Origin of the sequence: Chitinophaga skermanii (assembly GCF_003259335.1) — a bacterium.
GTDB lineage: Bacteria > Bacteroidota > Bacteroidia > Chitinophagales > Chitinophagaceae > Chitinophaga > Chitinophaga skermanii.
This window is the reverse complement of the sequence record NZ_QLLL01000016.1, coordinates 1-56,836: the sequence shown is the minus strand read 5'-3', so window position 1 is coordinate 56,836 and position 56,836 is coordinate 1. Positions and strand designations below refer to the sequence as shown.

At 40.8% G+C, this 56,836-nt stretch carries 47 protein-coding genes; 22 read left to right on the top strand and 25 right to left on the bottom strand.

Annotated features, from left to right (window positions below; genetic code table 11):
• The first annotated feature begins 1,723 nt into the window (after nt 1–1,723).
• Complete coding sequence (locus LX64_RS25465; RefSeq protein ID WP_148707474.1) at nt 1,724–2,080, top strand: hypothetical protein; 357 nt, start codon at nt 1,724–1,726, stop codon at nt 2,078–2,080.
• A 76-nt stretch (nt 2,081–2,156) separates the two neighbouring features.
• On the opposite strand, the gene LX64_RS25460 is transcribed toward LX64_RS25465, so the two are convergent.
• Complete coding sequence (locus LX64_RS25460) at nt 2,157–3,038, bottom strand: SMP-30/gluconolactonase/LRE family protein (RefSeq protein WP_111600524.1); 882 nt, start codon at nt 3,036–3,038, stop codon at nt 2,157–2,159.
• Nucleotides 3,039–3,142: 104 nt separating this feature from the next.
• Between LX64_RS25460 and LX64_RS25455 the strand changes: the two genes are divergently transcribed.
• Entirely contained in the window at nt 3,143–4,195 is a 1,053-nt protein-coding gene (locus tag LX64_RS25455; RefSeq protein WP_111600523.1) for a nucleoid-associated protein, read from the top strand.
• Here LX64_RS25455 and LX64_RS25450 read toward each other — a convergent pair.
• From LX64_RS25450 to LX64_RS25415, 8 genes are all read right to left on the bottom strand, one after another.
• Nucleotides 4,192–5,664 carry a rhomboid family intramembrane serine protease gene (locus LX64_RS25450; protein ID WP_111600522.1) on the bottom strand — a complete coding sequence of 491 codons (1,473 nt, stop codon included), beginning with the start codon at nt 5,662–5,664 and terminating at the stop codon, nt 4,192–4,194. The two genes, LX64_RS25455 and LX64_RS25450, sit on opposite strands and share 4 nt — an antisense overlap.
• A gap of 73 nt (nt 5,665–5,737) precedes the next feature.
• Entirely contained in the window at nt 5,738–7,219 is a 1,482-nt protein-coding gene (locus tag LX64_RS25445) for a PSP1 domain-containing protein (RefSeq protein ID WP_111600521.1), read from the bottom strand.
• A gap of 217 nt (nt 7,220–7,436) precedes the next feature.
• On the bottom strand, nt 7,437–8,579 hold the full coding sequence (locus LX64_RS25440; protein ID WP_111600520.1) for a DNA polymerase III subunit: 1,143 nt from the start codon (nt 8,577–8,579) through the stop codon (nt 7,437–7,439).
• Nucleotides 8,580–8,613: 34 nt separating this feature from the next.
• Nucleotides 8,614–9,141: a hypothetical protein gene (locus LX64_RS25435; protein WP_148707473.1), complete on the bottom strand. Its 528-nt coding sequence runs from the start codon at nt 9,139–9,141 to the stop codon at nt 8,614–8,616.
• A 130-nt stretch (nt 9,142–9,271) separates the two neighbouring features.
• Nucleotides 9,272–9,796 carry a glutathione peroxidase gene (locus LX64_RS25430; RefSeq protein ID WP_111600518.1) on the bottom strand — a complete coding sequence of 175 codons (525 nt, stop codon included), beginning with the start codon at nt 9,794–9,796 and terminating at the stop codon, nt 9,272–9,274.
• A gap of 63 nt (nt 9,797–9,859) precedes the next feature.
• Entirely contained in the window at nt 9,860–10,483 is a 624-nt protein-coding gene (gene recR / locus LX64_RS25425; RefSeq protein ID WP_111600517.1) for a recombination mediator RecR, read from the bottom strand.
• Between the two features lie 792 nt (nt 10,484–11,275).
• Nucleotides 11,276–12,736, bottom strand: a complete 1,461-nt coding sequence (locus LX64_RS25420) for an Ig-like domain-containing protein (RefSeq protein WP_158538741.1) — start codon at nt 12,734–12,736, stop codon at nt 11,276–11,278.
• Nucleotides 12,737–12,827: 91 nt separating this feature from the next.
• Nucleotides 12,828–15,986, bottom strand: a complete 3,159-nt coding sequence (locus tag LX64_RS25415; RefSeq protein WP_111600515.1) for an ATP-dependent DNA helicase — start codon at nt 15,984–15,986, stop codon at nt 12,828–12,830.
• A 177-nt stretch (nt 15,987–16,163) separates the two neighbouring features.
• Between LX64_RS25415 and LX64_RS25410 the strand changes: the two genes are divergently transcribed.
• The gene (locus tag LX64_RS25410; protein WP_245952831.1) at nt 16,164–16,637 is read left to right on the top strand and encodes an SRPBCC family protein; all 474 of its coding nucleotides are present in this window, start codon (nt 16,164–16,166) and stop codon (nt 16,635–16,637) included.
• A gap of 222 nt (nt 16,638–16,859) precedes the next feature.
• On the opposite strand, the gene LX64_RS25405 is transcribed toward LX64_RS25410, so the two are convergent.
• The 3 genes from LX64_RS25405 to LX64_RS25390 form a co-directional block, all read right to left on the bottom strand.
• Nucleotides 16,860–17,384 (bottom strand): hypothetical protein, encoded by a 525-nt coding sequence (locus LX64_RS25405; RefSeq protein ID WP_111600513.1) that lies wholly within the window; start codon nt 17,382–17,384, stop codon nt 16,860–16,862.
• Complete coding sequence (locus LX64_RS25400; RefSeq protein WP_158538740.1) at nt 17,381–17,788, bottom strand: CPBP family intramembrane glutamic endopeptidase; 408 nt, start codon at nt 17,786–17,788, stop codon at nt 17,381–17,383. The genes LX64_RS25405 and LX64_RS25400 overlap by 4 nt, the downstream gene beginning before the upstream one ends.
• Nucleotides 17,789–19,321: 1,533 nt before the next feature.
• Nucleotides 19,322–21,193, bottom strand: a complete 1,872-nt coding sequence (locus LX64_RS25390) for an ATP-binding protein (RefSeq protein WP_111600510.1) — start codon at nt 21,191–21,193, stop codon at nt 19,322–19,324.
• A gap of 401 nt (nt 21,194–21,594) precedes the next feature.
• Here LX64_RS25390 and LX64_RS25385 point away from each other — a divergent pair, with 401 nt between their 5' ends.
• From LX64_RS25385 to LX64_RS25365, 5 genes are all read left to right on the top strand, one after another.
• Nucleotides 21,595–21,900, top strand: a complete 306-nt coding sequence (locus LX64_RS25385) for a hypothetical protein (protein WP_111600509.1) — start codon at nt 21,595–21,597, stop codon at nt 21,898–21,900.
• A 275-nt stretch (nt 21,901–22,175) separates the two neighbouring features.
• Nucleotides 22,176–22,940 (top strand): exodeoxyribonuclease III, encoded by a 765-nt coding sequence (locus LX64_RS25380; RefSeq protein WP_111600508.1) that lies wholly within the window; start codon nt 22,176–22,178, stop codon nt 22,938–22,940.
• A 75-nt stretch (nt 22,941–23,015) separates the two neighbouring features.
• The gene (locus tag LX64_RS25375) at nt 23,016–23,318 is read left to right on the top strand and encodes a DUF4286 family protein (protein WP_111600529.1); all 303 of its coding nucleotides are present in this window, start codon (nt 23,016–23,018) and stop codon (nt 23,316–23,318) included.
• Nucleotides 23,319–23,634: 316 nt separating this feature from the next.
• Nucleotides 23,635–23,904 (top strand): HU family DNA-binding protein, encoded by a 270-nt coding sequence (locus LX64_RS25370; protein WP_111600507.1) that lies wholly within the window; start codon nt 23,635–23,637, stop codon nt 23,902–23,904.
• A 131-nt stretch (nt 23,905–24,035) separates the two neighbouring features.
• Nucleotides 24,036–24,155, top strand: coding sequence for a 30S ribosomal protein THX (locus LX64_RS25365; protein ID WP_111600506.1), 120 nt, complete (start codon nt 24,036–24,038; stop codon nt 24,153–24,155).
• 73 nt (nt 24,156–24,228) lie between these two features.
• Here the strand turns inward: LX64_RS25365 and pdxH are convergent, their stop codons facing one another.
• Complete coding sequence (gene pdxH / locus LX64_RS25360; RefSeq protein ID WP_111600505.1) at nt 24,229–24,876, bottom strand: pyridoxamine 5'-phosphate oxidase; 648 nt, start codon at nt 24,874–24,876, stop codon at nt 24,229–24,231.
• 105 nt (nt 24,877–24,981) lie between these two features.
• On the opposite strand from pdxH, the gene LX64_RS25355 reads away from it, so the two are divergent.
• Nucleotides 24,982–26,133, top strand: a complete 1,152-nt coding sequence (locus tag LX64_RS25355) for a DUF3298 and DUF4163 domain-containing protein (protein ID WP_111600504.1) — start codon at nt 24,982–24,984, stop codon at nt 26,131–26,133.
• Between the two features lie 78 nt (nt 26,134–26,211).
• Here LX64_RS25355 and pyrH read toward each other — a convergent pair whose 3' ends face one another.
• From pyrH to LX64_RS25325, 6 genes are all read right to left on the bottom strand, one after another.
• Entirely contained in the window at nt 26,212–26,925 is a 714-nt protein-coding gene (gene pyrH, locus LX64_RS25350; RefSeq protein WP_111600503.1) for a UMP kinase, read from the bottom strand.
• A gap of 166 nt (nt 26,926–27,091) precedes the next feature.
• The gene (gene tsf, locus LX64_RS25345) at nt 27,092–27,919 is read right to left on the bottom strand and encodes a translation elongation factor Ts (RefSeq protein WP_111600502.1); all 828 of its coding nucleotides are present in this window, start codon (nt 27,917–27,919) and stop codon (nt 27,092–27,094) included.
• Between the two features lie 129 nt (nt 27,920–28,048).
• Nucleotides 28,049–29,041 carry a 30S ribosomal protein S2 gene (gene rpsB / locus LX64_RS25340; RefSeq protein ID WP_111600501.1) on the bottom strand — a complete coding sequence of 331 codons (993 nt, stop codon included), beginning with the start codon at nt 29,039–29,041 and terminating at the stop codon, nt 28,049–28,051.
• An 83-nt stretch (nt 29,042–29,124) separates the two neighbouring features.
• On the bottom strand, nt 29,125–29,514 hold the full coding sequence (gene rpsI / locus LX64_RS25335; protein ID WP_111600500.1) for a 30S ribosomal protein S9: 390 nt from the start codon (nt 29,512–29,514) through the stop codon (nt 29,125–29,127).
• Nucleotides 29,515–29,527: 13 nt separating this feature from the next.
• Nucleotides 29,528–29,971, bottom strand: coding sequence for a 50S ribosomal protein L13 (rplM, locus tag LX64_RS25330; RefSeq protein WP_111600499.1), 444 nt, complete (start codon nt 29,969–29,971; stop codon nt 29,528–29,530).
• 376 nt (nt 29,972–30,347) lie between these two features.
• Nucleotides 30,348–31,037 (bottom strand): zinc metallopeptidase, encoded by a 690-nt coding sequence (locus tag LX64_RS25325; RefSeq protein WP_111600498.1) that lies wholly within the window; start codon nt 31,035–31,037, stop codon nt 30,348–30,350.
• Between the two features lie 806 nt (nt 31,038–31,843).
• On the opposite strand from LX64_RS25325, the gene radA reads away from it, so the two are divergent.
• Nucleotides 31,844–33,220: a DNA repair protein RadA gene (gene radA, locus LX64_RS25320; RefSeq protein WP_111600497.1), complete on the top strand. Its 1,377-nt coding sequence runs from the start codon at nt 31,844–31,846 to the stop codon at nt 33,218–33,220.
• A 205-nt stretch (nt 33,221–33,425) separates the two neighbouring features.
• On the top strand, nt 33,426–33,965 hold the full coding sequence (locus LX64_RS25315; protein ID WP_158538739.1) for a ComF family protein: 540 nt from the start codon (nt 33,426–33,428) through the stop codon (nt 33,963–33,965).
• A 75-nt stretch (nt 33,966–34,040) separates the two neighbouring features.
• Here the strand turns inward: LX64_RS25315 and LX64_RS25310 are convergent, their stop codons facing one another.
• Entirely contained in the window at nt 34,041–34,241 is a 201-nt protein-coding gene (locus tag LX64_RS25310; RefSeq protein WP_111600495.1) for a hypothetical protein, read from the bottom strand.
• Between the two features lie 578 nt (nt 34,242–34,819).
• Here LX64_RS25310 and LX64_RS25305 point away from each other — a divergent pair.
• Together LX64_RS25305 and metH are read left to right on the top strand one after the other, a co-directional pair.
• The gene (locus tag LX64_RS25305; RefSeq protein WP_111600528.1) at nt 34,820–35,839 is read left to right on the top strand and encodes a homocysteine S-methyltransferase family protein; all 1,020 of its coding nucleotides are present in this window, start codon (nt 34,820–34,822) and stop codon (nt 35,837–35,839) included.
• 73 nt (nt 35,840–35,912) lie between these two features.
• Nucleotides 35,913–38,621, top strand: a complete 2,709-nt coding sequence (gene metH, locus LX64_RS25300; RefSeq protein WP_111600494.1) for a methionine synthase — start codon at nt 35,913–35,915, stop codon at nt 38,619–38,621.
• Between the two features lie 65 nt (nt 38,622–38,686).
• Here the strand turns inward: metH and LX64_RS25295 are convergent, their stop codons facing one another.
• The 4 genes from LX64_RS25295 to ispG form a co-directional block, all read right to left on the bottom strand.
• Nucleotides 38,687–39,226 (bottom strand): hypothetical protein, encoded by a 540-nt coding sequence (locus LX64_RS25295; protein ID WP_148707472.1) that lies wholly within the window; start codon nt 39,224–39,226, stop codon nt 38,687–38,689.
• A gap of 15 nt (nt 39,227–39,241) precedes the next feature.
• Nucleotides 39,242–40,507, bottom strand: coding sequence for an acetyl-CoA hydrolase/transferase family protein (locus tag LX64_RS25290; protein WP_211324899.1), 1,266 nt, complete (start codon nt 40,505–40,507; stop codon nt 39,242–39,244).
• 82 nt (nt 40,508–40,589) lie between these two features.
• Nucleotides 40,590–41,492 (bottom strand): LysR substrate-binding domain-containing protein, encoded by a 903-nt coding sequence (locus tag LX64_RS25285; protein WP_111600527.1) that lies wholly within the window; start codon nt 41,490–41,492, stop codon nt 40,590–40,592.
• A 357-nt stretch (nt 41,493–41,849) separates the two neighbouring features.
• Complete coding sequence (ispG, locus tag LX64_RS25280) at nt 41,850–43,790, bottom strand: (E)-4-hydroxy-3-methylbut-2-enyl-diphosphate synthase (protein ID WP_111600491.1); 1,941 nt, start codon at nt 43,788–43,790, stop codon at nt 41,850–41,852.
• Between the two features lie 229 nt (nt 43,791–44,019).
• On the opposite strand from ispG, the gene LX64_RS25275 reads away from it, so the two are divergent.
• The 6 genes from LX64_RS25275 (at nt 44,020) to LX64_RS25250 (ending at nt 52,792) form a co-directional block, all read left to right on the top strand.
• Nucleotides 44,020–44,868, top strand: coding sequence for a helix-turn-helix domain-containing protein (locus LX64_RS25275; protein WP_148707471.1), 849 nt, complete (start codon nt 44,020–44,022; stop codon nt 44,866–44,868).
• A gap of 109 nt (nt 44,869–44,977) precedes the next feature.
• Nucleotides 44,978–46,381 (top strand): TolC family protein, encoded by a 1,404-nt coding sequence (locus LX64_RS25270; protein WP_111600489.1) that lies wholly within the window; start codon nt 44,978–44,980, stop codon nt 46,379–46,381.
• Between the two features lie 17 nt (nt 46,382–46,398).
• On the top strand, nt 46,399–49,674 hold the full coding sequence (locus LX64_RS25265) for an efflux RND transporter permease subunit (protein ID WP_111600488.1): 3,276 nt from the start codon (nt 46,399–46,401) through the stop codon (nt 49,672–49,674).
• Between the two features lie 12 nt (nt 49,675–49,686).
• Complete coding sequence (locus tag LX64_RS25260) at nt 49,687–50,826, top strand: efflux RND transporter periplasmic adaptor subunit (protein ID WP_211324898.1); 1,140 nt, start codon at nt 49,687–49,689, stop codon at nt 50,824–50,826.
• Between the two features lie 124 nt (nt 50,827–50,950).
• Complete coding sequence (locus LX64_RS25255; protein WP_111600486.1) at nt 50,951–52,117, top strand: AAA family ATPase; 1,167 nt, start codon at nt 50,951–50,953, stop codon at nt 52,115–52,117.
• The gene (locus LX64_RS25250; protein WP_111600485.1) at nt 52,118–52,792 is read left to right on the top strand and encodes a phage tail protein; all 675 of its coding nucleotides are present in this window, start codon (nt 52,118–52,120) and stop codon (nt 52,790–52,792) included.
• Nucleotides 52,793–52,837: 45 nt separating this feature from the next.
• Here the strand turns inward: LX64_RS25250 and LX64_RS25245 are convergent, their stop codons facing one another.
• On the bottom strand, nt 52,838–53,674 hold the full coding sequence (locus tag LX64_RS25245) for a YitT family protein (RefSeq protein ID WP_111600484.1): 837 nt from the start codon (nt 53,672–53,674) through the stop codon (nt 52,838–52,840).
• Nucleotides 53,675–53,833: 159 nt separating this feature from the next.
• On the opposite strand from LX64_RS25245, the gene LX64_RS25240 reads away from it, so the two are divergent.
• The 3 genes from LX64_RS25240 (at nt 53,834) to LX64_RS25230 (ending at nt 56,771) form a co-directional block, all read left to right on the top strand.
• A complete protein-coding gene (locus LX64_RS25240) occupies nt 53,834–55,354 on the top strand; it encodes a SulP family inorganic anion transporter (RefSeq protein WP_111600483.1) in 1,521 nt (506 codons plus the stop codon).
• 203 nt (nt 55,355–55,557) lie between these two features.
• A complete protein-coding gene (locus tag LX64_RS25235; protein ID WP_111598167.1) occupies nt 55,558–55,899 on the top strand; it encodes a transposase in 342 nt (113 codons plus the stop codon).
• Nucleotides 55,896–56,771 (top strand): IS3 family transposase, encoded by an 876-nt coding sequence (locus LX64_RS25230; protein WP_111598168.1) that lies wholly within the window; start codon nt 55,896–55,898, stop codon nt 56,769–56,771. Before LX64_RS25235 ends, LX64_RS25230 begins: the two co-directional genes overlap by 4 nt.
• The last annotated feature ends 65 nt before the right edge of the window (nt 56,772–56,836 follow it).

The window sequence follows — 56,836 nt, the reverse complement described above, 5'->3', positions numbered from 1 at the left end:
CCCTTATGGCCGATGGTACTGCACCACAATGCGGGAGAGTAGGTAGCTGCCGTAATTTATTTAAAAAGGTCCTAGGCATTGGCTAGGACCTTTTTTGTTCGAGGTAGATGACAAGCATCGAATTTCAGGAATCCATAACGCCAGCATCCCAATTAAAAGCAATTATCCCATCAAGCTAAAATACCTACTTCTTATCGTTTGCCCACCCCTCCTATTAAAAACACTACCTTGCATCATCCGTGGAATAAAGTATTCTCCTAAATGATGCCTATACAATTTGTAGGAAATCTTACAGAGATAATATTGCAACAACCTAAAGAGATGCAGAAGATGATGGTGATAGGTTATAGGAAGGGACAACCCAAATATTCAATACAACAGAGGTAAGGACAGTAGTCGATATTACTTTGTATACTGGTAATGATAAATTCAGTTACAACAACATGGAAACCTATGCAGATACAATGGAATGCTAATTTCAATTACAACCAATCTTAAATTACCTCTCCTAGTAAGCACACTTCATGTAAATAAACCTTTTATAAACGGGAAATCTTTGCTTAACTAACAACATTGTATAACGGAGAAAGCGAAAATGAAAAAGCTATTCTTTATCGTGTGGAACGTATGGAAACCCACCAAGCCAGCATCCCAATAAAAAAATTATCATCCTATGAAGCTATTACTCCTATTCTTTTCACTCCTTGCCGCCTGTAATACATCGCCTCGCACATTCTCCAAGATGAAATATCACAATTTGTTTGGGATGCAAATCGCAGAGCGAGTTGATACTTGTAGGTGGAAGAACGTTTGCTGTAATAACACAGCAAATATTAGAATGCCTATCGAATACATTGGATCACGGAGAGACTTTATCCTAATAAACAAACGCTACGTGCAGCATATCTCAAGGACTCACTATGAAAGTGATGGACGGATAAATGATAGGAGTTTAGAAATAAAGGTTGATACTATTTGTAATACTTCTATTGATTGGGTATATGTGAATAAGATGACTGAAGTGGTGGATGCTGTAGAAGCCTGTGCAGCCAATTTTGTGTATATATAAAATACAGGAAAATTTCCTATTCATATGGGTATTGGTAATTCATTGTTCTATGCGTACTTAGTGTATAAGAATGAGAACGGAACATGGCAAAAAGTACATAATAGCGTGCGAGATGCTGGGCTTTGAGCAACAGGAGCTGTATATCAAAGGTTATTACCTCGGCATATTATGATTGCCAAACTCCCGCAATGCCAATCGCTTAAAGGGAAAGCTCTACAACTTGTTATGCAAGATGATTCTCTTGTTGTTCGATCTAATGTTTTCCATTATTAACATTCTATGGCTGAATCTATACCGTTGACCCTACCTAAACCTTTACCCATATTGTGTTTGGTATAGTTATGTCCGCTTTTGAGATTTCTTGTCCGGTATCGAAAAATGAGGTTTTACAATTACCAATTAGCCCGAGTACGATGTAGAAGACTTTTATTGATTTATGAATAGGCTTTATGGATAGATTGTATTATAAGTTGTTTATAAAGAATGTGTTATGGTAAATGTAGTTACTCGTCCACTTTGTACAAAAGCGAACACTTTTAAGGTTTCTATTTGCCTTTCATCCGCTAATAAATAGTCGTTTTGACCTGTTTGGTACCGTTCATACCTTTGATTTATCAAACAAACAAAAACGAAAACACAATAAAACGCATTTATATGAAAACTTTAACTATCCTCATCGCTTTAGTAACATTATCTGTTAATGTATTTGCTAACAACACAAGTGTAAATGAATCCGTAAAAAAGGCTGTAAAGAAAGTGATGCATCATATCGACGAGCAAGGTAACGAAGTTGCTACTAGCCGTTATATTTCTGATGCTGATCTGCCTTTAAACGTGATCAAAAAATTGATGAAGAAATGCCCTAACGAAAACATCGTTTCAGTGCGCGAATTCAATGCTGCTGGTGAGAAAACGTATATCGTTACCCTTGAAACGGCTACGCAATACCAAGTGGTGAAAATTAGCACACTCGATTTCGAAACATTGGAATCTTTCAACAAAGCCAACTAATCAGCATATATTCATTTTGATAAAAAAAGCCTTTCTCATCTAGAAAGGCTTTTTTGCTTGGTATAATATGTATGATTTATTTACCCGGAATTTCTACTTGGAAAGTTTCGATACATTTACGATCCTGTAAGGTTACAAAAACTGTTTTCTTATCTTTCCCACCGAAAATCAAGTTGCTACAATGCTTACCGGTTAAAGGAATTTCGCGGATTTGCTTTCCTCCTGGCGACATTACCACAATGGTGCCTTTGCCCCAGCGTGCGATGTATAAGTTACCGGCTTTATCCACTTTCATACCATCAAAACCATAATCATCGAAGGTGGCGAATAACGTTTTATTGCTAATATTTCCTTTACTATCTACATCATACTTCCAGATTTTACGTTGGATACCTTCGTTGACATACAGGATTTTTTCATCAGGACTGAGTGTAATGCCATTTGTAGTACCCATATTTTCTTCAAGTAAAACAGTTTTCCCTCCTGGATCTACACGCCATAATTTCCCTGTTTGATCTTTCCAATTAGGGTCACTAGCGAAGATTTGATCTTTCTTGTTGATGCAAATATCATTGGGTTGGTTGAAACGATCGTCGTGCGCGTATACACTCACTTCTTTCGTTTTCATGTTTACTTGCAGGACGTTGTGGTTCTTAAAGTCGGCCAACAACATGGTGCCTTTACTATTGAACTGGATGGCATTGGCGATGCTGCCATTTGGTAATTCAACAAATATTTCGCCTTCACCAGTTACGGGATTTATTTTTCCAATGGTGCCATCTTGCTGGTAGTTCACCACGTAGAAGTTTCCCTTTTTATCGAAATTAGGTCCTTCGATATTCACAGAGAACATTTTCTCTTTTGTGAGGTCTTTTGCTTTATATAAATCGGTTTGCGCCATGGCTGCAGAAGATAGGAGCATGGCCGCTGTTGCTAAGAAAAGTGTGGAATTTTTCATAATGAAATAAATATAGAACCTTAGAATGAAGATTTTTAATAAAAAATGATAAACGCCCAGTTCGCTATTTTTCCGTTATTTCGCCAAGCAATTTATTTAGCCTTATGATTCATGTTGCAGATTTTACAGACCTCAGTCAACTCACCATCCACAAAGTAGGCAACCTCGGTCACGACGAGCCTTTGATCCTTTCTCAATCGCCTTTACAATTGTCGGATGAAACGATTGGGAACTTGTTGTTGAACTATTTTATACAGCCATTCGTGAAGAATGCTGAATATTTTAGATTCATGCATGATGCGGATATCCAATTGAACGAAGTTTACAAGTACTGCAGCTTGATTTTCGAAGACAGCACCGTTTTCCACGATCAAAGCATTAACATTGCGAAGCATTTATACAAACATTCTACTCACCCCAAAATCAAAGGCGGCGAATTGTACATCGTACATTTCTCGAAGGTGCAAGTAGATGGAGAAGAAGTAGAAGCAATCGGTATATTCAAATCCGAAACCCGCGATACTTACTTGAAAGTATTCCTTCAACAAGATAATTACGAAGTCAACTACGAAGATGGTATTAATATCAATAAGCTGGATAAAGGCTGCTTGGTGTTTAACATTGAAAGTGAAGAAGGGTATAAAGTGAGTATTGTAGATAGTATCAGCAAACAAAATGAGGCCGTATACTGGAAAGACGCGTTCTTACAGGTACAACGCCGTGAAGATAATTACCACCAAACAGAAACAGCCGTTACGCTGTGTAAAGAATTCATTTCCACCCATCTCCCAGGACAATACGAAATGAACCGGGCCGACCAGATCGATTTATTGAATAAATCGGCTGCCTATTTCAAGCAAAATGAACAGTTCGATATGAACAGCTACGCCGAGGAAGTACTCGGGAACGTAGACGCTATTGAATCTTTCAAGGATTACCGTGAACAGTTTCAACGCGATTACCGCTTAGATATTCCCGACGAGTTCGAAATTTCGGCACCGGCGGTGAAGAAGAACCAGCGGGATTTCAAAAGTGTATTGAAACTGGATAAAAACTTCCTCGTGTATATCCATGGCGACCGTGATCGTATTGAGCGTGGCTACGACGACCTGGCGAATATGCAGTATTATAAATTGTATTTCGAATCGGAGAGTTAGTAGTTCGCCTTCAACGCTAAATCGTCGGCATCGGCACGGGCATCCAAAATAGCTTGGTTGTACTTCTGTGTGCTTTCATCAATTCGCTTGTATTGAAATACGAAGATCCTTCGTTGAATCTCGTTGTATTGAATCAACACTTGGTTGTGGCGTTGCGACTTCTTTGATAAATGCATATGGGTAGCTTCATCAAGCAAGCGCAAGTTCTCGTCCCAATAATAGATCCCGTTATCTTTGATTTGCCTGAGTTGTTGCTCGCGGGTAAAGGTGGTAGGCATGCTGTAAATACCGAAAGCCATTTGGCGGTTATGGTCAATAGTGTCTAAAATCTCTTGGTAACGGAAGATATCGCGGCTCATATTTTGGTAAGTAATAATGCCCGCTATAGCGCCCACTACCAGTGTACCGTAAAAAGTAACCATTTTTCCTTGCAGCCACTTCGGGCGTTTTAGGCTAGGGTAGTAGCACCAACCGAGTACATAGCCCGTAAGAATGCCCCCAATATGCGAAGCATTGTCGGTACTAGAGTTTTTCCTAAAGCCTATCAATAGTTGCAAGGCGATTAATATCCCGATCGAGATAAACAACGATTTCCGCTCTTGCTTTTCCAGGATGGGCTGGCTAATAATGGCTATAATTACACCATATAAGCCTAAAATAGCCCCTGAAGAACCGGCCGACACTACATAGTCATTCCACCATAAACTGGCCAAGCTCGCCCCCAATCCCGATAATAAGTAAGCCAATAAAAATCGTCGGCTACCTAGCATCGACTCGAGGTACAGGCCTGCGATTACTAAAAAGTACATATTGAAGAACAAATGCAGCGCATCAAAATGTACAAATAAGCACGAGAACAAGCGCCAAGGCTGCCCAGCGAGCGTATCGAGTTTGTAATTGGCGTAGGGGGTAATGTCGAATGGAAGAATATCGGAGCCGTTATAAATAGACAGGGCCGTCAGAAGCACAAAAATGAAAACATTCAAAGAAACGAGCACCGGGGTAATGAAATAGCCTTTTACAGGTACAAATACCTTGGTGAATCCTTTAATAATGCGTCTTTTGTGCGTGAGGTGGTAGGCCCCTTCGTGTTCGAAGTTGAGGTCGGCGAATTGTTGTTGATATTGTTGAAAATGCTGTTCTGTTGCCACTTCGCTGGTACTGGTAGCAATAGAATCAATTGTTTCTGTTAGGAGATGGAGGTTGCTTTTATTCTTCCCAAAATCGATGATTTGTGCACCGGTGCTTTCGCTGGTTATTTCGAGCATGCCCGGGGTAATGTGGATGGTGATTTGCTCGTTCCAAGAGCGCCAGCTAAAATTGGTGAAAGCAATGATGTATTCGGTAGTAGCGAAACTGATGTGCCAGTCCAAACTTTCCAATGCCATGCAGGCGTACGTATAATAAGCTTGTACGGAGGTGCCTTGTAAGGAGAATGAAGTATGATGTTTGGGAGGAAATCCGATCATGCTGTAATAAATTCGAGTGGGTCGTCAAAATATAAGAAAAACGGGTGCCATTTTGTTGACACCCGTATGCTAATTATTTATTATTACCCTGCGGCGGACGAGGCGGCTTGGGTTTTGGTTTGGGTTGTTGCTGAGGAGTATTTGGTTTCTCCTTTTGCTGGTTTTGTTGCGGCGGGCGATTCGCTTGAGGAGGGTTGTTATTACCCGGACCTTTAGGTTCATGGCGCTGCTGCGACTGTTTTTGATGATGTTGTTTTTGTTGTGGTGCTTGTTGCGGCTGCTTAGGTTTTTGTTGACCCTGACCTTGGCTACCACCTTGTTGCGGTTGTTTCGCTTGTTGTGGTTGTTTTTGTTGGTTACCACCTTGTTTCGGTTGGTTGCCTTGGTTTTGAGGAGCAGCTTGCTTTGGTTTTTCTTTCTCTTTTTCCTTCTCTTTGCCTTTTTGCTTGCGCTTTTGAGACGTTTTTTCGAGGGAACGAAGGGAAATTTGACCTACCACATCTACGAAACCGAGATCAATTTCTTTAGGTTTCGTGGCTACTAATTCTACAGCTTTCAGTTCTTCAGGTTTGTTACCTTGTTTATTGAGGTGCCTGATTTCCTTTACGCGGGTAATAGTAAGCGGGTATAATTTGTTACTGTTGTCGAAAGAATACCACATTAAGTTTTTGAAGATATCGCGTTTTTGAAGTGACGCGGTACCGGCGGCTGTTTCTAGCGTATCGGCATCTTCTGGGAAATCTTTCAAGGCATCCAAATAAGTATCTAATTCATAGTTGAGGCAGCATTTTAAGCGACCGCATTGACCAGATAGCTTTGCTTGGTTGATGGATAAGTTTTGGTAGCGAGCTGCTGTGGTGTTTACTGATTTGAAATCAGATAACCATGTACTACAGCAAAGTTCTCTACCGCAACTGCCGATGCCACCTACTTTACCTGCCTCTTGGCGGGCACCGATTTGGCGCATTTCAACCTTTACTTTGAATTCGGATGCATATATTTTGATGAGTTCGCGGAAATCGACGCGATCGTCGGCCGTATAAAAGAATGTTGCTTTTCGGCCATCGGCTTGAATTTCTACTTCTGTGAGTTTCATTTCAAGACCAAGATTTCTTGCAATAGCGCGCGCTTTAATGAGGGCTTCTTTTTCGCGGGCTTTGTTTTCCGACATGCGGTTCATGTCGTCGGTAGACGCTCGGCGGAGTAACTTCTTTACTTCCGGGGTATCTTCTACCCGGCGTTTTTTCATCTGTAATTTAACCAATTCACCGGTGAGGTTGACCATCCCAACATCGAAACCACTCACACCTTCAACAGCGACCATTTCTCCTTTTTCGAAGAATTGCTTGGTGGCATTACGGAAAAAATCTTTTCTACTACCGTTATTAAAACTTACTTCTATGATATCAAATGGTGCTAAACTATCGCCCAGTGGAATATTTGCCAGCCAATCAAATACGTTCAGACGGTTACAACCGCCTGTATCGCATCCTCCATTGCTCTTACATCCATTTGGCTTCCCACTCGCACCTGTACCACATCCGGCACAAGCCATATATTAATTGATTTAAAAAATGAGTAAATAATGTGTAACCCGGTCATTTCCAGAATCTCGCACAATCACACCTTACAACACGGGTGAAACTAAGATACAGAATAATTTTTAACAATTGGACCTAGGGGTAATAACAAGCAAAGGTAATGCAAAAAACGGCAGTACGGGCGTTTTCGCGGATTTGGAGGTATATTATAAAATCGTCATAGGTAAATTGCTAATAATTTACCGGGACGGGTTTACGCTTAAAAATATATTGAAGACGAATCGATAGTGCATGGAAGAGAATTTTGCCGTTGGCATTCCGTTCGATGTGATAGCAAGCATCATTTAACGCATCGATAATAAGGCCCGTTTGTTCCAAATCGGCCAATTTCCGCAACTTTTCGGCAAAATCGACCTCCTCAGGAGCAAAAGCGAGGTGTTCGGCAGGCATATATTGTAAACGGAGGGCGTGTTCAAGCATGTTAATGAAGTAGCGGAGGAATTGTTTTTGGTTCTCGCGGCCCATTTTGGCGCTGGCCATGGCTTCGATCCATTCTTGCAAAGCCACGCGGTTCTGCAAGAAGATACAGTTTAGCCATGCCCGAAGCATTTCATGGTAATCATTATCAGTATGTTGCAACAACTGCATTGCTTCGCGGTAATTACCCGATGCAATGGTGGCAATTTGCCTTGCACGTTGTTCCTCAGTTTTATTTCTTTCTATAAGGGCAGTACGTAGCTCTTGGGTAGTAAGTGGGTTGATTTTGATAAGCTGGGTACGTGATAAGATGGTAGCAAGAATCTGCTCTTGGTTTTCGGCTACCAATACAAAAATTGTATTAGCCGGCGGTTCTTCTATCAATTTCAATAAGCGGTTCCCTTCATTCCCCAAGTACTCCGGCATCCACATTAAAAGAATCTTGTACTCGCTTTCGAAACTCTTCAAATTCAACTTGCGAATAATATCTAAGCATTCGTTGGCCGTAATATTCCCTTGTTTATTTTCCGCGCCAATAAATTGTAACCAATCGTATGCATTCCCGTAAGGTTGCTGCACAACGAATTCGCGCCATTCGGCTATGTAATCGGTGCTTAATGGTTTATCGCCCGGTTTGCGGGGAATAACGGGATAGGAAAAGTGAATATCGGGGTGAATAAACTGGTTCGCCTTCACGCAAGCAGCACATTTTCCGCAAGCATCTGTTTCCTGCTTATTTTCACAAACAAGGTACTGTGTAAAAGCCAATGCAAGGGGTAGGCCTCCCGCACCTTCCGGTGCAAGGAAGATCATAGCATGACTCATGCGGTTATGTGTAACCGCGTGAACGAGTTGTTGTTTAGTAGCAGCTTGACCGATGATTTCTGAAAATAACATTACCTGGTATCCTTTTTCCAGGCGTGAAAATAAGTTATTTGAAGGAGAGGAAGCAGACTTTCGTGAAAGTGCCTGCCAGGGCGTAAGTAGGATTTCGAGTAGCCAAGTAAAAATTGCCGCTGATGGTTTTCCTGGCCGTGTCTAATTGCGTAATTGCTAACATGGCGGTGTCGACCCGCTTAAATACATAGCGGTCGTTTTCTTTCAATGCTAAGAAAATAAAGTTAGGGGCGATATTGACAGTCGATCGAAATTCTACCTGCATACCATTCATATGAAAGTTATCGCCATACAAATTGGTGTTATCATAAACATACTCTTTAATTGCCACGATTACTTTAACGGAATCGTTTACAGCTTCGAGGTGAAGTAGTTTGAAGCGACCGGTAATATCAGTGGCCCGGGTGATGGCATTGTAAGAAATGGGTAAATGAAAAGTGGTGCCGTCGGCAGGTTTGATTTTTATGAAGGGGTTGCCGCAATTCACTTCTTCTGGCAACAATTTGCCACAAGCAGTGCATAGTATAGAAAGCATGGCTATGCCCTGTAGTAGGTGTTTCATTGGGGGATGGTTTTGGGGGTTGTAGGGGAAAGGTAGTGGAAATAGCGACACCTGTTTGTGAATCACCCGTTAACGCATAAAAAAAGCCGCCTCAAGCGAGACGGCCTTTGTATAATCAAAGTTTTAAACCTTACTTTTTCTCAATTGCTGCGATAACTTCTGGAGAATTTACAGATGTTTTTGGTTTGAAAACGGCTACGAGGTTGCCTTTTTCATCGATCAAATACTTCTGGAAGTTCCAGGTAACTTCTTCTGGTGTAAAGTGTTTTTCCTTGGCTTGCGCAGTTAACCATTGGTATAATGGGTGCATATCGTTGCCTTTAACAGAAACTTTAGCGGCCATTGGGAAAGTTACGGCGTATTCTTTTGTGCAGAAAGCTTTGATTTCTGCGTTACTACCTGGCTCTTGAGAACCGAAGTTATTCGCAGGGAAACCAATAATCACGAGGTTTTTCTCGTACTTCTTGTACAAAGCTTCTAACTCTGCGTATTGTGGCGTATTGCCGCACATAGAAGCCGTATTAACGACTAAAATTTTCTTGCCTTTATACTTCGCTAAATCAATGGTGCTACCATCAATAGACTCTACTTTGAAATCGTAAAAGCCGGCGGCTGTAGAGAAGAACATGAGTACTGACATTAATATTTTTAACATGCTGGGTATTTTTTACTGGTAATGAAATATCGGGTCAATAAAGTTACGGCATAGTACGATTGTTTATTTACCTTGTTGCAAATAATTTTCAAGCGGTAAACGATTGGTCAAAGAACGCGCTAAAGTCATTTCATCGGCATATTCTAATTCTCCACCGAAGGCAATTCCTCTTGCGATAGTCGTTATTTTAACAGGCGTTTCTTTTAATTTCTTCGACAAGTAATATATGGTGGTATCACCTTCAATAGTAGGGCTTAAAGCCATGATGACTTCCGTGATTTGTTGTGCTTTCACTCTTTCTACCAAGCTATGGATATTTAATTGATCGGGGCCGACACCATCGATAGGAGAAATAATACCTCCCAATACATGGTATACCCCGTGGAACTGCTGGGTGTTTTCGATGGCCATTACGTCGCGGATGCTTTCTACTACGCACACCACGCCATTATTGCGAGAGGCAGCGTTACAAATAGTGCATACTTCATCATCGCTTACGTTATGACAATGTTTACAAAATTTGATTTGTCTACGCATGCGGGTCATGGCATCTCCGAAAATTTCCACTTGCGCGGGTTCTTGTTTCAATAAATGTAACACCAATCGTAAGGCCGTTTTTTTACCGATACCGGGCAATTTTGCAAATTCGTTGACTGCATTTTCAATTAATGCGGAAGAGAATACCATAGCTACAAAGTTAATGATTTGCCGGCGGCTTGTACAATTTCGAGTGCCAGGAAAGTGTAGGGTTATAGGGAATTAAATGATGTAAATGAAAGTTGCTCTTTGCTTAAAGTTCTAGCTATACAAAATGCGATATTTTGATTGGCTATACTGCGAAATCTGGGTCCAAAATCGCTGGGGGCATTGGAAATGAATAACTAATGTTTGGTGGTTTTGGGAATATGAAGCTAACTAATTGATATACAATAGTGGAAATAGGCCGGGGATAGGCAAAAGATAGGCTCGAGATAGGCTTTAGATAGGGTAAGGATAGGGTAGGGATAGGCTTTTACTAGGGAGAAGATAGGATGGAGATAGGGTAATACTGAACAATCTACAGAGAAACTACAGAGAAACTACAGAGAAACTACAGAGAAGTTACAGAGAAACTACTGAGAAGCGATAACGATGAATTTACAATAAGTTCATTGAAAACTAGCGATAAATGTATCGCAACACGCCTGTGGATGGAAGGATGCTTGATGAGTGCTAAAACCGATAAGTAGATTCCGGTCTGTCTATTCTAAGTAAGCCATTAACCGAATATTTGATGCTGAAAATGTAAGATGTGAAAAATGCTAAATGGCTTAATAATCAAGTAAATAGGATAGGAAAACTAAGAGGTAACGTAATGTAAAAATACATTGTATCCCTGCTGTTGAAATGTTAGGAAGTATATTTGTTGTTGCTTGGCGCTAAATAAAAAAGCCTTCACTTATAGGCGAAGGCTTTTTCAATATATTGATCATTAAATATTTAAAACTCTAGGGTTTCCGGCATTAACCAGTTGGCTTTCATGTTGACAGTTTTAGGGAAAGCGATCACCCGTTCAGGCTGTCGTTTCGGTTCTATGAAGTAACTACCGGTATCCCAAATGCCGTTATGGTTTTCATCAATCAAAATCCGGATTTCGTATTCTCCCGGGATAATGAGGGATTGTTTCCATGTGCCGTTGGTAACGTCGCCAGCGTATTTTACGACCTTGTTATTAACGAGTTGCATAATTAAGCGCAAGCTTGTATCGGCTGCTAGCATTTTTTGGGTTTCCTCAGACTTCTTCAAAGTACCAATGAACTCCGAGTAGTCTGCTTTTTCTTTGGCACTAAAGCTAACGGTATCGGTTTTGGTAATATTACCCAACGTATCGGTAGCAAATCCAGCCGGCAGTATTAAACGGTAAGGCTTCCCTTCTTTCCAATTGTAAATAATAGACATTTTTGTATTCAGTGAGTCCATTACATAATTGAAGTTAACAGGTGTAAACAACGTGTCTTCCTGTAATTTGATGCGTGAGCTATCAATGGTAGATATCGTACGAATAGGTACGTTGAAAGTAATACGTAAGCTATCGTTTAAATCTTGTTGGTTATTATTTAGCTGCGGAGCTGCTACTAGCTTAATCTTTTTCCGTTTTTCCCTTTCTTTTTTCTCGGTTTCTTCATCTGGTTCCTCTGGAATAGGCACGAAAGGTTTTGTTGTATCCAAGGCTTTGAACATCAATAAATTAATGTTCTCAACATTGGCGTCTTGGAGTGTGATAGGCAAATCACGGTAAGCGATCAATTCGGCAGGGTTCGTGTATTGTAAATCTTTGTCTTCCTCTTTTAAGGCAAAGATTTTATACCTACCCGGCGCTAAATTCTTGAAGTGAAAACTACCATCTCGCTTCGTTTTAGCGAAGTATTGTGGTTTTTCTTTTGCTACCACGGAATCGGCCATACTTGTATATAACATCACGGCAACGTTACTATCCACGGTACCTGTTTCTGCCATGGTAAGTTTACCGTGAATCTGTAAAGAATCTAGGTAGTCGCCCGTTGAAAACACGTATTGGAAATCTTGGACCGGGTTGCGTTCATTTACATCCTTTACAGCATCGTCGAAGTTAAAGGTGTAAGTGGTATTGGGCTTCAAGGTATCCTTGATTTGAACAGTTACCGTCCGCAATTTTGCCGTAATGGTGGGTGTTCTTTGTAAAGTAGGGGAAACGATCAATTTCTCGATTACGTTATCCAGCTCTACATACTCATTGAATACGAAGGTGATTTTCCGGCTTTTGAAGTTCAGGGTAGAATCTTCCGGATTTACATACACTAAGCGCGGGGGAATAGTGTCTTTCGCTCCACCAGCAGGGGGAACGATATTAGCGCAGTTTGTGAATGTAATGGCGGTAAAAAGCAGCACTGCTACAGCTAAAAACCCGTATAATCGATTCATTGTACCCATCCTATTTATAAAAATATTTGCAAACTTAGAATATTCCTAGCATAAGCAGGAGCAACTTGGTCATGTAATGTTCTGTTAATTTTTATTCATAGCCAGTTTCCATGGCCTCATGGAGCTTTACGTGTAAACGGTTGTCTTTCACAAAATTACACCAACGACAATCTTCTTTTCCACAACCTACATAAAATTCACGTCGCTGAATTTTCTGCCAGGTATCCATTATTTGCTGCGTAACAGTCGTAATATCAGCCGGTTCGATAATAACTTTTTCTTTATGATATTCCTTTTGTTTATTCGGTTCTATAAAATCAAATTCTGTACTGATGACTTGCCAGTTTTTAATCTTGTAATTGTCTAACAAGATTTTATAGAAGACAGCTTGCCGCCAATAATCGCCTCCATGGGGGTTGCTTTCATTGGGACGTTCACACTTTTTATATTTCTTAATGGCATTTTCGTAGTCGCCTGTTTTATAATCTACCACGTTCACAAATCTGCCTTCAAACTCTAATTTATCAATCTTTCCCTTGAGCGGCACACCGTTTACTACCACATTACGCACATTTCGCTCCACGCTTACAACAGTGTTCCAGCTATGGACGTATTTATCATAATAGTTGGCTAGAATGTCTTGACCATATTCCATTCTTCTATCAAGACTGGATTGTGTGAATGATTCCCGGTTTCGAAGCATACTGTATTTGAAATCGCGAATAAATTCTTCTTTGGAAGGGAAAATATTCTTCCCGCTTTCTTGCATTTTGGAGAAAAGTTTCTCTATAGCATAGTGTATAGCCGATCCAAATTCGGTATTCTCCGATTTCCCGGACGGAACGCGTATGAGGTTCTGGTAATAGAATTCTAAAGGGCAACGCAAGTAATTATTTAGCGCCGTAACATTCATGACGAAGTTTTGTAATAAAGCGTCAACGAATAACTGGTCTACTTTCTCAATCTCCGGCAATAATTCCTTGTTGAATTGCATGATTTGGAAATCAAATACCTGTTCTACTGGTAATTCTATTTTTTGCTGTGGCAACTTAAATTGATCCGTGATCTCCGCAATAAACATGCTAGGTTCTAAAGGTTTTCCATTTGACCTAGCTACGGGGTAAGAAATGTATAGATATTTTTCGGCCCGGGTAATGGCTACGTAGAATAACCGGCGAAGTTCATCTTCGTCGTTAAAAGTAGACGAAGTGCCGAAAACATTTTTGGGAAGTGTAAATCCCTTATGGCGTTTTTGTGTTTTCTCCCACAAGTGATTATTCGTACCTACGAGGTATACGTATTCGAATTCTAATCCTTTGGCTCCATGAGCTGTTAAAAGGTGCACGCCTTTATCGTTGCTGAGTTCCTGCGGCATAGTAAGTTGAATACCATTATCGATCATTAGGTCGATGGTTTCCATAAGCGTGGTGATCGTCATATTGGGATGGCGATGTGTTTCCTCCTTGATAAAATCGAAGAGGGTTTGCACGATTCTTACCAGGTATATTTTACGGGGAGATTTCATCACGTACGCTAAAATGCCACCATCATTTACTATTTCACTGAAGAGTTGTTGCAAGGTGATATTATGGGCATCTCCAATCCATTGTTCTATAAGCTTGCCAAGGGCTAGCATTTCGCTAGGTGGTGATAAAGAAAAAAGGGTGAGGTTTTTGGTATGAATCCACTCTTGTAAATATTTGCGGATAGCGCTTTTTTCCTTGTAACCTTTTTCGGCTACTTCGATACTAACGCGGGCTGTTTCGATGGGAGGGATATTGTAAAAATCATAATGCATGATTTCAAACAATAAGCCTTCACCGCTATAGGGGGTATCCAGTTCGGCCGCCACGTAGCGTAATATTTGCAATATTTTCCGGGCGAACGGCACGTCAAATAAGTTAATGTTCCGTTTCACATAATAGGGCACTTTTAACTGGTGGAAGTATTGTGCTAACTCGCTTCCGTATTTATTTTCCCTATAGATAACAGCGATATTCCCGGGAGGCACGCCTTGTTTAACCAGGTCGCGGATTTCCATGGTTATGCCAATCATTTCCTCTGCTTGGGTATTGTATTGGCGAATGTTTGGCGGAATATTCAGCAACTTCAACTTTTCATTGCTGGCCTGTACATCCTTGCTTAAGCCCGGGAGCCGGTTTACTAACCTGGATGGGCCATTATGCTTGATGACAGCTGTTGATACGTCGATTATATTCTTAACGGAGCGATAATTCTCTGTTAGTACGATAGTGCGCAAGGTGGTTGAAAACGAGTTAGCGAAATTGGCCATGTTTTCAATATTCGCGCCTTGGAAACGGTAGATGGATTGATCATCATCGCCTACCACGAAGATATTTGGATTGTCGACGTTACTGGCTAGTAGTTCGATCAATTTGTTTTGTGTACCGCTTGTATCTTGAAATTCGTCGACTAAGATATACTGAAACCGTTCTTGGTATTCGGCTAATAGGTTTGTGTTTGTTTCCCATGCATGGATGACCCAGTTGATCATATCATCAAAATCGTAGCGATGTTTTTTCGCCATCATTTGTTGATATTCTTCGAACAGTTCAACAGCGGCGGCAGTACGTTCCATTTTCTCCAATTCCTCTTCGATCTTAGCTTTTATTGGATCACCTTTTACATTGTTTTTACTATTGTTTTTATAGTAGAAGCCTTCGGTGGAAGGAAGATCATTTACCCATGACTCGATTCGTTCTTTTAAGAAATGGGGAGTCCACCCTTCACGTTTCATCGTTGAAAAGAGTGAAGCGAGGTTCTGGATATCGAAGTATACGTCACCTCTATACCTTTTCAGCGGGTTGTTCTTAGGTAGTTGATCGATGAGTTCTTTGAAGAGTTGGATTTTCTCGAGGTCTGAGATGAGGTCGAGTGTATTCTTTTCGAATACATGTAGGTTATCTTGGATGACTTCGTTACAAAAGGAGTGGAAGGTGTGAATATTTACTTTATAGGCACCTGGACCAATAAAATCCAGTAAGCGTTCGCGCATAGCCACAGTGCCAGCATCGGTATAGGTTAAGCACAAAATATTTTGGGGTAAGAAATCGCTTTCATATAGAATTTTACCGATTCTACATGCCAAGATTTGTGTTTTGCCCGTTCCGGGGCCTGCAATTACCATCACGGGGCCTTCAGTATGGTTAACGGCTTCCTGTTGATGGGCATTGAGCCCTTTGTATACATCTTCGAAACGTTGATAATGTTGTGGTGCTCGTACAGGCATGCTATCACTGCTTATTGTAAAGTAAAATCACCGGCTCCTAGAAGCCCTGAACGAAGGATTGAAAGACGTACTTGAAGTACATGTATTCAAAAATAGGCTAGCTATGGTTAATAGCAAAATTGAAAGTATTTTTACGATGGGTAACCATTGCCCACCAGCCTAAAACCCTTTTGTAGCATGATGTCGAAAATGTATTCCTTGCAAAAAGTACAAGTTTTGCCGGTAGATATGAAAACCGCTTGGAATTTCTTCTCTAGCCCGGGCAACCTGCAAACTATTACACCGGCGTATATGCGGTTTAAGATTATATCTGAGCAACATGCTTGTGGCATTTATGCGGGGCAGTTGATAAGCTATATTGTGCGCCCTGTATTGGGTATTCCGTTGCGTTGGGTAACGATAATTACCCAAGTGAAGGAGCACGAATATTTTATCGACGAGCAGCAATATGGTCCATATGCCTTTTGGCACCACGAGCATCGTTTCCGCGAGGTAGAAGGGGGCATAGAAATGACGGATATAGTGCATTACAGGATGAAATTGGGTGTCTTGGGAAGATTTGCCAATAGTTTGTTTGTGGGGAACCAATTGAAAGATCTCTTTAGCTACCGAGAGAAGAAAATCCGCGAGATTTTCAATAAAACGAAATAATAGCGGCGGGTATAAGACTATACCCGCGTTGTTTTGTAGAAATCTTACTCCTACATTCCAATTGAACGGCAAAACAATATTGTGGATACAACATATTGTGTAAAGCTGCTTGATGATGACTGAAATCACTACGGAATGGTTGTCCAAACCAAGTGGCCGCACCAATTGATGAGGAAAAGATTGCATCGTGCTATGAGGTTTTTTATTCAAAGGATATTAGGGCTATAACCCTAAATGGTCAAAGTGCGTATGGAAATCAGTTACAAAAGCATTTGTATGTTTTTCATTCTCGTAAAACTGTGCTGAAGAAAACTCGTATTCTTGAATTTTATTAGCCAACGATAAGGTAATGGGAAGAAAGTGCATCATCCAGATTTTTGTACGTAGTGCTGGTACTGATAGGATGGGCGACTTTTGAATGGGTACTTCCCAGAATTGGAATTTACGTGGGTTGCCTTTCACGGCATATTTTTGTAAAATGCCGGGGGCCACTGCTTGTAAGTGACTTTTCAGTTTTTTCGATATTAATTTTTCTAACAGCATCGTGTAATCTCTTTTAGAGTTGGTTTTTGATTGCCATACCAAGTGAATAGCAGAAGGAAGAATAACATACCCGTATAGCCATACAAATTCTTTACGAGCAAATTGCGCTATACACTTGTGAATAATAGCCTTATAAATATTATGGTGTAAGAGTGCTTTGTGTCGCCTGCAATGGATGATAATGTGCGCTGCAATGGGTTTCATGCGAGTAGTTTTGAATCGATGCAATGCATAGCGAACACCGCTAGGTTAACAGATAAATGCAATCCCACTGTGCATAAAAACTTCTTCAAAGGCGAATTCGGCAAATAGTAGCAATACCCCAACAAAATGCCGGCTACCAGTGGATAGAAAAATTGATTCGTACTGCCTATATGTGCTGCTGCAAATACCGAAGCCGATATCCCAATAGGTACAATAGCCCACTTAAACTTCGATATAAAATAATCAAGCAATACATATTGAAAAACGACTGTTTCCAATACAGGAGCAATGCAAACAGTTACAATAAAAACCTCAACGAGATCTACTTGTTGGGATGTTGACGGGTGCATATACAGCATACTGGTAACAAACAGCAACATCGCCAGGCAAAACAAAATACTCACGCGCCTTATATTATTGGCACGAATGAAAAAACAATGGATCTTCAATAATATTCGATACATAAAGGTGGATATAACTACCACCCAATGAAGGGTGGTAGCGAGTTATACATGGGTTGGTATGTTAACGATTATTTATAAATCGATGCATTGGGCAAACCTTCTTTTTGATTCACAAGAATGAATAGCCGAAAGTTTTTTGCCAAGCAACACGACAAATAAAATACTTCGTTCTCGTTGGCCTTATCAACTGTTAGGCCCACACCTCCTTTGATTTGCTGCAACTCTTGAGGAGTTAACAGTACACAATTGTATAGTGTGCACATTGGGAAAATGTATTAATGGATGAAAGTATGATTAGCAAACAGTCTTCAATAGACTATCGGAAATACAGGTTTATTTATTGAAAGTTTTTTACGCTTTTAATCCATAAGAAACCGTCATTCCCTCCAGTAAAAAATAGCACTCAACCTCCTTTGAGTGGCTCATTCCTTGTATTGAGTATGTTTACTTACATGTAAGTGTGCATGAATGCTTACCATTAGATTTGATTTTAAATTGCACAGCATAAATCTGGATTTATTGGGGTTAACAAACTTATCATTTCGAATGTAAGGCTACTGGTACTTATTTTTCTTATCATATCAAGCTTCGCAAATGCTTTATATAATTGTTCCTGCATACAATTAAGCAATAACAAAGGGGCATGAAAATGATATAGATAATTAGCCCTATTTAGCATGTTTACAAGTGTTGATAAACCAATGCCTTACAGTGCACAGTAAGGCACGGTGTGGCGGTAATTTGCATTCTTTTACAACAATGGGGGTGATCTAGTTTGCATATGATTCAATTATGGTGATTAACAAATTTTACAATAAGAGGAAGTGAATAGATATAAACTTCCGATACTGGCATCATTGATATGGTCGGCTTGAATGCTCTCCAATTTTTCTAACCCTTTAACAAGCATGCATAAATATTGATGCTTGGTTCTCAATTGCTCTTATACCCAAATTCGAAACTATCTTGTAACAGATAGCTTCGTCGATACTACTATTTGATATATCAAATAATAGCGTGTATAGAAATTCCTGTTCTTTAAAGCTGGTACTTTTAGAAGAATAGAAAATGATAAAAGACGATTGTAATACTGTGTAAAATGTAAGCTGGAAGACACTTTTCGACATGAATGTGCCATCATGTACACTTAGTACAAAGCATTAATTGGAAATAATTTGGTGAGGGTATTTTTCCGCGGTTAACAAAACTTCTGATCGTGGAAAAAAATTGCTCGGGGTAACATTCTCTTCTTGAAAGTAAAACTAAAAACAAAAATTGAAAAAAAACAAATTGTTGTGCGAAATTTTTTATGTCGCTTTTATTTATGAATTGAATTATCGCTGTAATGCTTATTGATAAAGAGTTTTGCAGGATTGTAAAAAGAGGAATTTTTTTTATTTTTTTAAAAACGGGTATTTGTGATGATGCTTAATTAATGTAACAAGGCTACATACACCTACGAGTTATGAAGGGTTATTCTACAGGCAACTCATATGAAAACGTAGTTGTTTCATGATCATGAGCAGCGTGGATTTCACCATTCATCATCTCAATAAAATCCTTACAAATAATCAGCGCAACCCCCGCTCCTTTATTATACCTGTTTGTATTTTGGTGACCTGGTTGAATCTCGAAAATGTGTTCCAGTTGATCGGCTTTAATAGGGGTACCTAAGTTTTTGATAGAAACAATAATCCTATTATGCTTTCTCACCGATTGAATAGTAATAGGTTCATTCCGAGATGAGAATTTAATGGCATTATGTATTAAGTTACGATTTACAAATTGTACCATTTCCCGGTCGGCCATTAGCGATAAACTTGGATCCGTTTCGTACACAATGTTTAACTGTTTTGTATTGATGTCTAAACGGAACGATTCTACGGCTTCTTCCAATAAAGTTTGTACCAACAAGTTTTGTGGATGATAAACAAAGCCTGGTAATTGTGATTTAATCCAACGGAGCGTATTCTCGAATAAATCAAGCGTATTCTGCGAAGTAGCGGAAATTGTTTCTAACATCATCGACATGGAATCTTGATCAAAGGGCTGGTCTTTATTCACTGCTGCCAATTGGATGATATTGGCTAAAGGTGCTCTAAAATCGTGGGCAATAATGGATAATAGTTTGTTTTTAAAGGCAGCATCGGCTTGTAATTGCTTGTTTTTATCCAATATTTCAACGTTTTTATCGCGTAATCGGAATGCGTATTGTTTAGCCTTCCGGTAAGAGCGGTAGAAGATGTAGGCTATAATGATGATTGAAATAAAGAGAATGCCTAGTATGGTAACGATCAGTCGGCGATTAGAAGTACTGAGGGATTGGTTACGTACCGTTGTTTCAACCAATAAGTGATCTATGTAGTGCTCGTCGCTCGCGTGTTTGCTAAGTTTTTGGGAGTCGTTCAATTGCATCATTTCCCGGGCATATTTGAGTGCTTCGGGAATATTGCCTTGCCGGTCGTAGTAATTAAACAGGGTATCAACGGCATCCACCATCAGTTCGCGGTAGCCGGCTTTCATACCAAGGTCGTAGGCCTTTTTAAAGAATTGGATCGCTTGTGGATCATTCATGTCGAGGCGGTTGCTATATAAGCTGGTATATGCTTGGATAGCGATATATTCTTGTTGATTTTGAATAGCTGTATTGGCAACAACTTGAAGGAGGTCGCAAGCGGCTTGTTTTTTACCATTGACGAAAAGTTCGCCTGCTTGTAGTAAATGGACGTATGATTTGATACGTGTGTCGTGGTATTTTTCACCTATTTGCGCAGCACGTTGAATGGCCCAATTGGCAGAATCTTGCATGTGGGGGTTGGCCTTCCAAATGCTATAATAGTTGGCGAGCACGTAGGCAAATACAGAGTCTTTTTCAAGGTGTAATCCATCTTGAAAGGCTTGTGCTAAATATGTTTGTGCCTCGGCTTGTTTACCTTCATAGAAAAGATAGGAGGTGCCAATATCGGAATGCGTTAAGCAGGTTAGTTCGGTATCGTTAATACGCTCGAATACCCGTAATGCTTGTGCATAAAAATGGGAGGCTGCAATCCAGTTATTTTTTAAGGTATAATACACGCCAATATTATGGAGCGCCATACCTTCCCCTCGCTCGTAACCATTGCGTACGGCAATAGCTTGTGCTTCTTTACTGTAAAGAAAAGAAGTGTCGAGTTGGTGCATATAATAATGAGCGGCCAAAGCATTGAGCTGATCCACCTTTGCGATACTATCTGGATTTACACGGACGTAGGGTTCCTGTGTAGTAATACGCTGTTCTTGCGACAGTGTTGGAAGTGTAGACAAAAGGCAACTAGCTAGTAGAATAATGACGCTTATAAACTTCATTGCTGATTCATATGATAAACGAACACAATTTGTTGCTTGATAGGGTAGGAATCAGTATCCTAGGGCTCCTTACAGTAACAAATTTAGCATGGTTTGCACAAAATGGACAAAAGCGAGAACAATTTTCGGCAAGTACGAGATGAAAAGCAAAAAATTGGTAAACCTGGTGTATATTACATAATCAAATCGTATATAATTACTTACTACTGATAAAGCTAAGACTTTTACCTGGTTTTTCGGTAGCTCTCCATTTTCTTAACGTCATTTTCATATCGTATTCAATGCTTGTACTTACCGCCAAATAGTGCGTGGTAAAGCGTTTTATACAAATAATTCGTTGAAAATGATGCCTTCCTTGGCAGTTTTCATGTGACGTGTTTTAACCAAAACTCCAAATAAACATGGAAAACTTTGAACTGCAGCAATTGGGTTGCGAAGAATTAAACGCAACATCCGCACAAGATGTAAACGGTGGTAATATCATCGGCTTGGGTGTCACCAATAATAATGGTGTACTGGAAATTACCTTAAAATTGGATTTAAGCAGCTTGGGATCAACTTTAGGCGGTGTTACCGGCGGTGGTGGTACTACTGGCGGCGGTGGTATTTTAGGTGGTGTTGGCACCGGCGTACCAGGTGTAAACAACCTATTAGGTACTGTAACTGGTTTGTTAAACAACTTACTAGGTGGCTTAGTTAAACTCTAAAGCACTGTGCAGCACGTGTAAAAGCGTGCTGCTTCTATGTTTACACGCTTTTCTAATAAGTGTCTTAGGGATAACTTTTTCTATTGAAGAATTGTAGTAGCAACGATATTTAGGCACCTATTTATACAAGGAGCCGAATTATAGGCGTTATCCTTATTTGAACTACCCTATATACTTGACGTTTGCCTATCTGTTTTCTCACCCGGTTCCTGCTTTTTTTGAGCCTTAAAAGTTTCCTGTAAAGCAAATCCTTATTTTTGTTTGAAATACAGGCTATGAGAATAATTACCTATAATGTGAATGGCTTGAGATCGGCGATGAATAAAGGTTTTGTAGATTGGTTGAAAACAGATCCCGCCGATATTATTTGCTTGCAAGAAGTAAAAGCTCACCGCGAAAACGTCGACTTTAAACAGTTTGAAGAACTTGGCTATGAAGACTACTGGTATCCTGCTCAAAAGAAGGGGTATAGTGGCGTGGCGGTACTCACGAAGATAAAACCTACGTTTGTACAATATGGCAATGGATACATGCAAAGTGATGCAGAGGGCCGTGTTATTCGTTTAGATTTTGGTGACGTAACCTTGATCAATGCCTATTTCCCTTCGGGTACCACCGGGGAAGAACGCCAAACTTACAAATATCAATGGTTAGATGAGTTCTTCGGCTACTTGAATGAGTTGAAGAAAACACGTCCGAAACTTGTTGTGGTAGGGGATTATAACATTGCTCATAACCCTATTGATATTCATAACCCGGTTGCAAATAAAGATTCTTCGGGATTCTTACCTGAAGAGCGTGCATGGATGGATAAGTTACTAGGTGATGGATTTGTGGATACACTCAGAGTATTCAAGCCTGAACCGCATCAATATAGCTGGTGGAGCTACCGTGCAAATGCCAGGGCTAATAACAAGGGTTGGCGTATCGATTACATCAACGTAACAGAGCCTCTGCGCGCTAACTTGAAGGATGCTTACATATTACCGGATGTTAAACATTCTGATCATTGTCCTGTTTATCTTGCAATGAGCGTTTAAACATCAATTTTATATAAGCCTGGAATGTTGTATGCGCAACGTTTTGGGCTTATTTTATACAATATTCAAATCAGTATGATCATTTACAACGTCACCATTAAAGTTTCTCCTGCCATTCACAATGCTTGGTTTGTTTGGATGAAAGAAGAGCATATTCCTGAAATACTTGCTACTGGCTTGTTTCATGACTATAGGATGTGTCGATTATTAGAGCAGGATGATAGTGATGGTCCTACTTATACTGTTCAATATTCGACAGATACCCAGGAAAACTATCAAACGTACTTACAGGAACATGCGCCGGTATTACGGCAGAAGAGTTTCGATAAGTTTGGGGATAACTTTGTTGCCTTTAGAACCGTTATGCAGGTGGTATAAGGCTTCCAGCCTGTTAAACTTATCCACACGAAATTCACTATTTATAAGGGGTTCCTAGTTTGGTACAATAGTTGGAGCATTTGCGACGTTTAAGTGAATAAAGCCTAAAATGCTTTGTAGTACAGTGTTTTAGCAGAATGCCTTGTGATGATGTGGAATAGGGCAAAGGGGGGGAATCAGCTAAAACCGTTACCTGTAGGGTTTTTCAGCCGATAAAAAACTTCTTAAAAAAGTTTTTAAAAATTTGGTAATCTGGTAAAACGCACTATATTTGCTCACATCAAACATTTTCTCACTAGTTAAATCTTAACTAACTATGAACAAAGCCGAATTGATCGACAAAATTGCCAAAGATGCTGGCGTTACTAAAACTCAAGCTAACGAAGCTTTAGATTCTTTTACTAAAGCAGTTGCTGACACTTTGAAAAAAGGTGGTAAAGTAACTTTAGTTGGTTTCGGTACTTTCTCTGTTTCTAAACGTGCTGCACGTAACGGTAGAAATCCCCAAACTGGCCAGATCATCAAGATCAAAGCTAAAAAAGTAGCTAAATTTAAAGCAGGTAAAGCTTTGTCTGACAAGCTTTAATCAGTTGGCAACCCAACTTATTTGAGCAAGGAACAATTTTGTTTCTTGCTTTTTTTATTTTTGCATAGTAAAGGCGTTTCTTCGGGGGCGTTTTTTATCAATATTTTTATCAATATTTAAATTCAACTACAATGGGTAGAGGTGATGTAAAAACCAAAAAAGGTAAAATCTTCGCGGGTTCTTTCGGTAAGAAAAGACCAGCTAAAGTTAAAAAGAATGTTGCTCCTAAAGCTGCTGCAGCTAAAGCATAATGCAACAAAAAAGCCGGAAAACCCAGTAGTTTCAGGATTCTCCGGCTTTATATTTTTAACAAGTACGTTTGCATCAAGGTGCTAATCGTACAATGTTCCAGTTATTAGAATTGTCTTTCGTATACTGGATCCTATCATGCAAACGGCTGCTTCTGCCTTGCCAAAACTCCATTAAGTTCGGTTGCACAATATACCCTCCCCAATTTGCCGGCCTAACGGGCGACGATTGTGTATACTGCTGTTCTACTTTTTCTACTGCTGCTTCCAAGAATTCGCGGTTCGGGATAACCTTACTTTGCGGTGATGCAATAGCGCCAATTCTGCTGCCTATTGGGCGACTATTATAATAAGTATCACTATCTGCTTCCGCAACCTTCTGCACGATGCCCTCTATGCGTACTTGGCGTTCTAGTTCGCGCCAAAAGAAAAGTAGGCATGCATGGGAATTCTGGGCTAGTTCCTGGCCTTTTTTACTGTCGTAATTCGTAAAAAACACGAATCCATTCTCATCAAAACTCTTCAATAATACAATACGTGCCGACGGCAAACCATGGGAAGTTGCAGTCGCTAAAGTCATAGCATTGGCTTCATCAACTTCACCAGTAATGGCGTCGTTCCACCATTTTTCGAATTGTTGTATAGGATGGGAGGCCACATCATGTTCGCTGAGGGCTGCCAAACGGTAGTCTTTTCTTAGGTCAGATATTGCTGGATTAATCATTGGGAGCGAGGTTTACGTTTCTCAAACAAAGGTAACCAAATTCCGTCGTATGCGTTATTAATCAACGATTAGGTATATTTGTAAACGAACCTCAACTTCTATTCTATGCAAAAACAATGGTTAATCATAGCGTGTTCCGTGGCTTTGTTCGCGTGTAATTCGAAGACGAAAAACACAGGTGCCGACTCTACGGAAGCGGCGATCACTTCGGTGGCCCTTGTGAAAGATCCTTTCTTTACAAAGCAATTGAAAGGTACGGTAGCTGATCAAGCTATCACGATGCAGATATTGAAATCTAGCGATAAGACATTTAGTGGTTACTATAGCTACGACAAAATTAAAGAACCCATTAAATTGTGGGGAGGGGTCGACTCTGCCGGGAATATCTTGTTACATGAAGAATTGATTGATGATGTAGACCAATATTTCAAGGGTAAGCTAACCGATGAAGGCACTTATGAAGGCACTTGGATTGGACCAAATAAGTCGTATCCATTTAAGTTGAAGGTAGTGAACGAAGAAAAGGTGATTTCCTTCTTAGTTACCCACATAGAGGATTCGGCGAAATTGATTGATAATATGGCGAATAGCCCTGTAGGAACTGTACGAGCAACAGTTTTATGGCCGGTTGCAGGAGCAGATGATGCCACATTAACTTGGCTGAGAAATGCGATCACGCAGTTTGATACGAAGCGTGATTTCCCGAATGCGGCTGCTTATGCTAAGAATTACACCGATTCTTTTGTAACACATTACCGGGGAGAGAATGATACTACCGGTTTCGCGGAAATTGCGGCAGAAGGAGGTGGAATGTCTTATAATTGGGATGAAGATAATACCACTGAAGTGGCTTGGAATAAATACCCCTTATTGGCATTAGAAAGGTATTTCTATGCTTATACAGGTGGCGCACATGGGAATTATGGCTCGGCATACCAAATGTTCGACCTATCGAAAAAGAAGGAATTGAAAGTAGCGGATGTGTTTAAACCTGGCTTTCAACCGGCATTGAGTGCAGCATTGGAGAAATCGTTAAGAAAGCGATATAAATTAACACCGGACCAACCGTTGAAGGATAATTTGTTGTTCGATAATAAGATCGAACCGAATGAAAACTTCTTTATTACGGATGCCGGTGTGACGTTTTCATATACCCCGTACGAGATTGCGCCATATGTTGTGGGTCAAATCTATTTATTCGTACCATTTAGCGAGATTAAGGACTGGGTGCAGCCCGAATATCTACCGAAGCAATAAACGGCCGGGATTGACCTTATTTTAATAAAAAAGCATCAGTTGTTGAACTGATGCTTTTTTTATGTGGAGGTAATTGCATTAAGCTTTTACCAATGTGCCTACGTTGCGGCCCATGATTACGTGCAAGAGGTTACCGGGGCGGTTCATATCGAACACAATGATCGGCAGGTTATTTTCTTGACATAATGTGAAGGCTGTCATATCCATCACGTTCAGTGATTGTTTGTACACTTCGTTGAATGTGATAGTTTCATATTTCACGGCGCTGCTATCTTTTTCTGGATCTGCAGTGTAGATACCATCTACGCGTGTTCCTTTTAGGATTACGTCGGCTTGGATCTCGATAGCGCGGAGGGAAGCGGCAGTATCAGTAGTGAAGTAAGGGTTACCTGTACCTGCACCGAAGATAACGACACGTCCTTTTTCCAGGTGGCGAATAGCACGGCGGCGGATGTAAGGTTCTGCTATTTGTTCCATTTTAATGGCAGATTGGAGGCGTGTATAGAGGCCCATTTTCTCGAGGCCGCTTTGCATAGCCATACCATTAATAACGGTTGCGAGCATACCCATATAATCGCCTTGTGCTCTTTCGATGCCGGTTTCGGCTTCGTTCATACCCCTGTAAATGTTGCCGCCGCCAATTACTACGGCTACTTGTACACCTAAATCCGTTATGGCTCTGATATCTTGGGCATATTGTTGAATAACCTTTGGATCAATTCCATAATTACCATCTCCCATTAATGATTCTCCGCTCAATTTGAGCAGTATACGTTTGAACTTTGGCAACATGACGCTATGATTATTGTAAGATTTGTTTTCTCGAATTCGTTAACTAATATACAAAATTATGGGGTTCATTCTACTTGTCTATAACATCTTTCATAATTTCCAGGAATTATAGACGCAAAAAAAAGGAGAGAATTTTAATTCTCTCCTTTTATATATAGAGGTTATATTAACCTAATGCAACGCGTTTGAAAGCAGTTACTTTCAAATCAGCACTAACTGATTTCAAGTGGTCGCCAACAGTTTTGTTACCGTCTTTAACGAAGGCTTGTTGCAATAAAGTGCTTTCTTTGAAGAATTTAGCAATTTTACCTGCAGCAATTTTCTCCGCCATTTCAGCTGGTTTACCTTCAGCTTTCACTTGGTCAACAGCGATTTCTTTTTCACGAGCTACTACATCAGCAGGAACGCTTTCAGCATCGATCGCGATTGGGTTCATTGCAGCGATTTGCATTGCTACGTCTTTACCAACTTCTTGATCAACTGGGTTGCTGAAACCAACCAAAACGCCCATTCTGTAGTTACCGTGGATGTAAGCAGTAACGAAAGCAGCATCTACTTTTTCGAATTTGCTTAAGTTAACTTTCTCACCGATTTTAGCAACTTGTTCGTTTACTTTGTCAGCAACTGTTGCGCCTTCCAATGGTAAAGCGTTCAATTCATCCAAAGAAGAAACACCTGAAGACAATGCTAAGTCAGTCAAAGTTTGACCGAATTTTACGAATTCTTCGTTTTTAGCAACGAAGTCAGTTTCGCAGCTCAAGCACAAGATAACGCCAGTTTTAGCGTCAGCAGTTACTTTAGCAATAACAACACCTTCTTTAGTTTCACGATCAGAACGGAGAGCGGCTACTTTTTGTCCTTTTTTACGCAAGTAGTCGATTGCTTTTTCCAAATCACCATCGCTTTCAACGAGTGCTTTTCTGCAATCCATCATACCAGCTCCTGTTTGCTGACGTAATTTATTTACGTCTGCTGCTGTAATTTGTACCGACATGGTATATAATTAGTTTTGAAATTGTAATAGATTGTGCAAAATACGTAAATAGTTAACACCGGAATGATGATCAACATCAAATCGTTGTTAACTATTACTATATAATTTAAGTAGTGTTAACCGAAAAGATTAACGGCCACCACCGCCTGGACGTTTTGGAGCGCCACCGCCAGCACCACCGAAGGTACGACGTTGACCACCGCCTTGGCCGCCACGGTTTCCACCGCCTTGACCACCACGGTTACCGCCACCTTGGCCACCACGGTTGTTACCGCCTTGACCACCACGGTTGTTGCTGTTGTTGCCACCACGACCTTGGCCACCGCCTTGTCTGCGGCCTCTTTCGCGGTCTTCACCACCTTCAGCTTCGAATTTGTTGATTTTTGATTCAGTATCATCTTCTTCAACAACGTCTTCGATTTTTTCAGTCGCTCTTTCAGATAAACCTTCTGCAATCGCAGCAGCGATGTAGTTAGTAATGATAGCGATAGATTTAGTAGCGTCGTCGTTCGCAGGGATAGCGAAATCAACTTTAGTAGGATCAGAGTTAGTATCTACCATACCGAAAGTAGAGATACCAAGACGCTTAGCTTCCGCTAAAGCGATATGCTCATGACTGATATCTACGATGAATAAAGCAGCTGGAACACGAGCCAATTGAGCGATACCGCCCAATACTTTTTCCATTTTCTCTTTATCACGAGTTAAAGTCAAACGTTCTTTCTTAGTGATGTTGTCAAAAGTACCGTCAGCCAACATTTTCTCGATGCTCTGCATTTTCTTAACAGACTTACGGATAGTAGCGAAGTTTGTCAACATACCACCTAACCATCTTTCAGTAACGAAAGGCATGTTTACGCGTTTAGCTGCTTCAGCTACGATTTCTTTTGCTTGTTTTTTAGTTGCAACGAACATGATCTTTTTACCGCTTTTTGCGATAGATTTAAGAGCAGCAGCTGCATCTTGTAAACCCTCAACAGTTTTGTTAAGGTCTATAATGTGAATACCTTTCTTTTCTGCGAAAATATAAGGCAGCATTTTTGGATTCCACTTTTTCTTCAAGTGGCCAAAGTGAACACCGGCTTCCAGTAATTGCTGCTGTAATGAGGTATTATTTTCCATGTTATTTTTCGAAATTAAAATATCAGTAATAATTGGTGATAAAGACGGGGCGAAATGCCCACGTCAAGATCTGAGCTACAAGATTAACGTTTAGAGAACTGGAAGCTTCTTCTAGCTTTAGCTTTACCTGGTTTCTTACGTTCAACACCTCTAGGATCACGCGTCATGAAGCCGGCAGCTTTCAATGCTGGACGGAATTCAGGATTGATTTCGCATAAGCCACGAGCGATACCTAATTTAATAGCCTCAGCTTGACCTTTAATACCACCACCTTGAGCAGTAATTTTCACGTCGAATTTATCCAACGCGTCAATTGTTTTTAAAGGAGCCTCTACTTGGTTTTGCAAGTAAACGAGGGGGAAATATGTTTTATAATCTTTGTCGTTGATGGTAATAACACCAGTACCTTTGCTCATGTAAACACGTGCAACTGCTTCTTTACGACGGCCGATAGTATTTTTTTGTTTTTCCATGAATTAGAAAAAATTAGAAAGTTAATGACTGTGGTTTTTGAGCTGCATGTGGATGTTCTGCACCAGCGTATACAAATAATTTTTTGTACATAGCACGGCCCAAACGGTTTTTAGGCAACATACCTTTTATCGCTCTTTCAATTACCACCTCTGGACGGCGACGGATCAAATCTTTTGCGATTTCCGCTTTCTGACCACCAGGATAACCAGAATACGTTTGGTATTCTTTGTCATTCATTTTATTACCAGTTAAAACGATTTTTTCAGCGTTAATAACGATAATGTAATCTCCACAGTCAGTATGAGGAGTATAGTAAGGCTTATTTTTACCTCTTAGGATGGCCGCGATTTTAGCGGACATTCTGCCTAACGTCAAATTGGTAGCATCAACGATGTACCAATCGCGCTTTACTGTAGCTTCGTTAGCAGATTTTGTTCTGAAACTTAAAGTATTCATTTGCTTAATAGAATATTTTTTAACCTCTTATTTGGGAGTGCAAAGCTAAACTATAGGGAAATAATAACCATGAGTTTTAGACGCTTTTTTTAAGGGTGCTTTTGTAATGAATTGATTTTCAATAAAAAATTTGTACAAATGTTATTAACATAGCCTGGAAAGCCCTCTGAAAAACACTTTTTTTTACCCCATATTACGGAAAATCGCCAGGGGAGCCAGGTCCCGGGCGTTCTCATATTACAAAAAATCGCCACAAAGCTTGTTTTTCCATTCCCAATTCAATAAGCGATTCAAGGCCAATTATTTAAAATGGTATCCAATAAAAAAGCCCCCAACGGGAGCTTTTTACAATATGCTGAAAATCAACTATTAGACCTTAATCTCTACGGCTTGCGCCTAGGTAAATCATAATATACTGAATCAAAATCGCTAACGACGATACTGCCGCTACTACATAGGTCATAGCTGCCCACCATAGTGCGTCTTTCGCTTGCTCATGTTCCTGGCGGTTCAATGTGTTTGTATTATTTAACCAAGCCAAGGCCCTGTTTGAAGCATCGAACTCTACCGGCAAGGTAACTACCGAGAAAAGGGTTGTAATAGCAAAAAGGATAATACCGCCCAGTAATAAAGCCGGGAATACCTTAATGGCCAAAATACCGATGATGAGTACTATTTGCACGATGCTAGAACTTACCTGCACAACGGGTACCATTTTACTTCGGAAATTCAGCCAACGGTACTGTGTAGCGTGTTGAACGGCGTGGCCGCACTCGTGGGCCGCTACCGCTGCCGCCGAAACAGTCGCATTGTTATACACATCCGGGCTTAAATTCACTGTTTTATTGGAAGGATCGTAGTGATCCGATAAAAAACCTTCAGAAATACGTACTTGTACGTCATAGATACCGTTGTCACGGAGCATTTTTTCGGCAATTTCACGGCCCGTTAAGCCTTCTACCAACGGAACCTGGTTGTACTGGTTAAATTTCGACTTTAATCGCCAACTAACCAGCATACTAATACCTACAAAAATGAGGGAAATAATCATTACGCTAGGAGTCATATCATATAGTTTGATGGTTTAAAATAAGAACAAATTGCCTTCCAAACCCTAAAAAGGGGGCGATTTTAACAAAATATGAGGGAAATTGACCGGTTTTAACTGCTTTAAGAGCAATTTTAACGGAGAATAAATTTAATGCTGACATTTTGGCGTATTTCAACTTTTTTTAGCCCAGTTTTAGCCTGAATCCAAACATTGTTTTAATACATAATATGATAATACATTCATATATGATAGTTAATCTTACTTCTCTTAGCTATCAATAATTTAGGTGTTTTTATATGGAATATTATTGAATTCAAAATGGCTAGTACAGGGCTTTCTAGCGTATTGGCAGTATTAAGCAGAAACACTTTAAAAGTTATTCACATCTTTCAAATAAGTTTTTTTATTCTATTCCCATTTAGTAATTTAGTCCTGAATTTAATGGGTTAGTAAGTAGAAAGAGTCACCGGGTTTACCCGTTGGCTCTTTTCTCATTTTAGGAATTTCTACTCTTTTTATTGCTCCAACTTTTTTGTGCTTCTTTTCTTAAAAAAAATCTTTTCCTTTTTTGCTAATAAATTGATTGATCAATTTTTATGTTAATGATGTATTGAATTTTGATCCGCATTTTTTCAATTTACTGCATTGTTACTTCACGAATCATTATGAACGATGTATTATGATGATGATAAAAAAACTGACAAAATTGTACTTAATTTTTAAAACGCATTTTTTTAGATAGTTGTTGTGTAATAAACTTTTCTCTTGATGATTTTTTAGATGCAGTTACACGAATAAAATTTATCGCCTAATTTTATCAAATGGCTAAAATTAAATCGGCTTTCTTTTGTCAAGAGTGTGGATATGAATCTCCAAAATGGGCAGGCAAATGTCCTTCTTGCGGAACATGGAATTCATTCGTTGAAGAGAAAGTACAAAAAGATATCCCATCACGCCATAACGTCGATTGGCGCAGTGATGCATCTCCTTTGCGAACAAGTAAAATTGTAAACTTGGAAGATGTAGAAGGTGCTGAAGAAAAACGTTGGCTAACACCCGATGCAGAACTTAACCGCGTTCTTGGCGGTGGTATCGTAGCGGGTTCATTAGTACTCGTTGGTGGCGAACCAGGTATTGGAAAATCCACCTTGTTTTTACAAAATGCTTTGCTGCTCAATAATGTAAAAACACTTTACATCAGCGGAGAAGAAAGTGAACAACAAATTAAGATGCGCGCAGATCGTTTGAAAATTAAGAACGACCAGTTTTATTTGTTGACAGAAACATCTACGCAAAGCATTTTCCAGGAAATTAAAAAGCTGCAACCTCAATTGGTGATTGTCGATTCTATTCAAACGTTACAATCACCATTAATTGAATCAGCTCCGGGCAGTGTTTCACAAATTAGGGAAACTACAGCCGAATTGCAGCGCTTCGCTAAAGAATCACAAACACCGGTTTTCTTGATTGGTCATATTACCAAGGATGGCTCTATTGCCGGTCCAAAAGTACTAGAGCATATGGTAGATACCGTTTTACAATTCGAGGGTGATCAGCATTATGCTTACCGTATCTTGCGCACAATTAAAAACCGTTTCGGCTCAACAGCAGAATTGGGGATTTATGAAATGACCGGGAATGGGCTACGTCAAGTTAGCAATCCTTCTGAAATCCTTATTTCACAAAGGGAAGATATGTTAAGCGGGGTATCTATCGCGGCAACTATCGAAGGTATGCGCCCTATGCTAATCGAGGTGCAAGCTTTGGTTACGCAATCGGTGTATGGCACGCCCCAACGAACGGCTACTGGGTTTGATCTACGAAGGCTACAATTGTTGCTTGCCGTTTTAGAGAAACGTGGCGGCTTCCATTTCGGGGTGAAGGATGTGTTTTTGAATATTGCAGGTGGTATCAGGGTAGAAGATCCTTCGATTGATTTGGCAGTGTTGTGTGCACTTTTATCGTCATACGAGGATATTGGTATTGCTAATAAGATTTGTTTTGCCGGCGAAGTTGGGTTGAGTGGTGAGATTCGTGCTGTGAATAGAATTGATCAACGTATTGCAGAGGCCGAGAAATTGGGATTTGATAAGATTATTATATCGAAATACAATAAGAAGGGCTTAGATCTAAATAAGTTCAAAATTGAAGTGTTAGCGGTTGGACGAGTGGAAGAAGTATACCGCATATTGTTTTAAGAAATTATTACGCATAGCAGCTAATAAGGTTGCTATGCGACTTAAAAACCCCCATTGTATGTTAACATCCTTGTTAAGGCTGTTTTACCCGCATTGCTGCGATGCATGTGGGCACAGCTTATCTCCCAAAGAACAAGTTCTTTGCTTGCGCTGTAGCTTAAAACTGCCTTACACCAATTTCCAAAGTATTGAAGAAAACCCCGTCATGCGAATATTCTATGGAAGGCTCAAACTCCACGCCGCCATGTCGACCTACTATTTCAAAAAACAGTCGATGCTTCAACATCTTATTCATCAATTCAAATACAACGATCGAAAAGATATTGCCCTGTATTTTGGCTATCAAATGGGACTGCTACTTTCCAAAGAAAAACATTGGCAGCCCATCGATGTAATTGTTCCCGTTCCTTTACATCCCAGTAAGCTGAAACTTCGAGGCTATAATCAAGCCGCACAATTAGCAGAAGGTATCAGTAAAGTTCTAGGAAAGCCGGTACTGGCAAAAGTTTTACAACGTAATTCGTTTACTCTTACACAAACGCATAAATCCCGGTCAGACCGCTGGGAAAACGTATCGAAAGTATTCGCTGTTCGGGATGTGAATGCAATTAAAGGGAAACATGTATTATTGATCGACGATGTAATTACAACAGGAGCAACTTTGGAGGCTTGCGGGTTAGCTTTGTTACAGCAAGGGGCCAGCTTATTAAGCATCGCAAGTTTAGCCTATACAACAGCGAGGTAAGGACAAAAAAATACAGGTGCTTGAGAGCACCTGTCTACGGTAACTATTCCACGTTATGAATACGCAATTGTTGCATTATAACTTCGTCGATTCGCGGTCATGCCGCTTGTTCGATTTAATATCTTGAAGTAGTTCTTTCGTTCTACTGATTTCGTATTTATTGATGAAGCAAACTTTGAAAGTTCCGTCTGCGTATGCATTTTCAACTAAAACTCTTTTTAAACCCAGCTTTTCGCAATCTGCTGTCAGCTGGTGCAGGTATTCCTGAATGGTCATGATGGTTGGTTTTTGAATATACGATCCGGTGAATAACACCGCGCCATGTTACGAGTGAATTTTGCCTTGTAAGGGCACTATAAGCAGGAGCGGGTAAAAGATTATTAACAGTCACATGCAGCACACATTCGCATTCGCATTGTAGTTGAGCAACTACAGCAAATGTTTCGCTTCTCGTGTGAGAAGTACTTATTGTTGGTTTCGAATGTAAGCAGGGTAAGCATTGTACTTATTTTTAACCTATTGTTATCGTTGGTTGTATACAACCTATGCTAGTCATATCCTTATTGAATACCCTACAAATATAATAGACTTTATAGAGTAAAACAAAAATATTTATAAGAAATTTTTTTCTTTAGGAGAAGATTCTTTGCAAATATACTGATCGTCAGTACTTTAAGTATCAGTTATTATTTGAAATGTTTGTGAAATTTTGCCGATTGTCATGTAGTTGTACCCTTATTTCTCTTCTTTCTTTTTGATAGGGGAGTTTGCTATCTTTGCATCGCCTAAGGTGGATTTGTTTATTGTTCGACCAAGGGCTTCATCTTAAACAGCAACTAATAAACGTTCCAATCATGAAATCGATCTACGATTGCGCGAAAGAGCGCATATTAATTATTGATGGTGCTATGGGCACCATGATCCAGCGTCATAAACTACAAGAAGCTGATTACCGCGGTCAACGTTTTGCCAACCATCATATTGAACTCAAAGGAAATAGCGATGTTCTGTGCCTTACGCAACCCGGCATTATTCAATCCATTCACCGCGAATACTTAGAAGCTGGCGCCGATATTATCGAAACCAATACCTTCTCTAGTACTTCCATTGCGCAAGCCGATTACGATTTGCAAGCGCTCGCGTTTGAATTGAATGTTGCTGCCGCTAAGTTGGCTAAAGAAGTGACAAACGAATTCACTGCGAAGAACCCCGGTAAGCCTAGATTCGTGGCCGGGGCGATTGGACCGTTAAACAAAACCTTATCAATTTCACCAGATGTTAATAACCCGGGCTTCCGCTCTGTATACTTCGACGAAGTTGTCGAATCATATATAGAACAAGTACGTGGTTTGCACGAAGGTGGTGTTGATCTATTATTAATCGAAACAATTTTCGATACGCTGAACTGCAAAGCAGCGATCTATGCCATTAAAACTTACTTCCAAAGTATCGGCCAACCAACCTTGCCGATTATGATCTCCGGTACAATTACCGATGCTTCAGGAAGAACATTAAGCGGCCAAACATTAGAAGCATTCTACATCTCCGTAATGCATGCCAAACCATTCTCCATCGGTTTGAACTGTGCATTGGGGGGCGAACAAATGCGTCCGTACATCGAAGAATTATCACAAATCGCCAGCTGCTACGTTAGTTGCTACCCGAACGCCGGCTTGCCGAATGCTTTCGGTGAGTACGACGAAGAACCAGCAGACACGGCACACATTATTGCCGATTTCGCAAAATCGGGATTTGTGAACATCGTCGGCGGATGCTGTGGTACCACGCCTGCACATATTCAACATATGGCGGAACATGTGAAATCCATTCAACCACGACCACTACCTGTTGTTGAAACTTCTTTGGCTCTTTAATTATTCACGTAAAAGATCGCATCCTGGGAAGCTGGTACTGCCAATGTGCAGCAGCTATTAAGGAATATATACAATGAATACTACAAAAACCATTCTTCCATATTTAAGATTAAGCGGACTGGAACCACTTGTTGTGCGCCCAGAAACAAACTTTATCAACGTCGGGGAACGTACAAACGTAACCGGTTCGAAAAAGTTCGCCCGCCTCGTACGCGAAGGTCTCTACGAAGAAGCATTATCAGTTGCCCGCCAACAAGTAGAAAGCGGCGCCCAAGTGCTCGACGTAAATATGGACGATGCATTGCTTGATGGCGAAAAAGCCATGACCACCTTCTTAAATCTCTTAGCTTCTGAACCTGATATCTCCAAAATCCCGGTGATGATCGATTCCAGTAAGTTTAGCATTATTGAAGCTGGCCTGAAATGTATCCAAGGTAAGTGTATTGTAAACTCAATCTCTCTTAAAGAAGGTGAAGCCAAGTTCATCGAACAAGCTACGATCTGTGCTAAATATGGTGCAGCTGTAGTGGTGATGGCTTTTGATGAGAACGGCCAGGCCGATACGCTTGAAAAACGTGTTCAATTCAGTCATCGTGCTTATAAAATATTAACTGAGCAAGTAGGCTTCGATCCACAGGATATCATTTTTGATCCGAATATCTTCGCGATCGCAACAGGTATCGAAGAGCATAATAATTATGCGGTGGAATTTATCGAGGCTACCCGCCAGATAAAAGAACTCATGCCATTAACAAAAGTAAGTGGTGGTGTGAGTAATATTTCATTCTCGTTCCGTGGTAACGACGTGGTACGTGAAGCGATGCACTCTGTATTCCTTTACCATGCTATTAAAGCAGGTATGGATATGGGTATCGTGAACGCAGGTATGATCCAAATTTTGGATGAAATTGATCCTACGCTCCGTGAACTCTGTGAAGACGCCGTGTTAAACCGCCGCGAAGATGCTACCGAAAGATTGATTGCTTATGCTGAAACCGTTAAGGCCAAAGGAAAAGTAATCGAGAAAGATGAATCTTGGCGTCTTAACTCCGTAGAGCAACGGTTAAGCCACGCTTTGGTGAACGGTATTACCGATTATATTGAAGCAGATACAGAGGAAGCACGTTTGAAATACCCGCGTCCTTTGGATGTAATCGAAGGTCCTTTGATGGATGGTATGAATATCGTCGGCGATTTATTCGGAGCCGGTAAAATGTTCTTGCCGCAAGTTGTAAAAAGTGCCCGCGTAATGAAAAAGTCCGTGGCTGTACTTACACCTTTCATTGAAGAGGAAAAGGCTAGAATGGTTGCCGAGAATGGCGGTGAAATAAAATCTGCCGGTAAAATCTTGCTCGCCACTGTAAAAGGTGATGTGCATGATATCGGTAAAAACATTGTGGGCGTAGTGTTAGGTTGTAATGGTTACGAAATTATCGACCTTGGTGTGATGGTGCCTGCGGAAAAAATCTTGCAAGCTGCCCGTGAACATGATGTAGACATTATTGGATTGAGCGGTCTTATTACACCAAGCTTAGACGAAATGGTACACGTTGCCCGCGAATTGAAACGCCAAAACTTCAATATACCATTATTAATAGGTGGTGCCACTACTTCTCGTACACATACAGCGGTAAAAATTGCGCCGGAGTACGAAAATGGTGTAGTACACGTACTCGATGCTTCAAGAAGTGTAACCGTTACCGGTAACTTATTGAATAAAGCTTTGAAGAAGAACTTTTTAACGGACGTGCAAGAAGAATACGTTAAACTGAACGAAAACTTCCGCAATAAACGTCCAGTGAAGCAATATTTGCCAATTGAAGATGCGCGTAAAGTAACAGCAGGTATCGATTGGAACGAATTTGTACCTGTAGTACCTAAGAAATTAGGATTAACTGTTTTTGAAGATTACGACCTGGGGGAAATTGCCCAATATATCGACTGGCAGCCGTTCTTCATCGCATGGGAATTGCATGGCAAGTTCCCAGCCATCTTAACTGACGAAATCGTTGGTAAAGAAGCTACCAAGTTATACGAAGACGCGAAAGTGATGTTGGCGCAATTGATCAAGGAGAAATGGCTACAAGCGAAAGCGGTTATTGGTATTTTCCCGGCGAATGAAATTGGAAAAGATAGTGTGGCTGTGAAGGATTTGAATGGTAATGATGTGGATTTACACTTCTTACGCCAGCAAATCAAGAAAGCGCCTGGCCAACCGAATTTTTGCTTAGCGGATTTTATTGCACCTAAATCCTCCAACAAGCAAGATTATATCGGTGGTTTTGCTGTAACAGCGGGTATCGGCATCGAGAAATGGTTGGAGAAATTTGAAAAAGAACACGACGATTATAGTAGCATTATGCTTAAAGCTTTAGCAGATCGCTTTGCAGAAGCCTTCGCAGAATTAATGCACGAACGTGTAAGGAAGGAGTTTTGGGGCTACGCTTCAGAAGAACATCTATCTAACGAACAATTGATCAAAGAAGAATACCAAGGTATTCGCCCTGCACCAGGCTACCCGGCTTGCCCAGAGCACACTGAAAAATATAAGCTCTTCGATTTACTCGATGCTACCAATAACACCGGTATTACACTCACCGAATCGTTAGCGATGTACCCGGCCAGTAGCGTAAGCGGTTGGTATTTTGCTAACCCGCAGTCGAAGTACTTCGGTATTGGTAAAATTGAAAAAGACCAAGTGATCGACTACGCCGAACGAAAAGGCTGGACCGTTGAAGAAGCCGAAAAATGGCTTCGCCCGAATTTAGAATATGATATCTAATCTCATATAAAAAGGTCTCTACCAAATAGAGACCTTTTTTATTTGCAGTACGCATAATTGATGTATCAATATTTGATAGGAATCATCTTTACTAATGCTTCACCATCGTAGAAACTGACGTTTTCCACACCTGTAGTTTTTTCTACCGTACCTAACCATACCGGCGACATTGTAAACGATTGCTTTTGCCCCTTGGTGATGGTAAAACGCAAGTCTGCGTTATTACCTGATTTTATACCGTTCGATAATGTAATCGTTGTGGCGGTATCTGTTGCAGGAACAGCAAGTGCAACTACAAACTGCGTATTGAAATCAGGGTTGATAATAACGTTGTTATTCGTTTTAGCGGCACCAAATAATTCATCAAACTCTTCTTTGGTTTGTACAACCCAGCATTGTACAGCACCGGTTTTTTGCACTTTATTCGATAAGAAGTAATTCTCTAAATGCGTTACTAATAACTGTGTAGCGTCCATGGAAACTGTGTTTACAGAATCGGCAGCAGCTGTTTCATTTGCAGTGGTACTGTCGTTCGGGGTGGAGGTGGATTGGTTATTACATGCCATCATAGCAACAATTAAACTGGTGTACAAAAGTTGTTTCATGGTGTTTATTGCATTTTAAAGGGGTGAATTGAAGATATTATGTGCTTCTTTTTCTAATCCTTCACGCGCATCGGGATGCGCTATATTTATGAGCGCTTTCGCTCTTTGTTTTAAATTTTTGCCATGGAGATGCGCAATACCGTATTCTGTTATAACATAATGCACATGCGCACGTGTTGTAACTACGCTGGCGCCGGGTTTTAAGTAAGGTACAATCCTTGAAATGCCTTTGCCGGTAACAGAAGGTATGGCAATAATAGGTTTGCCGCCTGGAGATAAAGCTGCCCCGCGCATAAAATCCACTTGGCCACCAACTCCACTATACTGCATGGTACCAATAGAATCGGCACATACTTGGCCAAATAAATCCACCTCGATTGCACTATTAATCGCCGTTACTTTCGGGTTTAAGCGAATGGTTGTAGGGTTATTCACATATTCCACGTCCAGTAACCGTACCGTGGGATTATTATCCATGAATTTATACAGCTTATTGGTACCAATAGCAAAGCTGGAAACAAGCAACCCGCGCTGCGTTTTCTTCATCTTACCATTTATAACGCCCTTCTCCACTAAATCCACAATGCCATCAGAAAACATTTCCGTATGAATGCCAAGATCTTTATGATTGGTTAAACACTTCAATACAGCATTCGGGATACCGCCAATACCCATTTGTAATGTAGCGCCATCTTCGATAAGTGATGCTACATGCTGACCTATTTGAAGTTCCCTATCAGAAGGATCTGTTATTTTTTGTTGATACAGTTCGTAATCTACATCCACCGTAGCAGTTATTTGCGAGATGTGGATAACAGCATCTCCAATCACTCTCGGCATACGGGGATTAATTTCAGCGATAATAATCCTTGCCATATCAATCGCCGATTTCGATACATCACAGGATACGCCCAAGGTGCAAAAACCATGATTGTCGGGCGGCGAAACCGTAATCAGTGCCACGTCGATTGGGTAATCACCGCTGCGGAAGTATTTGGGTATTTCGCTTAAAAACATGGGGATATAATTCGCGCGACCTTCATTCACGGCTTTGCGGATATTGCCACCCACAAAAAATGCGTTTACTTCAAACGCATGTACATGTTCGGGGTCGGTATACGGGGCTTCCCATTCTGTATGAATACTGCTGATACGTACATCATGCAAAACGTTGCTGCGTGCTGCTAATGCTTTTACAAGCTCTTTCGGGGTTGCGGCAGCAGAATGTATGAACACGCTGTGGCCTGGTTGTACTAGTTCTAATGCTTCATTTGCGGTCATAGGCTCTTGTATTTATTTTACAAAGCTATTGTTGTGCAAACATCTATAACATGAGCCGCATCATTTTGTTGATGAAAGCCTACTAACTTTCGTCATTTGTTTTGCTCTTTTTTAAGAAGCGCATGAACATTGTAGCTAGCTTATCTTGTTCTCCTTGCAATTGGATAAAGTAAAATTTGCGCATCATTTTCCATTGCTTCACGGGTAATACCACGAATTCACCTGATGCTATTTCCCTTTGAACAGATTGTAATGATAAGAAGGCCGCAGCCGGTGCTTCGTGGAGATACGATTTGATACTTTCCGTGGCGCCCATTTTCACCGGCACGTTCAATTGCGACATCTTAATCCCAATCTGTAATAACGCATCGGCAATCACCTGCAAGGTGCCAGATCCTTGTTCTCTTAATAATATCGGTAGTTGCAATATTGTAGCTGCTGTTAATGGCAATTTCAGTTGTTTTGCAAACGCAGCGTTTGTTACCAGTACAATTTCATCCCGCATAAACTCCGTATACTTAATCGCCGGGTGTTTCGACATACCCTCAACAATACCCAACTGGATCGACTTCTGCAATAAAGCCTCTTCAATTTGCTCTGTATTACCATTTAACAACGATTGCTGTACTTGCGGGTTCTTTGCATGGAATGCCGCCATCAATGGCGGTATCACATATTGCGCAATGGTAGTACTAGCACCAATTTCTAAACTGCCGCCATGCGACTCTTTCAACTGGTTTAAATCGAACTCCAATGAACGGTATTGCGCAAATATGGCCTCCGTATGTTGTAAAAGAATATTGCCCGTAGATGTAAGCTCAATGTGGTTGCCCGCACGGTTAAACAGTGCAGTACCCAATTGTTGCTCTAATTCGCGTATATGCTTAGTAACAGCTGGCTGGGAAATATACAATGCTTGCGCCGCCTTGGTAAAACTCTGGCGCTTGGCAACTGTGTAGAATACTTTTAACCGGAAATCGAACATAGCCTGGAATTTATCTTGATCTTGCTTCCTATATGAAATAAAGATACCCAAATTCGGCTGAAAATCTATGCAGTGGCGGAGTTATTCAAGAAAAGGTACAAAATCAGGGGCAATACATAGTAAAAATAAATGATAGAAATACGCAGAAAAATACGTAGAAATACGCTTGCCTGGGCCCTTACTTGCTTACTATCTTTGTATCACAAAATGCTTAAAGCAGTTAGCCCCAAATCCCTCACGGGAGCCCCAAACAAAATTCTCTGAATAGTTTTCGCAGGCTGTCAATACACAATTTTTGGTAAGGATTGTGACATTGACAGCCTTTCTTTTTCCAAGCTGCCAATGTCATAAATTATATTAGTTGCGGGCATCTACCCACATACCGTTTTCTTTAATTAAATCAATTAACTCATTTACAGCTACTTCACTGCTTAAACCACGTTTTACCACCTCTTTTCCCTTGTAAAGCGTGATTTTTCCAACACCACTACCTACATATCCAAAATCCGCGTCAGCCATCTCGCCCGGACCATTAACTATACAACCCATGATCGCGATTTTCACGCCCTTCAAATGGTTGGTCACCGCGCGAATACGGGCCGTTGTTTCTTGTAAGTCGAACAATGTTCTACCACAAGAAGGACAAGAGATGTATTCGGTTTTAGAAATACGTGTACGCGTAGCTTGTAAAATCCCGAAAGCAATATTGTTTATAGTAGCAATATCAACGGGTTGCTGTGTTTGCGTTAACCATATACCATCTCCAAAACCATCCAGCAATAATGCACCTGTTTCTACTGCAAAATGAATCAACATAGCCGATGCTGTATCATGCTTGTTGATAGTACGCAATATAATAGGTGTTGCTACATTGGCTTGCATCATGCGCGTTAAGAACCTGCGAACAATTGGCATGCTAGAACCACTTACGATAAGAGTATAAGCATGTTGCTCGCTGCCAAGGAAACTGAATAATTTCTCTTCTGCTGTATGATCCATGGTGTCAACAGGAACGGCAACGAAATTGAGTTCGCTTCTTTCTGTTGATGTATATAAAGTTGATATATCAAATAATGGGTAGCATTTCTCAGCATCTTTGGCATTTTTCCAGTTTTCGAACTGGGTAATAATGCTTAATGTACCGGGTAGTGCGAATGTTGGGATGTTATTACCTGTAAAAATGTAATCTGCTGCTGCATCTCCAATATTCCACTTGTCCGTAGCCTCGTCATAGTGATAACCTATTGGCAATAAGTCGCTCGGAACAAGGTTGCTTGCATGTTGATAGTCTGCTACTACTACTGGTACTTGTTTCCCCCCGATGTTCAAAATGCTACTTGCTTCTCGACGTTTATAATCGAAAGGCGAGTAGGGGAGTTGAATATCTTCTGCTGGAATATCAATATTGTTATTACGGTTGGCATAACGGGCCACTAAATCGCGGCAAACGGGAAGTTCAAACTCAGGGTCTTCTGTTAACGACACACGAATCGTGTCGCCCACGCCATCTTCCAACAAAGTACCAATCCCAATCGCGCTCTTAATACGTCCATCTTCACCATCACCGGCTTCTGTTACACCCAAATGCAGTGGATAGCAATGTCCTAACTCGTTTTGCATGGTTTGTACCAATAAACGGTAGGCTTGCACCATTACCTGGGGGTTGCTGGATTTCATACTCAACACAATGTTACGGTAGTCAAGACTTTCCGCGATGCGTAAGAATTCCATAGCACTTTCCACCATCCCCATTGGCGTATCGCCATAGCGGCTCATAATACGATCGCTCAACGAGCCGTGGTTCGTACCAATACGCATGGCAGTGCCATGTTCCTTACAAATGTTAACTAAAGGTGTAAATCGTTCGCGGATGCGTTCAATTTCCTCCTCGTATTCAGCATCTGTGTATTCCAGTAACTCGAATTTCTTCTTATCAATGTAGTTCCCCGGGTTAATACGCACTTTCTCTACAATACGCGCCGCTATTTCTGCAGCATTGGGCGTAAAGTGGATATCCGCCACAAGTGGCGTGTTGTAACCGCGCTTACGGAGTTCGTTTTTAATGTTGAGCAGGTTTTCCGCTTCTTTCTTACTAGGAGCGGTAATACGTACCAATTCGGCACCGGCTTCAATACAACGGATCGCTTGGGCTACGGTGGCTTCCGTATCCATGGTGTCGGTAGTGGTCATGGTTTGAATGCGGATGGGATGACCATTCCCAATCAGTAAATCACCAACCTTAACTTCTAACGTATCCAGTCTTTTGTATGTATGTAAAGAGTTGCAATACAATTGCATCGAAATATCTATTTTAAAATTCTAGACAAAGGTAGCAAAGAAACCGGGCAATTGTCGGTTTCACATGCACATAAAATTACTCTTATAAACCGTTTATCCATTATTAAAACGGCATTAAATTATTTCAGTGGGCAATAGCGTTACCATGGCTTAGTTTTATATTTGTATTCCCTACGACACTTATTATACTACAACTACAACTACAACATCATTGGCAGAGAAAATAAATATGAACGATATTCCGTACCAGGAATTGCCGATTACAGGGCAGTTCTCCATCTTTCCGCTGGAAACATGCGTGAAAGATTTAACGCGGGAACCCCATCGGCACGACCATTTCCAAGTGATCTGGTTTAAAAAAGGAAAGGGTAAGCATGTAGTCGATTTCGTGGAGTATGCTTTAGAGGATGATGTGATATACCTATTGCGCCCTGGGCAAGTGCACCAATTATTAGATTGTTTGAAAATTGGGCACGTTGTTGTGTTCACCGAAAAATTCTATTTCTCCAACAGTAACGATCGTGGCTCTGTATACGATTTTACCAGCCTATTCGACGATTCGTTGGCATATGGCCCGGTTAAAATCTCGGAATCTGCAGCCACGAAGCTGGAAAGTTTATGCCACTTGATGGCGGATGAAAGCGCTTTGCGCCCCAATTGCAACCGCAATATCATGAAGCATTATCTGAATGCATTTCTATTGTTGATTGAAAGGGAAAAGAAGCTAGGAAGATCCACGAGCAATAGCAAAACCTATGATGCTCGAATGGTTGAGCTACGCCGAATTATGGAACAACATTTCCGCCAACAACACCAAGTAACTTTCTATGCCGAAAACTTCGCGCTTACGCCAAAACGTTTAAATGAAATTGTGAAAGAAAGTATTGGCAAAACATTAAGCGATATGTTACACGATCGATTGGTGTTGGAGGCAAAACGTCAACTTGCATATAGTCACAGAAGTGTAAAGGAAATATGCTATGAGCTTGGATTTGAAGACCCTGCTTACTTTTCACGCTTTTTCCGAAACCATACCGGATCATCACCGCAAGATTTTAGAGAAACGATGTTCAAATAGTGCAAGTCGTTAGCATATTTGTCCAACAATGTTGAATCACCCGGCAATTAATTTTGCATTTCCCTTAAATGGAACCATGCATTTTCTATTTTTTCATTAATTGTTTTTTATGGGTATTCAAAAGGTAGTTTCTTTATTATCTCTCTCGGCTATCTTCCTTGTTAATGGTACCCCAACGTATGCACAACAAAAACTTTCTTTGCAAGAAGCGCTGGAAACTTCGATGAACAATTTCCGCGCTATCAAAGCAAAAGAAAACTATGCGAAAGCATCCAATGCCGGCATTACCGCGACAAAACGCGAATACCTGCCCGACTTGAATGTGAGTGTGCAAAACAGTTACGGTACTGTTAATGGTCAAACAGGGCCGTTGTATGGTTATAAAGGATATTCAGTATCCTCTAGCGGTCCGGCACTCGCCGACCAAAACTGGAATTCTGCCTTCGGCGGAATTTATATCGCCAACGTAAACTGGGATTTCTTCGCCTTCGGCAGACAGAAGTCCAAAGAAGCCATGAGCAGCAGCCAATATCAAAGAGATATGGCTGACCTCAACCAAGAAAAATTTACGCAACAAGTCAAGGTAGTCAATGCGTACATTTCTCTCCTTACTGCCCAACGCCTCACGCGTTCTATGAAAGCCAACCTCGACCGAACCGTGTCTGTACAGGAAATGATCCAAGTGCGCACATTGAACGGTCTAAATGCGGGCGTTGATAGTTCTATCGCTAACTCCGAAGTTGCTAAAGCGAAACTTTCCTTGTTAGATGCACAGAACTACGAGCTGGCTCAAAATAACAAACTCGGCGAACTGATGGGCGTTTCCGCTGTTCAGTACGTGCTCGATACGTCTTTTGTATCAGCATTACCGAAGAATCTTTTGGAACAGAACGCCGCACAATCGCAACACCCTACGTTGTTATTCTTTAACAGCCGCGTACAACTTAGTAGAAGCAACGAACTTTACTTGCATAAGCAGATCATGCCAACGTTTACGTTCTTCGGCATCGCGCAAACCCGTGGTAGTGGCTTTAATTCCGATTACGGCGCTGCTAACTTAAGTAGTTACAATACAGGATGGTGGGATGGTATTCACCCAACACGCTCCAACTACTTACTCGGCGTGAACGTAAGTTGGGGTATCACAAACCTCGCGCGCATCAAATCGCAAGTTACCAAGCAACACTACAATACGGAAGCTATGCAAAACGAATTGGAGTTGGCACAGAATCAATTGTCTAACCAATTGACCCTTTCCCAACAACAAATCGAAAACGCTATGCAGAAGTATGCTGTTGTGCCGGTACAATTGAAAGCAGCATCAGATGCCTTCTTGCAGAAAAGTACTTTATATGAAAACGGTTTGGCCAACATCGTTGATTTATCACAAGCACTGTATAATATCAACCGGGCCGATACCGATCGTGATGTAGTATATGCCGCTGTATGGCAAGCATTACTCTTCAAAGCCGCAGCACTGGGCGATATCCAGGTGTTTTTAAGTCAACAATAACCGCTTAGCATTTTACTATGAACCTGGTTAAAACAGCATTACGCAAACCGATAGCCGTTGTGGTGGTGGTAATAGGATTTTTGTTCTTCGGTATCATGAGTTTACGTGATATCAAGATCGATATCTTCCCCGATCTGAATTTACCGGCTATCTACGTTTCGCAACCATACGGCGGTATGAGTCCGCAACAAATGGAAGGTTTTATTGCCACCAACTACCAGAACTTATTCTTGTACGTAAGTGGTATTAAAGATATTGAAACAAAAAATATCCAGGGCTTAACAATGTTGAAGTTAACCTTCTACGAAGGTACCAACATGGCACAAGCCGCCGCCGAGGTAACGGCCATGGCTAACCGTGCATTCGCATCGATGCCACCCGGTACCCAGCCGCCATTTATTATCCGCTTCGATGCTAGTACTTTGCCAATCGGCCAGTTAGCATTAAGCAGCCCTTCGCGTACAAATAACGAGTTACAAGATTTGGCTATGACAATTGTGCGACCTTCGTTTTCGCGCATCCCGGGCCTTTCTTCTCCTGCGCCATTCGGTGGTAACTCTCGTACCGTTGTTATTAAAATCGATCCTGCTTTAATGCGCAGCCACAAACTTACCCCCGATCAAGTAGTGGCCGCCGTGAAAGATAATAACCAAATCTCGCCGGCAGGTAACGTTAGAATCGGGAACACCACTTATCTCACTCCTTCCAATACCGTTATGCGGAAAATCAGCGAATTCGAAGATATTCCGTTAGTAATGGGTGAAGGACCAACCGTGTTTTTGAAAGATATTGCCTCTATTGAAGATGGTGCCGACGTAACCACCAGTTACGCCGTTATCAACGGTAAACGCTCTGTATACCTCCCGGCCATTAAAACGGCCGATGCGTCTACATGGACGGTGGTAAATAACCTCAAAAAAGCACTACCCACTATTCAAACACTATTACCCGAAGACGTAAAACTGTCATTCGAGTTCGACCAATCTACCTACGTAATCAACTCCGTAAAAAGCTTGATCAGTGAAGGTGCCATCGGTGCAATTCTCACCGGTTTGATGGTGTTATTGTTCTTAGGTGATAGAAGAAGTGCGCTGATCGTAATTCTAACCATTCCTATTTCATTGTTAATTGGTGTGATGGGCTTGAAGTTAGCAGGACAAACGATCAATATCATGACCTTATCTGGTTTGGCCTTGGCCATTGGTATCCTAGTGGATATGGCTACGGTAACCATTGAAAATATTCACCAACACTTAGAAATGGGCAAACCCAAAGCACGCGCAATCTTAGACGCGAGCTTGGAGATCTCGTTCCCAGAGTTGTTGATTCTATTATGTATTCTCGCGGTATTCGCGCCATCATTCACAATGTCGGGCGTACCGAAGGCCATGTTCTTGCCATTATCATTAGCGATCGGTTTCTCTATGATCGCAGCTTACTTGATAGCGCAAACATTCGTTCCAATTTTGGCGAACTGGATCTTAAAAGATCATTCGTTCAAAGATCATGATAAGCACCCTGGTACACTGGCTATTAACGACCAGTCGGCTGAATCCAGCTTGCGCGATCTTAACAATGAACAAAAGCACGAGCAAAAACTGGGCGGCTTCGAGAAATTTAAATTACGTTTCATGCGCTTGATCCAACGCTTGTTGGGCATTCGCAAATGGGTGATTACTGCTTATGTGGTGGGAATCGCGGCTGTTATCGTTTTGTGTGTTAGCTTAATCGGCCGCGATATCTTACCAAAAATCAACAACGGCCAGTTCCAATTACGTTTAAGAGCCCCCGTGGGTACACGGTTGGAAAGAAGTGAAGAAATGCTCCTCACTACGCTCGACGTGTTGAAAAAACAAGTAGGAGAGAAGAATATCGCCATTAGCTCATCATTCATCGGTACACACCCTTCTACCTATTCAACGAACCCTATTTACTTGTTCATGGCTACTTCTAACGAAGCTGTATTACAAGTAAACCTGGCAGAAGACTATAAAGTGAATATGGACGATTTCAAAGAAAAACTCCGAAACCGCTTAAAACAAGTGATGCCGGAAGTGAAAGTATCGTTCGAACCGATTGACTTAACCGATAAAGTAATGAGCCAAGGTGCGCCAACGCCAATTGAAGTGGCAATTATGGGTAAGAATCTCGCAGATAGTAAACCTTTCGCGGAGAAAGTGATGAATGAAATGAAGAAGATCCCATACTTACGTGATGTTCAAATTAGCCAACCTATTAATTACCCGGCTATTCGTGTAAATATTGATCGTGTACGTGCCGCACAATTAGGCGTAAGTGTAACGGAAATCGCTAAATCTTTAACTGCTGCTACTTCTTCTTCTCGTTTTACAGAAAAGAACGTGTGGTTGGATGAAAGAAATGCAACGTCTTACTTCGTACAAGTAGCCGTTCCAGAGAATGAAATGGCGAGCATGCAAGACTTAGCAGCAATTCCTTTGTCAAAAGATAAGGCCCGTCCTTCGCTTGGCGACGTAGCAGAATTGGTGCCGGATACAGTAGTGGGTGAATACGATCGTGTAGGCCCCGTACGTATTATATCCATCAATGCTAACGTTCATAAAAAGGATTTAGGAACAGCATCTACAGCCATCGATGCCGCTATTAAACGTGCTGGTGATCCACCACGTGGTATATCTGTAGAGAAACGGGGCTTAACGAGCTTGTTAACAGAAACTTTAGACAGCTTACAGAGCGGGTTAGTGGTAGCTATTATCGTAATTCTTTTATTACTGGCTGCAAACTTCCAATCTTTTAGGTTAGCCATCGTAATTGTATCTACGATCCCGGCGGTACTAGCCGGTTCGTTGATAATGTTGCTCGCAACCGGTTCTACGTTGAATTTACAATCCTATATGGGTATCATCATGAGTGTGGGTGTATCTGTAGCGAACGCGATTTTGTTAGTAACCAATGCTGAAACAATCCGTAAACGAACGAAAGACGCCGTGTTGAGTGCTACTGAAGGTGCAACCTTGCGTTTACGCCCGATCTTAATGACCAGTATCGCGATGGTGGCAGGTATGATTCCAATGGCTAGTGGTATGGGTGAAGCGGGTGATCAAACAGCGCCATTGGGTAGAGCGGTAATTGGAGGGTTGATAGCCTCTACATTAGCGTCGTTATTGATTCTGCCGCTTATCTTCGCTAGCATGCAGAAGAAAACAACAGTGGATTCCGCTTCTTTAGATCCTTCGGATGAAGAAAGCAAGTTCCATGATGAGCCAACAGCCTCTATAGGGCATCAAACACATCAACACGCACTCAACAATTAATACTACAATACAATGAAATTATCAGCATCAACATACATGCAACATATTTCTCGCAATGCCTTGCTGCTTGCGGGGCTCGGATTGACGATCTCGTTCGGCGCATGCAACACTTCCAAAGGAAATGATGAAAAGAGCGGCGAAGAAAACCTAGCAGTGCAAGTAAACACTGTGAAACTGGAAAAAGGACAATTACAATCGGTATTAAATTTACCGGGCGAGATCAAGTCATTCCAATTCGTAGACCTTTACGCCAAAGTAAATAGCTACGTGAAAACCGTTCCTGTTGATATGGGTTCGGAAGTGAAAGCCGGCCAAGTTATCCTAACACTCGAAGCCCCCGAAATGCAATCACAATTGCTCGAGGCGCAGAGCCGTTTAAAAACCAAAGAAGCCGTATTGCGCGCTAGTAAAGCTACGTACGACCGTTTGCTGAAAACCAGTAAAGTACCTGGTACCATCTCGCCAAACGACCTCGACATGGCCTTCGCAAAAATGGGTGCCGATAGCGCCGAATTATTGGCTGCAAGATCTGCTTACCGTGGTGTGGCCGATATGTTAGATTATCTAACTATCCGTGCGCCTTTCAGTGGCGTAATCAGCCAAAGAAATGTTCACCCCGGTACGTATGTAGGTCCTGCCGGTCGCGGTAGCGAAAAACCCTTACTCCGCTTAGAAGAACAAGCCAAATTGCGTTTAAGCATTGCTGTTCCTGAAAAATATGTAAGCCAAGTACAAAACGCGAAAGATGTAGAATTCACCGTTCGCTCTTTACCAGGCGAAGTATTTTCTGCTCATGTTGCTCGTACCGCCGGAAGTCTTGATACAAAGCTTCGTAGTGAATTGTTAGAGATGGATATTATCAACACCGACAAAAAACTTTTACCCGGTATGTACGCTGAAGTACGTGTTCCATTACCTGGTAAACAAGAAGTGTTTATTGTAGCAAAAAGCGCCGTTATTACGAACTCTGAAGAAGTATTCGTTATTAAAGTCGTGAACAACAAAGCCGTATGGGTACCTGTACAAAAAGGCAATGAAGCAGATGGAAAAGTAGAAATCTTCGGGGCATTAAATCCTGGTGATATACTTATTACCAATGCTACAGATGAAATTAAAAATGGTGTAGCTGTTCAAGTAGCAGCTGCGAAATAAAGATAGTTGTAGTTTTAATTAATCAATCCTTTTCGAAATAAAGCCGAGCTTTTTAGCTTGGCTTTTTTTATGAGGTGATGAGAAGTAGGGGAAATGAATTAAATTCGTTTCATAACAATTACGCATGCTAGAAAAAATTACCATCAAGAATTTCAAATCCATCGACGAACTAACCATCGAATTGGGTAGGTTTAATGTATTGATTGGAGAGAACGGATGTGGTAAGAGTAATATACTAGAAGGGATTGGTTTTGCCGCAGCGGCTATTGATAATAAGTTGGAAGATGATCAATTAGCTTTAAGAGGAATTCGAACAAGCAGTGCTGAAAGTGTACGTAGTGGGTTTGAAAAGCAAAGCTTGACTGAAAATATATTTTTTAAATTGGAGGCAAATAGTGAAGTTCGAGAAATAACGCTTATAAATTCCAATACTCCTTATTCATCTTGGAGAGAAGATCCATATTCAAGGCGTCAAAAGTATGGATTTAAAGACTTTGATAGTATAATAAAGCAATTAACTGATGTAATCAAAGGAAGTGCAAATGGAGATGTTGATAGTGAAGACCTTAACGGATTAATTAAGATTATAGAGGAGGAAAGCACTGCAAGAATGGCAATTTTCGGTCCAATAGCTCAATTTCTAATATATTCTCCAGAAAACTATTTTCTTAGAAATTTAAATATTGATACAACATACATTCAACCTCTAGGTCATCGTGGAGAAGGGTTGTTAAAATTGATAAAAATAATAAAGCAAACCAACCCATCTCAATTCGATACTATAATACAACATCTTTGTTTGATTGATTGGTTGCAAGAGGTTGAAGTAAAAGATGACCCTACTGGTTTGGAAGATGAGATCATCCTAAAAGATAAATATTTAGAAGAAGGGTTATTGACTATCGATTTAAAAAATGTAAATGAAGGGTTCTATTACTTACTTTTCTATTTCACATTGTTTATAAGCGATTACTCACCAAAACTATTCGCAATTGATAATATTGATACTGCATTAAATCCCAAGCTTTGTAGCGAGGTAATTTCAGTGTTGGTTAAACTAGCTCGAGAATATAATAAACAAGTTATAGTAACCACCCACAATCCTGCTGTGTTGGATGGTTTGAATTTGAATAATGAAGATGAACGTTTGTTTACCGTAGCCCGAAATATCAACGGGAAAACAAGGATTAATCGGGTGTTGAAAGGAACTCCATTAGAGGGTGAAGAGTCATTACGATTATCTGAGAAGTTCCTGCGTGGATATATAGGAGGGCTTCCCAAAAACTTCTAAATGCCTACTACTTTTGGAATTATAGCAGAAGGACCAACCGATCAAACAGTAATACAAAACATACTTATCGGTGTATTTAATAATGAAGATCTCAATACAAATATCCGTTTTATCCAACCTGCATTTGATAAAACTACATATGCCGCCAATTCAGGGGGCTGGACAAATGTATTCGAATACATCAAATCAGATCGCCTAATCCAAGCATTTGAACATAATGATTATATCATTATCCAAGTAGACTCGGATGTTTGTGATCAAGTTCATTTCGATGTAAGAAAAACAGATGTAAATGGTCTAAAATTAAGTGGTGAAATATTGATTCAAAAAATCATTGATCGTTTTCATCAACTCATATTAGAATACCACGGCGAAGAGAAGTTAGTCCAAATGTTGCCTCGCCTTGTTTTTGCTATTTGTGTTCAAGAGCTAGAGTGTTGGCTTTTACCGATTTATTATACAGATAAAAAAGCGTCTACTACAAACAATTGTGTTCATAGACTCAATGAGAAGTTAGACAAACATTTTATCGATAAAAGCAATAAATCGGGTATGACCCATGCCTATTACAAAATCTCCAAACCTTATCAAAAACATAAAAATATCATCGCGAAATACCAACTGCAACCCAGTTTGCAACATTTCGTCAATCAACTCCTTCAAATACAAGCATAAAAAAAGCCGGTCGCATGACCGGCTCTACATTGGATACTATCCAATTTATTTGACGATAGAAAAGCCTTTTCCTAATACCTCGTGCACTTCGTGAATAACGATGAATGCTTCCGCATCCGTTTCTTGCACCAGGCGTTTTAACTCCATAAGCTCTTGCTTGGGTATCACAACATACAACACTTCTTTCGGATTTTTAGTGTAAGCGCCATGTCCATTTAAAACAGTAGCACCTCGTTGTAAGTCGCCGGTGATTTTTTTCGCGATAATATCAGCGTGTTGTGATATAATGGTTACGGCTCTCTTACTGTTGAATCCTTCAACAATAAAATCCACCATGCGAGCACCTATGTAAACAGCTATTAGCGTGTACATCGTTTTCTCTATACCAATCATCACCGAAGATGCTGCTATCACAACTAAATCGATGATCAACATCGAATTACCCAAACTCCAGCCAAAGAACTTTTGCAGTAAGCGACAAATAATGGCCGCACCACCAGTAGTACCACCCGATAAAAAGACTAAGCCTATGCCTATTCCCACGAGCAATCCCGCAAATATAGCTGCTAATAATGAATCTTGTGTAAGTAATGGCAAGTTTGTTGGGATCAAGTAAAGAAAAAGCGAGCAAAATAATACACCCAATATCGTGTAATAAATTGTTCGCCTATCCAATAGCTTCCAACCCACAAACATCAAGATCGCGTTGCATACAAGATTCGTGATGCCGGGCGACCAGCCAAAATAATAATACGTCATAATGGTAATACCCGTAACGCCACCTTCCGACAATTTCGACGGAATGGCCAGTAAATTAATACCGGCAGCGAATATGAGTGCGCCCACGATAATTAATAATACACTTCTAATTTGTGCTTTCATGTTTGTTATATCTGGAAAATGGAATGGTTGGAGCTGGATGTATTTTGCCGCGAAAGTAAGATAATTTAGAATAAGTGGGTAATATCCCGCTATTGATAAAACACTGGTAATAATAGAATGTTTAATTTTGCGGCCTCTTAACCGGTCACTTTACTTTACATGAAGACATATTTCAACTTGTTCGACTTTTCACAAAAAGTGAATTACAAGAACGAGATCTTAGCTGGGCTAACCGTGGCCATGACCATGATGCCCGAATCGCTATCATTTGCCATCCTAGCAGGCTTCCCTCCACTGGTAGGTTTATACGCTGCATTTATCATGGGCCTCATCACGGCTATCTTCGGCGGTCGCCCAGGTTTAATATCCGGTGGAGCAGGTGCTACAGCCGTAGTATTAATAGCTCTTATGCAATCCCATGGACTCGAGTATGTACTAGCAGCAGTTGCATTAGCAGGTGTGTTTCAAATTCTCGTCGGTATTTTCAAACTTGGGAAATTCATACGCCTTGTTCCACAGCCCGTTATGTACGGCTTCGTGAATGGACTGGCTATTATCATTTTTATGGCGCAACTCAACCAATTTAAAGCAGGCGATGGTTGGCTAACAGGTACGCCTTTATACATAATGGGCGGACTAGTAGCTTTAACGATTGCCATCGTTTTATTATTCCCGAAACTCACAAAAGCAATACCCGCTTCTCTCATTGCTATTATTGTAGTAGGTTTATTGGTATGGGGCTTTAGTATTGATACGAAAACAGTTAAAGACATTGCCGCTGTTAGTGGTGGTTTCCCTCCATTCCATATCCCAAGTGTGCCGGTATCACTCGAAACATTGCAAATCATATTTCCTTATGCATTGATCATGGCTGGAGTAGGCCTCACGGAAGGTTTGCTAACGTTGAACTTGGTCGATGAAATTACCCAAACCAAGGGAAATGGCAACCGTGAATCTATAGCACAAGGAACTGCTAATATTGCTAACGGGTTTTTCTTTGGCATGGGTGGTTGCCCCATGATTGCACAAACACTCGTGAACCTTTCGGCAGGTGCAAGAGCCCGCTTATCGGGAATTATTGCTGCTATCACCATTCTAATGATTATCCTGTTTGGCGCCCCAATTATAGAACGTTTACCAATGGCCGCACTTACAGGTGTAATGATTATGGTGGCCATCGGCACATTCGAATGGGCCAGTTTCCGGATAATTAATAAAATGCCAAAGGCCGATATTATCGTGGGTATCCTCGTAGCACTAATTACCGTATTACTCCATAATCTTGCTTTAGCCGTACTGGTTGGTGTCATCATTTCTGCACTAGTTTTCGCTTGGGAAAGCGCTAAACGCATCCGTGCCCGGAAGTTTATAGATGGAAATGGTGTAAAACACTACGAGATATTTGGCCCGCTTTTCTTCGGTTCTGTCAGCACTTTTATGGAGAAGTTTGAAGTAGGTACAGATCCACAAGTAGTTATCATAGATTTTAAAGAAAGCCGTGTAGCTGATATGAGTGGTATTGAAGCTCTTAACAAACTCACCAATAAATACCAACAAGCCGGAAAAACATTACAACTTCGCCACCTCAGTCCCGATTGTAAACGATTATTAGAGAATGCAGGTGCCGTTATTGAAGTGAATATTATAGAAGACCCGGAATATCTCGTGGCTTCTAAATAAACATAAAAAGGCTGCCCCATACAAAAAGGCAGCCTTTCCTTATAAATTGATGTACCATCCTAAGCCAATCCCTTTAGTTAATAAGTTACTTGTAGGCATGTTACCTTATCATTCACTGTAGTTTTCAAGTAACCTTCAAGTAATCTCCAAGTGTCGGTTCCTAAAACGACTTTACATATAGTTAGCCTAAATTTGAGATAATTATGAAAAAGAAACATGGTCGTAGCGCCTTCCTTTACGAGGAGTCCTTCAAAATTATGATCGCCCGTGAGTACCTCACAGGTTCACTGAGTATGTCCGAACTAGCTAGGAAGCATGGTTTAAAAAGTGCATCTGTTGTGCAAACGATGGTAGAATGGTTTAGAAAGAATGAAGCTTCTACATCATCTAGTGTTCAGGCTTCTACCGCTAATAGTGAAGTGGAAGAGCAATTGAAGGATGCCCAACTTCGTATTACAGCCTTAGAAATGTTGATCAAAAATGCAGAAAAGGAGCTGGGCGTTGATATCGTAAAAAAGCTTGGCATCAAACAGCCACCCAAATGAAAGCGATAATGCGGGAAGTCCCCTTGTCAAAAATCTGTGGTTTGTTTGGTAAAACAAGGCAAGCATGGTATGATATTAAACAACGTGATAGCAGTAGTAGTTGGCAAAAAGCAGTCGTATTAGACTTGGTGCAAGCCGTCAAGAAAATGGTTCCAAAAAGTGGTACTATTAAGCTTTACAAGGAGCTAAAGCCCACCTTTGTGTCTCAAAACATAAAACTAGGAAGGGATGGTCTACACGCATTATTGGCCGATCACGGGTTATTGGTAAAACGTCACAAAAAGAGGGTATATACGACGCAGTCTAGTCATCATTACCGTAAATGGCCTAGCTTAATCCAAGGAATGGTACCTAGTCGACCAGAACAGTTATGGGTAAGTGATATTACTTACTTGTCTACTAAAAATGGTTTTATACACTTGTCATTAATAACAGACGCTTATTCAAGGAAAATTGTGGGTTACGAGTTAAGCCCCAATTTAAAAGCTGACGGCTGTATTGCAGCCTTAAAAAGGGCCTTAAAGGCAAGGGCTTTACCTGCCGAATCCCTCATTCATCATTCTGATCGCGGTGTGCAATATTGCTGTAACGATTACGTAAGCGTGCTGCAAAAAAACGGTGTTAAAATCAGCATGACCCAGACGGGGAGCCCATATGAAAATGCATTAGCCGAACGTGTAAATGGTATTTTGAAACAGGAATTTGAACTAAACCAACAATTTCCTTCTTTCCAAGCAGCCGTAAAGCAGGTAAATAGCGCCATTTACCGCTACAACCAGTATAGACGGCACTTTGGATGCGATTTACAAACACCAGCTACGAAGCATAATGCTGGTATTCAAGCTGTTTGTCAAGTAAAATCAGTAATTTGACAAACCCTGTCAAGTTCATTTAGTAATATCGCTAGCTAAGTGTCAAGTTATTTTAGTACAAGACA

Coding starts and splice junctions, on each gene's coding strand:
- LX64_RS25265 (WP_111600488.1), top strand. CDS start 46,399: ATGAACCTGGTTAAAACAGCATTACGCAAACCGATAGCCGTTGTGGTG.
- LX64_RS25430 (WP_111600518.1), bottom strand. CDS start 9,796: ATGTTAAAAATATTAATGTCAGTACTCATGTTCTTCTCTACAGCCGCC.
- LX64_RS25370 (WP_111600507.1), top strand. CDS start 23,635: ATGAACAAAGCCGAATTGATCGACAAAATTGCCAAAGATGCTGGCGTT.
- metH (WP_111600494.1), top strand. CDS start 35,913: ATGAATACTACAAAAACCATTCTTCCATATTTAAGATTAAGCGGACTG.
- LX64_RS25245 (WP_111600484.1), bottom strand. CDS start 53,674: ATGAAAGCACAAATTAGAAGTGTATTATTAATTATCGTGGGCGCACTC.
- LX64_RS25250 (WP_111600485.1), top strand. CDS start 52,118: ATGCCTACTACTTTTGGAATTATAGCAGAAGGACCAACCGATCAAACA.
- rpsI (WP_111600500.1), bottom strand. CDS start 29,514: ATGGAAAAACAAAAAAATACTATCGGCCGTCGTAAAGAAGCAGTTGCA.
- LX64_RS25235 (WP_111598167.1), top strand. CDS start 55,558: ATGAAAAAGAAACATGGTCGTAGCGCCTTCCTTTACGAGGAGTCCTTC.
- LX64_RS25385 (WP_111600509.1), top strand. CDS start 21,595: ATGGAAAACTTTGAACTGCAGCAATTGGGTTGCGAAGAATTAAACGCA.
- LX64_RS25230 (WP_111598168.1), top strand. CDS start 55,896: ATGAAAGCGATAATGCGGGAAGTCCCCTTGTCAAAAATCTGTGGTTTG.
- tsf (WP_111600502.1), bottom strand. CDS start 27,919: ATGTCGGTACAAATTACAGCAGCAGACGTAAATAAATTACGTCAGCAA.
- LX64_RS25405 (WP_111600513.1), bottom strand. CDS start 17,384: ATGAAACCCATTGCAGCGCACATTATCATCCATTGCAGGCGACACAAA.
- LX64_RS25420 (WP_158538741.1), bottom strand. CDS start 12,736: ATGAATCGATTATACGGGTTTTTAGCTGTAGCAGTGCTGCTTTTTACC.
- LX64_RS25450 (WP_111600522.1), bottom strand. CDS start 5,664: ATGATCGGATTTCCTCCCAAACATCATACTTCATTCTCCTTACAAGGC.
- LX64_RS25390 (WP_111600510.1), bottom strand. CDS start 21,193: ATGAAGTTTATAAGCGTCATTATTCTACTAGCTAGTTGCCTTTTGTCT.
- LX64_RS25455 (WP_111600523.1), top strand. CDS start 3,143: ATGATTCATGTTGCAGATTTTACAGACCTCAGTCAACTCACCATCCAC.
- LX64_RS25295 (WP_148707472.1), bottom strand. CDS start 39,226: ATGAAACAACTTTTGTACACCAGTTTAATTGTTGCTATGATGGCATGT.
- rpsB (WP_111600501.1), bottom strand. CDS start 29,041: ATGGAAAATAATACCTCATTACAGCAGCAATTACTGGAAGCCGGTGTT.
- LX64_RS25365 (WP_111600506.1), top strand. CDS start 24,036: ATGGGTAGAGGTGATGTAAAAACCAAAAAAGGTAAAATCTTCGCGGGT.
- LX64_RS25445 (WP_111600521.1), bottom strand. CDS start 7,219: ATGGCTTGTGCCGGATGTGGTACAGGTGCGAGTGGGAAGCCAAATGGA.
- LX64_RS25315 (WP_158538739.1), top strand. CDS start 33,426: ATGCGAATATTCTATGGAAGGCTCAAACTCCACGCCGCCATGTCGACC.
- LX64_RS25355 (WP_111600504.1), top strand. CDS start 24,982: ATGCAAAAACAATGGTTAATCATAGCGTGTTCCGTGGCTTTGTTCGCG.
- rplM (WP_111600499.1), bottom strand. CDS start 29,971: ATGAATACTTTAAGTTTCAGAACAAAATCTGCTAACGAAGCTACAGTA.
- pdxH (WP_111600505.1), bottom strand. CDS start 24,876: ATGATTAATCCAGCAATATCTGACCTAAGAAAAGACTACCGTTTGGCA.
- LX64_RS25410 (WP_245952831.1), top strand. CDS start 16,164: ATGATGTCGAAAATGTATTCCTTGCAAAAAGTACAAGTTTTGCCGGTA.
- LX64_RS25275 (WP_148707471.1), top strand. CDS start 44,020: ATGAACGATATTCCGTACCAGGAATTGCCGATTACAGGGCAGTTCTCC.
- LX64_RS25305 (WP_111600528.1), top strand. CDS start 34,820: ATGAAATCGATCTACGATTGCGCGAAAGAGCGCATATTAATTATTGAT.
- ispG (WP_111600491.1), bottom strand. CDS start 43,790: ATGCAATTGTATTGCAACTCTTTACATACATACAAAAGACTGGATACG.
- LX64_RS25270 (WP_111600489.1), top strand. CDS start 44,978: ATGGGTATTCAAAAGGTAGTTTCTTTATTATCTCTCTCGGCTATCTTC.
- LX64_RS25255 (WP_111600486.1), top strand. CDS start 50,951: ATGCTAGAAAAAATTACCATCAAGAATTTCAAATCCATCGACGAACTA.
- LX64_RS25460 (WP_111600524.1), bottom strand. CDS start 3,038: ATGAAAAATTCCACACTTTTCTTAGCAACAGCGGCCATGCTCCTATCT.
- LX64_RS25375 (WP_111600529.1), top strand. CDS start 23,016: ATGATCATTTACAACGTCACCATTAAAGTTTCTCCTGCCATTCACAAT.
- LX64_RS25290 (WP_211324899.1), bottom strand. CDS start 40,507: ATGACCGCAAATGAAGCATTAGAACTAGTACAACCAGGCCACAGCGTG.
- LX64_RS25285 (WP_111600527.1), bottom strand. CDS start 41,492: ATGTTCGATTTCCGGTTAAAAGTATTCTACACAGTTGCCAAGCGCCAG.
- LX64_RS25240 (WP_111600483.1), top strand. CDS start 53,834: ATGAAGACATATTTCAACTTGTTCGACTTTTCACAAAAAGTGAATTAC.
- LX64_RS25260 (WP_211324898.1), top strand. CDS start 49,687: ATGAAATTATCAGCATCAACATACATGCAACATATTTCTCGCAATGCC.
- LX64_RS25465 (WP_148707474.1), top strand. CDS start 1,724: ATGAAAACTTTAACTATCCTCATCGCTTTAGTAACATTATCTGTTAAT.
- LX64_RS25310 (WP_111600495.1), bottom strand. CDS start 34,241: ATGACCATTCAGGAATACCTGCACCAGCTGACAGCAGATTGCGAAAAG.
- LX64_RS25325 (WP_111600498.1), bottom strand. CDS start 31,037: ATGACTCCTAGCGTAATGATTATTTCCCTCATTTTTGTAGGTATTAGT.
- LX64_RS25435 (WP_148707473.1), bottom strand. CDS start 9,141: ATGAAACACCTACTACAGGGCATAGCCATGCTTTCTATACTATGCACT.
- LX64_RS25415 (WP_111600515.1), bottom strand. CDS start 15,986: ATGCCTGTACGAGCACCACAACATTATCAACGTTTCGAAGATGTATAC.
- pyrH (WP_111600503.1), bottom strand. CDS start 26,925: ATGTTGCCAAAGTTCAAACGTATACTGCTCAAATTGAGCGGAGAATCA.
- LX64_RS25440 (WP_111600520.1), bottom strand. CDS start 8,579: ATGTTATTTTCAGAAATCATCGGTCAAGCTGCTACTAAACAACAACTC.
- radA (WP_111600497.1), top strand. CDS start 31,844: ATGGCTAAAATTAAATCGGCTTTCTTTTGTCAAGAGTGTGGATATGAA.
- recR (WP_111600517.1), bottom strand. CDS start 10,483: ATGGTATTCTCTTCCGCATTAATTGAAAATGCAGTCAACGAATTTGCA.
- LX64_RS25380 (WP_111600508.1), top strand. CDS start 22,176: ATGAGAATAATTACCTATAATGTGAATGGCTTGAGATCGGCGATGAAT.